The sequence below is a fragment of the Streptomyces longhuiensis genome (assembly GCF_020616555.1).
Taxonomy (GTDB): Bacteria; Actinomycetota; Actinomycetes; order Streptomycetales; family Streptomycetaceae; genus Streptomyces; species Streptomyces longhuiensis.
The window spans coordinates 9,307,198-9,364,348 of sequence record NZ_CP085173.1 but is presented as its reverse complement, the minus strand read 5'-3'; the positions used below and the strand labels follow the sequence as shown (position 1 = coordinate 9,364,348).

Annotated in this window: 50 protein-coding genes and 3 pseudogenes (2 of these 53 running past the window's edge); 18 read left to right on the top strand and 35 right to left on the bottom strand. The window is 69.3% G+C overall.

Annotated elements, in window-relative coordinates; translation table 11 throughout:
* A protein-coding gene (locus LGI35_RS42650; RefSeq protein ID WP_227299801.1) for a hypothetical protein crosses the window boundary here: on the top strand, positions 1-247 show its end. 434 nt of this gene lie to the left of the window's left edge; the window shows 247 of its 681 coding nt (coding positions 435-681); the start codon falls outside the window, past its left edge; the stop codon is at positions 245-247.
* 621 nt (positions 248-868) lie between these two features.
* Here the strand turns inward: LGI35_RS42650 and LGI35_RS42640 are convergent.
* Entirely contained in the window at positions 869-1,417 is a 549-nt protein-coding gene (locus LGI35_RS42640; protein WP_227299800.1) for an AAA family ATPase, read from the bottom strand.
* Positions 1,418-1,709: 292 nt separating this feature from the next.
* Positions 1,710-2,729 carry a LacI family DNA-binding transcriptional regulator gene (locus LGI35_RS42635; RefSeq protein ID WP_227299799.1) on the bottom strand — a complete coding sequence of 340 codons (1,020 nt, stop codon included), beginning with the start codon at positions 2,727-2,729 and terminating at the stop codon, positions 1,710-1,712.
* 274 nt (positions 2,730-3,003) lie between these two features.
* Here LGI35_RS42635 and LGI35_RS42630 point away from each other — a divergent pair, with 274 nt between their 5' ends.
* Entirely contained in the window at positions 3,004-4,764 is a 1,761-nt protein-coding gene (locus LGI35_RS42630; RefSeq protein ID WP_227299798.1) for a glycoside hydrolase family 36 protein, read from the top strand.
* Positions 4,765-4,853: 89 nt separating this feature from the next.
* Complete coding sequence (locus LGI35_RS42625) at positions 4,854-6,725, top strand: alpha-L-fucosidase (RefSeq protein ID WP_227299797.1); 1,872 nt, start codon at positions 4,854-4,856, stop codon at positions 6,723-6,725.
* 148 nt (positions 6,726-6,873) lie between these two features.
* On the opposite strand, the gene LGI35_RS42620 is transcribed toward LGI35_RS42625, so the two are convergent.
* The 6 genes and pseudogenes from LGI35_RS42620 to LGI35_RS42595 form a co-directional block, all read right to left on the bottom strand.
* Positions 6,874-7,959, bottom strand: a complete 1,086-nt coding sequence (locus LGI35_RS42620; RefSeq protein WP_227299796.1) for an endo-1,4-beta-xylanase — start codon at positions 7,957-7,959, stop codon at positions 6,874-6,876.
* Positions 7,960-8,020: 61 nt separating this feature from the next.
* Positions 8,021-8,584: a fibronectin type III-like domain-contianing protein gene (locus tag LGI35_RS42615; protein ID WP_423835762.1), complete on the bottom strand. Its 564-nt coding sequence runs from the start codon at positions 8,582-8,584 to the stop codon at positions 8,021-8,023.
* Positions 8,585-8,662: 78 nt separating this feature from the next.
* A pseudogene (locus LGI35_RS46715) lies at positions 8,663-8,779 on the bottom strand (carbohydrate ABC transporter permease); the annotation flags it as partial.
* 65 nt (positions 8,780-8,844) lie between these two features.
* A complete protein-coding gene (locus LGI35_RS42605; protein ID WP_227299795.1) occupies positions 8,845-9,066 on the bottom strand; it encodes a hypothetical protein in 222 nt (73 codons plus the stop codon).
* Between the two features lie 118 nt (positions 9,067-9,184).
* On the bottom strand, positions 9,185-10,243 hold the full coding sequence (locus LGI35_RS42600) for a LacI family DNA-binding transcriptional regulator (RefSeq protein WP_227299794.1): 1,059 nt from the start codon (positions 10,241-10,243) through the stop codon (positions 9,185-9,187).
* 133 nt (positions 10,244-10,376) lie between these two features.
* Positions 10,377-11,375: an acetylxylan esterase gene (locus LGI35_RS42595; RefSeq protein ID WP_227300748.1), complete on the bottom strand. Its 999-nt coding sequence runs from the start codon at positions 11,373-11,375 to the stop codon at positions 10,377-10,379.
* 189 nt (positions 11,376-11,564) lie between these two features.
* Here LGI35_RS42595 and LGI35_RS42590 point away from each other — a divergent pair, with 189 nt between their 5' ends.
* From LGI35_RS42590 to LGI35_RS42565, 6 genes are read left to right on the top strand one after another with little or no spacing between them, the layout of a single operon-like run.
* Complete coding sequence (locus LGI35_RS42590; RefSeq protein ID WP_227300747.1) at positions 11,565-12,536, top strand: ABC transporter permease; 972 nt, start codon at positions 11,565-11,567, stop codon at positions 12,534-12,536.
* Complete coding sequence (locus tag LGI35_RS42585) at positions 12,533-13,441, top strand: carbohydrate ABC transporter permease (RefSeq protein WP_376226057.1); 909 nt, start codon at positions 12,533-12,535, stop codon at positions 13,439-13,441. Before LGI35_RS42590 ends, LGI35_RS42585 begins: the two co-directional genes overlap by 4 nt.
* A 48-nt stretch (positions 13,442-13,489) precedes the next feature.
* A complete protein-coding gene (locus tag LGI35_RS42580; RefSeq protein WP_227299793.1) occupies positions 13,490-15,145 on the top strand; it encodes an ABC transporter substrate-binding protein in 1,656 nt (551 codons plus the stop codon).
* On the top strand, positions 15,142-16,644 hold the full coding sequence (locus LGI35_RS42575; protein ID WP_227299792.1) for a GH39 family glycosyl hydrolase: 1,503 nt from the start codon (positions 15,142-15,144) through the stop codon (positions 16,642-16,644). Before LGI35_RS42580 ends, LGI35_RS42575 begins: the two co-directional genes overlap by 4 nt.
* Positions 16,641-17,357 (top strand): hypothetical protein, encoded by a 717-nt coding sequence (locus LGI35_RS42570; RefSeq protein WP_227299791.1) that lies wholly within the window; start codon positions 16,641-16,643, stop codon positions 17,355-17,357. The genes LGI35_RS42575 and LGI35_RS42570 overlap by 4 nt, the downstream gene beginning before the upstream one ends.
* Positions 17,354-19,402, top strand: a complete 2,049-nt coding sequence (locus LGI35_RS42565) for a beta-galactosidase (protein WP_227299790.1) — start codon at positions 17,354-17,356, stop codon at positions 19,400-19,402. Before LGI35_RS42570 ends, LGI35_RS42565 begins: the two co-directional genes overlap by 4 nt.
* Here the strand turns inward: LGI35_RS42565 and LGI35_RS42560 are convergent.
* The 5 genes from LGI35_RS42560 to LGI35_RS42540 all read right to left on the bottom strand — a co-directional run bounded on the left by LGI35_RS42560 (position 19,399) and on the right by LGI35_RS42540 (position 25,668).
* The gene (locus LGI35_RS42560; protein ID WP_227299789.1) at positions 19,399-21,366 is read right to left on the bottom strand and encodes an alpha-glucuronidase; all 1,968 of its coding nucleotides are present in this window, start codon (positions 21,364-21,366) and stop codon (positions 19,399-19,401) included. The two genes, LGI35_RS42565 and LGI35_RS42560, sit on opposite strands and share 4 nt — an antisense overlap.
* The gene (locus tag LGI35_RS42555) at positions 21,363-24,488 is read right to left on the bottom strand and encodes a glycoside hydrolase family 2 TIM barrel-domain containing protein (protein WP_227299788.1); all 3,126 of its coding nucleotides are present in this window, start codon (positions 24,486-24,488) and stop codon (positions 21,363-21,365) included. Before LGI35_RS42555 ends, LGI35_RS42560 begins: the two co-directional genes overlap by 4 nt.
* A 78-nt stretch (positions 24,489-24,566) precedes the next feature.
* Complete coding sequence (locus tag LGI35_RS42550) at positions 24,567-24,851, bottom strand: SGNH/GDSL hydrolase family protein (RefSeq protein ID WP_227299787.1); 285 nt, start codon at positions 24,849-24,851, stop codon at positions 24,567-24,569.
* 122 nt (positions 24,852-24,973) lie between these two features.
* A complete protein-coding gene (locus LGI35_RS42545; protein WP_227299786.1) occupies positions 24,974-25,123 on the bottom strand; it encodes a hypothetical protein in 150 nt (49 codons plus the stop codon).
* Between the two features lie 389 nt (positions 25,124-25,512).
* On the bottom strand, positions 25,513-25,668 hold the full coding sequence (locus LGI35_RS42540; protein WP_227299785.1) for a DUF6131 family protein: 156 nt from the start codon (positions 25,666-25,668) through the stop codon (positions 25,513-25,515).
* Between the two features lie 407 nt (positions 25,669-26,075).
* Between LGI35_RS42540 and LGI35_RS42535 the strand changes: the two genes are divergently transcribed.
* Entirely contained in the window at positions 26,076-26,918 is an 843-nt protein-coding gene (locus tag LGI35_RS42535) for a DUF1206 domain-containing protein (RefSeq protein WP_227299784.1), read from the top strand.
* 185 nt (positions 26,919-27,103) lie between these two features.
* Here LGI35_RS42535 and LGI35_RS42530 read toward each other — a convergent pair whose 3' ends face one another.
* From LGI35_RS42530 to LGI35_RS42510, 5 genes and pseudogenes are all read right to left on the bottom strand, one after another.
* Entirely contained in the window at positions 27,104-28,564 is a 1,461-nt protein-coding gene (locus tag LGI35_RS42530; protein WP_227299783.1) for a catalase, read from the bottom strand.
* A 275-nt stretch (positions 28,565-28,839) separates the two neighbouring features.
* A pseudogene (locus LGI35_RS42525) lies at positions 28,840-29,208 on the bottom strand (thiamine pyrophosphate-dependent enzyme); the annotation flags it as partial.
* Between the two features lie 584 nt (positions 29,209-29,792).
* Positions 29,793-31,181 carry a (2,3-dihydroxybenzoyl)adenylate synthase gene (locus LGI35_RS42520; protein WP_227299782.1) on the bottom strand — a complete coding sequence of 463 codons (1,389 nt, stop codon included), beginning with the start codon at positions 31,179-31,181 and terminating at the stop codon, positions 29,793-29,795.
* Between the two features lie 395 nt (positions 31,182-31,576).
* Positions 31,577-33,040, bottom strand: a complete 1,464-nt coding sequence (locus LGI35_RS42515; RefSeq protein ID WP_227299781.1) for an MFS transporter — start codon at positions 33,038-33,040, stop codon at positions 31,577-31,579.
* A 333-nt stretch (positions 33,041-33,373) separates the two neighbouring features.
* Positions 33,374-35,188 (bottom strand): flavin-containing monooxygenase, encoded by a 1,815-nt coding sequence (locus LGI35_RS42510; RefSeq protein WP_227299780.1) that lies wholly within the window; start codon positions 35,186-35,188, stop codon positions 33,374-33,376.
* A gap of 183 nt (positions 35,189-35,371) precedes the next feature.
* Between LGI35_RS42510 and LGI35_RS42505 the strand changes: the two genes are divergently transcribed.
* Together LGI35_RS42505 and LGI35_RS42500 are read left to right on the top strand one after the other, a co-directional pair.
* Positions 35,372-36,433: an SDR family NAD(P)-dependent oxidoreductase gene (locus tag LGI35_RS42505; protein WP_227299779.1), complete on the top strand. Its 1,062-nt coding sequence runs from the start codon at positions 35,372-35,374 to the stop codon at positions 36,431-36,433.
* Positions 36,434-36,484: 51 nt separating this feature from the next.
* A pseudogene (locus tag LGI35_RS42500) lies at positions 36,485-37,468 on the top strand (SMP-30/gluconolactonase/LRE family protein).
* Positions 37,469-37,471: 3 nt separating this feature from the next.
* Here LGI35_RS42500 and LGI35_RS42495 read toward each other — a convergent pair.
* The 5 genes from LGI35_RS42495 to LGI35_RS42475 form a co-directional block, all read right to left on the bottom strand.
* Positions 37,472-38,128 carry a TetR/AcrR family transcriptional regulator gene (locus LGI35_RS42495; RefSeq protein WP_227300745.1) on the bottom strand — a complete coding sequence of 219 codons (657 nt, stop codon included), beginning with the start codon at positions 38,126-38,128 and terminating at the stop codon, positions 37,472-37,474.
* 774 nt (positions 38,129-38,902) lie between these two features.
* Positions 38,903-39,487 carry a hypothetical protein gene (locus LGI35_RS42490; protein ID WP_227299778.1) on the bottom strand — a complete coding sequence of 195 codons (585 nt, stop codon included), beginning with the start codon at positions 39,485-39,487 and terminating at the stop codon, positions 38,903-38,905.
* Between the two features lie 201 nt (positions 39,488-39,688).
* Positions 39,689-39,865, bottom strand: a complete 177-nt coding sequence (locus LGI35_RS42485; protein ID WP_227299777.1) for a hypothetical protein — start codon at positions 39,863-39,865, stop codon at positions 39,689-39,691.
* Positions 39,866-40,001: 136 nt separating this feature from the next.
* Complete coding sequence (locus LGI35_RS42480) at positions 40,002-42,107, bottom strand: SpoIIE family protein phosphatase (protein WP_227299776.1); 2,106 nt, start codon at positions 42,105-42,107, stop codon at positions 40,002-40,004.
* Positions 42,108-42,131: 24 nt separating this feature from the next.
* Positions 42,132-42,476, bottom strand: a complete 345-nt coding sequence (locus LGI35_RS42475; protein ID WP_227299775.1) for a hypothetical protein — start codon at positions 42,474-42,476, stop codon at positions 42,132-42,134.
* A 469-nt stretch (positions 42,477-42,945) separates the two neighbouring features.
* Between LGI35_RS42475 and LGI35_RS42470 the strand changes: the two genes are divergently transcribed.
* The 3 genes from LGI35_RS42470 to LGI35_RS42460 all read left to right on the top strand — a co-directional run bounded on the left by LGI35_RS42470 (position 42,946) and on the right by LGI35_RS42460 (position 44,686).
* Positions 42,946-43,605: a YceI family protein gene (locus tag LGI35_RS42470; protein WP_227299774.1), complete on the top strand. Its 660-nt coding sequence runs from the start codon at positions 42,946-42,948 to the stop codon at positions 43,603-43,605.
* A complete protein-coding gene (locus tag LGI35_RS42465; protein ID WP_341483510.1) occupies positions 43,602-44,105 on the top strand; it encodes an alpha/beta hydrolase in 504 nt (167 codons plus the stop codon). The genes LGI35_RS42470 and LGI35_RS42465 overlap by 4 nt, the downstream gene beginning before the upstream one ends.
* A 95-nt stretch (positions 44,106-44,200) precedes the next feature.
* A complete protein-coding gene (locus tag LGI35_RS42460) occupies positions 44,201-44,686 on the top strand; it encodes a hypothetical protein (RefSeq protein ID WP_227299773.1) in 486 nt (161 codons plus the stop codon).
* Between the two features lie 14 nt (positions 44,687-44,700).
* Here the strand turns inward: LGI35_RS42460 and LGI35_RS42455 are convergent, their stop codons facing one another.
* The 9 genes from LGI35_RS42455 to LGI35_RS42415 form a co-directional block, all read right to left on the bottom strand.
* Entirely contained in the window at positions 44,701-45,207 is a 507-nt protein-coding gene (locus LGI35_RS42455; protein WP_227299772.1) for a CbrC family protein, read from the bottom strand.
* A 102-nt stretch (positions 45,208-45,309) separates the two neighbouring features.
* Entirely contained in the window at positions 45,310-45,651 is a 342-nt protein-coding gene (locus tag LGI35_RS42450; RefSeq protein ID WP_227299771.1) for a hypothetical protein, read from the bottom strand.
* A 37-nt stretch (positions 45,652-45,688) separates the two neighbouring features.
* A complete protein-coding gene (locus tag LGI35_RS42445; protein ID WP_227299770.1) occupies positions 45,689-46,459 on the bottom strand; it encodes a class I SAM-dependent methyltransferase in 771 nt (256 codons plus the stop codon).
* Positions 46,460-46,640: 181 nt separating this feature from the next.
* Positions 46,641-47,216 (bottom strand): molybdopterin-dependent oxidoreductase, encoded by a 576-nt coding sequence (locus tag LGI35_RS42440; RefSeq protein WP_227299769.1) that lies wholly within the window; start codon positions 47,214-47,216, stop codon positions 46,641-46,643.
* A gap of 480 nt (positions 47,217-47,696) precedes the next feature.
* Positions 47,697-48,599 carry a glycoside hydrolase family 16 protein gene (locus tag LGI35_RS42435; protein ID WP_227299768.1) on the bottom strand — a complete coding sequence of 301 codons (903 nt, stop codon included), beginning with the start codon at positions 48,597-48,599 and terminating at the stop codon, positions 47,697-47,699.
* Positions 48,600-48,818: 219 nt separating this feature from the next.
* Positions 48,819-49,919, bottom strand: a complete 1,101-nt coding sequence (locus LGI35_RS42430; protein WP_227299767.1) for a LacI family DNA-binding transcriptional regulator — start codon at positions 49,917-49,919, stop codon at positions 48,819-48,821.
* A gap of 154 nt (positions 49,920-50,073) precedes the next feature.
* Positions 50,074-50,592, bottom strand: coding sequence for a cyclophilin-like fold protein (locus LGI35_RS42425; protein ID WP_227299766.1), 519 nt, complete (start codon positions 50,590-50,592; stop codon positions 50,074-50,076).
* 17 nt (positions 50,593-50,609) lie between these two features.
* Positions 50,610-51,275, bottom strand: coding sequence for an SDR family oxidoreductase (locus tag LGI35_RS42420; protein WP_227299765.1), 666 nt, complete (start codon positions 51,273-51,275; stop codon positions 50,610-50,612).
* A 71-nt stretch (positions 51,276-51,346) separates the two neighbouring features.
* The gene (locus LGI35_RS42415) at positions 51,347-52,363 is read right to left on the bottom strand and encodes a zinc-dependent alcohol dehydrogenase family protein (protein ID WP_227299764.1); all 1,017 of its coding nucleotides are present in this window, start codon (positions 52,361-52,363) and stop codon (positions 51,347-51,349) included.
* Positions 52,364-52,617: 254 nt separating this feature from the next.
* Here LGI35_RS42415 and LGI35_RS42410 point away from each other — a divergent pair, with 254 nt between their 5' ends.
* Positions 52,618-53,508: a helix-turn-helix transcriptional regulator gene (locus tag LGI35_RS42410; RefSeq protein ID WP_227299763.1), complete on the top strand. Its 891-nt coding sequence runs from the start codon at positions 52,618-52,620 to the stop codon at positions 53,506-53,508.
* 180 nt (positions 53,509-53,688) lie between these two features.
* The gene (locus LGI35_RS42405; protein WP_227299762.1) at positions 53,689-54,003 is read left to right on the top strand and encodes a hypothetical protein; all 315 of its coding nucleotides are present in this window, start codon (positions 53,689-53,691) and stop codon (positions 54,001-54,003) included.
* A gap of 67 nt (positions 54,004-54,070) precedes the next feature.
* Here the strand turns inward: LGI35_RS42405 and LGI35_RS42400 are convergent, their stop codons facing one another.
* Positions 54,071-54,490: a (2Fe-2S) ferredoxin domain-containing protein gene (locus tag LGI35_RS42400; RefSeq protein ID WP_227299761.1), complete on the bottom strand. Its 420-nt coding sequence runs from the start codon at positions 54,488-54,490 to the stop codon at positions 54,071-54,073.
* Entirely contained in the window at positions 54,487-56,463 is a 1,977-nt protein-coding gene (locus tag LGI35_RS42395; protein ID WP_227299760.1) for a heavy metal translocating P-type ATPase, read from the bottom strand. Before LGI35_RS42395 ends, LGI35_RS42400 begins: the two co-directional genes overlap by 4 nt.
* A 94-nt stretch (positions 56,464-56,557) precedes the next feature.
* On the opposite strand from LGI35_RS42395, the gene LGI35_RS42390 reads away from it, so the two are divergent.
* Positions 56,558-56,944, top strand: a complete 387-nt coding sequence (locus LGI35_RS42390; RefSeq protein WP_227299759.1) for an ArsR/SmtB family transcription factor — start codon at positions 56,558-56,560, stop codon at positions 56,942-56,944.
* Here the strand turns inward: LGI35_RS42390 and LGI35_RS42385 are convergent.
* Positions 56,934-57,151, bottom strand: the 3' portion of a protein-coding gene (locus LGI35_RS42385; protein ID WP_227299758.1) for a hypothetical protein. The gene runs 148 nt beyond the window's last position; only the last 218 of its 366 coding nucleotides appear in the window; the start codon falls outside the window, past its right edge — the gene reads right to left on this strand; the stop codon is at positions 56,934-56,936. The two genes, LGI35_RS42390 and LGI35_RS42385, sit on opposite strands and share 11 nt — an antisense overlap.

Genomic DNA, 57,151 nt, shown 5'->3' with positions numbered 1-57,151 from the left:
CTGCGCCACGTACGACGGCAGCCACATCACGGGCTACGGGAACGTGCGCCCGTGGTCGGTGCCCACCACCCCGAGTGCCCCACTGAACACGCAGGTCGCCATCGGCCAGACGGTGCTGTGGCGTTACGTCAGCCGCGACGGCCGCTACGTGATGGTGCGAGATCCGCGCGGCGGCAGCACCGACGGCGTGGGGCTGCAGAGCTGGTACTTCGTCCCGCGCGGATGCCTGCCGACGACGCTGCCCTGATCCGGGCGTCGGGCGGGTTCGCGAGGCGGACGGAAGGGGCCGGGCAGGTGGCGGCGTGGCCGGGAGGCTGATCCGCGGCTCGCTCTCCCGGACTACCCGCCTTGTTCCTGCAACCGGGACTTCCACCCCGGGACCGTGCTCTTCGCGAGAGGCTGTTCTGACGATCACGGGAGTCGTGGACTGGGTGGAGACGTCCTGGGGGCCCGCTGACCTGGACGTGGCCCACTGCTCCACTGCGTTGTGCTCACTGTGCTGCGCTTGCTCTGCTGCACGGCGTGCGCGTCGGCATGCGTCTGGCGGATCACTGCATCGCAGCCGGTGGAACGCTGAGCGAGGACCCGGCTGATCACCTGTGCTGGACGCTCCGGCCATCGCGCCGGACGCGGGAGGGTCGCCGGGCCCTGCCGGAAACTCGAGAGGGAAGATCTGACATCGGCCGTTCTCGCCCAGCGCTTGGAAGCGTACCTCCAGGCGCTGTTGTTCGAGTACGACCGAGAACTTCGGTAGTCAGCGCCGTCCGGCGGCAGTCTGCGGTGCCGGTGTCCGCGTCGGGCGTCGGGTCATGAGGGGACGAGCGACCAGGTCAGGTGGGTTGGTGGCGGTCTGTGGAGTGGGGTCTGCTCAGGTGTGCCCGATCAGCCGCGCTGCGGTCTGAGCGGGAGTCTCGCTCTCTGTATAGATCGTCCGGGTCGCCATCTGCAGCGCGCCGGGGTCATCGAGCCACTGCTCCAGGAAGTCGTGTCCGTCGACGATCCAGGATTGCCCCTTGGTTGTCGTGCAGCGTTGCCGCAGGAGGGTCAGCGAGAGTTCGCGGTCGGGTGAGGGCAGAACTCGAACCACGTGTCGGCAGCGGCTCAACACGGTGCGCACCTCGGCCCGGTGTGCGGGGTCGGTGTAGCTGGTGTGGCCTGCGCCCAGTGCGATCACGGCGTCGGGATGGTCGGCCACCACACTCGCCACAGCGTGCGCTCGAGCGCCTTCCCACTCGGACTCCGCGGCGAGGCGACCGACTGCCGCGATGCGCTCGCGGAGTCTGGGGATGCTCCATCCCACTTGCGCGTAGTACTCGTCCGCTGCGGCGTCCAGATCGACGATCGGTCTCTGCGCTTGTGCCGCGATCTCCAGGCCCAGGGTGGTCTTCCCGGTACCGGCCGGACCGATCAGGACCATCCAGGGTGCTTCCTGGGCTGCGGGACGCTTCATCTGGCGGCCAACTCAGCTGTGAAGGTGCCGACTTCGTCCTCCAGTACAGCGGGCGGCATCCCACCCGCACCCTTGCGGACGGTCCCGCAGCAGTCGGACATCGCGCCGTCTACGTTGATTTCGCCGAGCACAGGCGCACCCCTTCCGACCGACGCTGCGACGTCGGCCTACTCGTACCAGTCGATCGATCACTCAGAAAGCTACGCCCCCGCGTGCCGATGCGAAACCGATCCAAGGGCACTGAGCGGGCGCGCTTCGCTCAGGCCGACCCCCGCACCACCAGGCGCGGCACGATCACCCGCTCGGCGAGCGGGCCGCGGCCCTGTACGAGCGCCGCGATCTGCTCGACGGCGGCCCGGCCGACCTGCCGCTTGTCGACGTGCAGCGTGGTGAGCGGCGGGTCCATCAGCTCTCCGAGCATCAGGCCGTCGCACCCGACGAAGGCACAGTCGCCCGGTACGTCCAGGCCCCGGCGCAGAGCGCGGCGCATGGCGCCGACTGCTATCAGGTCGTTGTAGGCGAGCACCGCGGTGGTGCCGGGGTGTTCGGCGAGCACGCGGTCCATGCCGTCGGCGCCGCCCTGCACGGAGTTGGCCACAGGAACGACCGGGCTGCCGCCGGTGTCGAGTCCGTGCTCGGCGGCCAGGGCGAGGAACAGGGCGCGCCGGGAGTGCGGGTCCGCCCCGTCTCCGCGGGCCGTGTCATCGAGCATGACCACGCGCCGGTGTCCGGCCGCCATGAGGTGCCCGAGGGCCTGTCGCATCCCGGACTCGAAGTCGATACGGACGCCGCCGGCGGCAGGCGGCCGGGTGTCGTGGTCCAGGAGCACCAGCGGGATACCTGTGCTCCGCACCTGTTCGATGGCGCTCTCGGCGAAGAAGTAGCCGACGCACGCGTCGACATGGTCGGCGACAGTGGCCGCCACCCTCTGCTCGCGTTCGAGAGCCGACCCGGTGCTGTACACGGCGACCTGCCAGCCGCGCTCGTCGGCGGCTTCCATCACCCCGGCGACGACCTCGGGGAAGAACGGATTGAGCACATCGGCGACGACCAGGCCGAGCGTGGTCGTCGCCGGGCCTGCCATGCCGCGCGCATGCCGGTTGGGCCGGTAGCCGAGTGTCTGGGCGACCTCCAGGATCCGTGCCCGGGTGCCCGGGTCGATCTCGGGTTTGTCGTTGATGGCGCGGGAGACGGTCTGCCGGGAGACACCCGCGGAGCGGGCCACGTCGTCGATGGTGACGCCGTGACGCCCGCGTCGGGACGTGCGAGGGGTGGGCATCTCGGGGAGGGTTCCTCTCTCTGCCTGCCTAGTGTCGTCCGCCTTCGCCGCCGGACGGTTCACGTGAGCGCTCACGGACATGATGAGCAGCTCGTTTCCCGCTGTCAACGGCCACCTTTTGCACCGAAGTTGAGGTGATCAAGGGCGAGTTCAGGAATCCCTCGCACCGGTCTTGACGGGGACATGCCCCGGCTCCAAGGTACTCCGTGAGCGCTCACGGGAACGCTCACGAAGCGGCCATCCGTCCCTGCAGTCGCCCTCCCGGAGGACGTACGTGACGTCGATCGCGGTCACCACGGCAGAACGCCCGCCCACTCCCACCTCCGCGCTCATCGACCGGGTCAGCGTCGCCGTGCTCGTCGACGGCGTCCCCATGGAGCCTGTCGTGCGCGAACTCCCGGACGGCGTACGGGCATTGGACGTCTCATCCCCCGAAGGCGCCGCCGTGGAGATCCGCCTGGCGACACCCCTGCAGGACGCCGTCGGCTACTGGCACCCGGACGCCGGCTGGCAGCGGTCCCTGCCGCCCGACTGGGCAGGCCCGCTCAACGCCGGCCTGGTGCACGGCTCCGCGATCGGCTGCCTGTACGAGACATCGGGGCAGACACTGCTCGCCTTCGCCGCAGAGGACGCGACGACCGAGACGCACCTGGTCTTCGGCGTCTCGGAGCAGCGCAAACTGTTCGCGGTGCACCTTGAACTCACCGCCGGACGCCGGCCGTACACCGTGCTGTTCGCGGGCCGCAGCCCCTCCCCCGCGACGGCGCTGCGCCTGCTGCGCCGTCGGCTCGTAGGCGCTGCGAAGATGCCACCGCTGGCGCTGCCGGAGGCGGGCCGCACCCCCGCCTACTCCACCTGGTACGCCTTCGGACAGGAGGTCACGGCCGACGGCGTGGCGCGGGAGGCCGAGCGCGCTGCCGCACTCGGCTGCGGACTGCTGATACTCGACGACGGCTGGCAGCGTGGCGGGCGGGAACGCGGCTACGCCTGGGCGGGCGACTGGCAGGTCGACACGGCCAAGTTCCCCGATCTTGCCGCGCATGTGGGCGACGTGCAGGGCCTCGGCATGGCGTACGTGGCGTGGATCGCCCCGCTGCTCCTGGGCCCGGACTCCCCCGAGTGGCAGCGGCTCTCTCCGTACGCTCGCATCCCCAGCCCCACCGCGCCCGGCGCACACGTCCTCGACCCCAGAGAGCCCCGGGTGCGCGTGCACGTCCTGCAGGTGTGCACCCGGCTCGTCGCCGACCACGGGCTCGACGGCCTGAAGCTGGACTTCCTCGACGACGCCACCGTGTACGCGCAGACCGGCGGCGGCCCGGTCGGACCCGCGATGGCCCTGCTGCTCGGGGATCTCCGCGCCGCCCTCGGCGCGCTGTGTCCGCGCGGCCCTCTGGTCGAACTGCGCCAGCCCTGCCTCGGCCCCGGCATGAGCGCGTACGGGAATCTGCTGCGCGCCTCCGACTGCCCGGCCGACGCCACCGCGAACCGGATCCGCACGATCGACGCGGCGCTCTGCGCGACCGGCGGCGCCGTCCATTCGGACATGCTGATGTGGGACCCGGACGCAACGGCCGAGGCAGCGGCCCGGCAGATTCAGTCGGTGTTGCATGCCGTTCCCCAACTGTCCTGCAGACTGCATGAGTTGAGCCCGGAGCATCGCGAGGTCGTGGCGTTCTGGCTGCGCCAGTGGCAGCGGCTGCGCCCCGTCCTGCTCGACGGCGAGGTGGAGCCGGGCCGCCCTGACGAGCTGTACCCCCTCGTGCGGGCGCACGCGGGTGACGCCCAGGTGGTCGTCGCGCACGCCGAACGCCCCGTTCCGCTCGACCTGTTGCGCCACCCCCGGGCCGATCTGGTGAACGCCACCTCCGCGGACAGCCTGATCTGTGTCGTGCCGCACGCCCCGGTGCGGGCCACGCTCACCACGTACGACGCACGCGGCCGGGTCACCCACTCGGGCCCTCACACCTTCGGCCCGGGCGCGGTCCGCCTCGACGTACCGCCCTCCGGCCTGCTGACCGTCCGGCCACCCGACTGACCCCGAGGAGGTCCACCGACTCGCCCGCACAGCACGTCCTTTGTCCCGGCAACGTCACGGTGCTGCACCCGAAGGAGGAACAACCCCTCATGTCCAGCAGACCAGCGCCCCGGCCACGGCACCTGTGGGCCCTGTGGGCGGCCCTGCTCGCCTTGTTCAGCCCTCTCCTGCTCATCCCCGCATCCGCCCCCGCGGCCACGGCCACCGACACGACCGCCACCGCGCAGGCGGACCCGGTGCCGGGCATGTTCAACCCGCGTCAGACCTGGCTGCGCAACTCCACCGCAGGCCTTTTCCTGCACTGGGGCATGTACACACAACCCGAGCACTACGACTGCGACTCCTGGCAGAAGGCCGTGAACGACAGCGGCTGGAACCCGGACTACTGGGTCAAGGAGACGCAGAAGATCCACGGCTCGTACATCGTCCTGGCCACCTTCCACAGCCGCCTGGGCTACGCCCGCCCCTGGCCGTCGAAGATCCCCGGCAGTTGCTCGACGAAGCGCGACATCCTCGGTGAACTCATCAAGGCGGCCAAGGCCAAGGGCATCAAGGTCATCCTCTACATGACCGACGATCCTCAGTGGCACGACGTGATGGGCCCTGAGTCCTTCGACTCCGCCGCCTACTCCGCCTACAAGGGCAAGGACGTCGATCTGACGACGCGCCCCGGTTTCGGTGAGTTCAGCTACGACAACTTCTTCGAGGTGATGCGCAACTACCCGGACCTGAAGGGTTTCTGGATCGACAACGACAACGAGTACTGGGAGCAGCACCACCTGTACGAGCAGATCCGTGAGCAGCGCCCGGACATGCTCCTGAGCAACAACAACGAAGACACGCCGATCATGGACACCGTCAGCAACGAGCAGAAGACGGGCATGACGCCCGACTACGACATGCCGGCGGCGTACTGGACGTCCATGCCGCGTCTGACGGAGTCCTGCTACAAGGTGCCCTCGAGCGGCGCCTGGTGGTACGACGGCCAGGACCGTCCGGTCGACACGGCGCTCAACATCCGCCGCTACGTGGCCAACGCGGGCACGTCGTACAAGTCCCTGATGGACCTGCAGGCCCAGGTGGACGGGACGTTCCCGCCGCAGCAGCAGGCGTTCACCGACTACATGTCGAAGTATCTCGACCCGATCTGGGAATCGCTGCACGGTGTGGAGGGCGGCGGCTATCTGTACGGCGGGCTGCGTCCAGGTGCCTGGAACGACGGGGCGTACGGATACACCACGGTGGCCAAGGAGGACCCGACGCGCCAGTACATCCATGTCACGACGCGACCGACGGGAACCGAATCCGGCTCTCTCAGCCTGCGCGACAACGGCACGAAGGTGAAGCGCATCAGCGATCTGCGTACCGGCAGGAGGATCGCCTTCGACCAGCACGACGGCACCGTGACGCTCAAGGACATCACCACCTGGGACCCGTACGACACGGTCTTCAAGGTGGAGACGGAGCGACACCGCCAGGGCCTGTATCCCTCCAACACGGTGCGGGCCACCGCCACCTCGGCGAAGGACGGCCACCCGGCGACCAACCTCACCGACGGTGATCTCACCCGGTACTGGGACTCGAACGCGCAGGTGCCCGTCTCGCTGACGCTGGATCTCGGGGGCGTGAAGAAGGCCCGGTACCTGGCCGTGAACCAGAGCGAGTGGTCTCCCACGTACAACCGCGAGTCGTTCGGCAGGAAGGAGGACTCGGCCCGGATCAAGGACTACAAGGTTTTTGTCAGTGACGACGGCGAGCACTGGGGCGATCCGGTGAAGACCGGTGTCATGGAGAGCGCCCGCAGCACCCGTTACATCGGCCTGGACACCACGGCCCGCTACATCAGGCTGGAGGTGGACAGCACCTGGTCGGCGGCGACCGTCGTCCCCTTCTACCACCAGCTGAGGATCGACGAGATCGCGGTCGGCCACTCGTACCCCGTGAGCCACGGCCGCGAGTGACCAACACGCTTACCCCGAAGGCGCATTGAGCCCTCGGGGTAAGCGTCCCGGCCGTCACCCGGCGGTAGGTGTCCGGTCGCCATCGGACACGCCGAACAGGCCACTGCCGCAGGCGAGGCCGCCCCGGGTGCGGGTCGTCACCGCGCGGTCAGCCCTTCTTCTTCCCGGCGGCCGCGAGCGCACCGGCGATCGCGTCGTACGCGGGCTTGCGCTGAAGGTTCTCGTCCCAGGGCAGCGCCGCGCCCTGGCCCGCGAAGACCGACGGGATCCACGAGTGCCGGTCGGAGTAGCCCCACAGGGTGATGCCTACACAGCGCCGCACGGCCAGGCAGGCGTCGGTGACCTGGCCGTACCAGTCGGCCTGCTGGGCCAGCATGGCGGCGTCGGCGGGCAGGATCATCCGGATGTCGAGTTCGGTGATCGCGACGTCGAGGCCGAGGCCGGCGAAGCGCTGGATGTTCCCGCGCATGTCGCTCGGGAAGCCGTACTGCAGGGCGAGGTGGGCTTGCATGCCGAAGCCGTCGATCGGGACGTTATCCGCCTTGAGCTGCTTGATCAGCGTGTAGTAGGCGTCCGACTTCGCGCCGAGCCCTTCGACGTTGTAGTCGTTGAGGTACAGCTTGACCTTGGGGTCGGCGGCGTGCGCCCAGCGCAGGGCGTCGGAGATGTAGCCGGGGCCGAGCGTCTTGTAGAAGATGTTCTCCCGGTAGGTGCCGTCCTCGTTCATGATCTCGTTGGCGACGTCCCAGGCGAAGACCTTGCCCTTGTAGTGCTTCACCTCGGTCGTGATGTGGTTCTTGAGGATCGAGCGCAGTTCACCAGCGGTCCAGGTGCCGTCCGTCAGCCAGCTCGGCAGCTGGCTGTGCCACAGCAGGGTGTGGCCGCGCACCTTCAGATGGTGGGCCTTTGCGTAGGCCACGATCTCGTCGCCGGCGGTGAAGTCGAAGACGCCCCGCTGGGGTTCGGTCGCATACCACTTCATGCCGTTGCCGGGGGTGGTGGCGCCGAACTCGCTGCCGAGCAGGTCGGCGTACGCGGTGTCGTCGAGCTCGGGGTTGTCGACGGCCGAGCCGAAGTAGCGGCCGGTACGCTCGGCCAGGTCGTCGAGCGTGGTGGCGCGGTGCCGGGCGCCGTCCGCGTGGGCGGCGGGGACCGCGGCGAGACCGAGCAGCAGGGCCGTGGACGCGGCGAAGGCAGCGGCTCTGGCTCGGGTACGGCGTGCGGGTGTGGACATGGTGCGGCTCCTCAGCTGAAGGGCGGGGTGGGTGGCCTTGCTTCGCGCGGCGCCGCGCGCGTCACTTCACGCGCAGCTCGCACCGCATGCGCCGCCCGTGCCCGACCTCTCGAACCGGCCCTGTGAGGGTGAGCGGCACAGTGTGGTGGACGTGGGCGCTGGATGCGGCGACGCGCAGTTCGAGGGCTTCGGGTTCGACGACGCGACGGCCGTCGGCGCCGGTGTAGGCGGCGAGGTCGGCCGGGAACGTCGCGTGGACCTCCGCGGACGCCCCGGCGTCGAGCGGGACCCGGGCGTAGCCGACGAGCCGGATCTCCGGCCGCGCGACCGTGCCGACCGGGTCGTGGAGGTAGAGCTGGACGACCTCGGTGCCGGGGCGGTCGCCGGTGTTGCGGACGGTGAGGCGCAGGGTGGTCTCGCCGTCGGTGGGCAGTTCGGGGGTGTCGCACCGCGGGGTGTCCCAGGCGAACGTCGTGTACGACAGGCCGTGCCCGAACGGGTAGAGGGCGGTTGGGTCGACGTTGCTGGGGTCACCGCGGAGGCCCAGTGGCGGTGCGAGATAGGGGAGCAGGTCCGCCGTCCGGACGTGGACGGGCAGGGTGGTGTCCTGCCAGGGGTGAGCCATGGAACTCCTCGAGTGCGGTACGAGCAGGTGGTGTCCGGGCGACGGGCGCTGTCACGCCTGTGGTGGGCCGGTGGCGGGTCAGCCCTTGGCCGCGCCCACAGTGATGCCGTCGGTCGGCTGCCGTTCGGCCACCGGATGGAAGGCGGGCGCGGGCACCACGGCGAGGACCAAGTAGGCGAAGACGCGCGCCATGTGGGTGGTGTACCGACCCCCTCCGGTCCCGCGCGGATCACGGAAGAAGCAGCACGGGATGACGCTGGTCACCAGCAGTCGGGCGTGGAGTGCGCGGCGCCGACGAGGCGCCTGCCACCGGACTGGGCGGCCTGGATGTGCGACCGCTCGACGACGGTCCCACCTCCGTCCTTGGAGCCGGGGGCCGAGTCGCCGCAGGACGTGAGCGCCGCGGTGCCGGGGCCCCGGCCACGCTGACTGCGTCCAGGGCGCGGCGGCGGGTCAAGGATGCGGAGGCTGGCATGACGCACCTTCCGGAAGACGTCCGAAACTATCGGTGGATGGCCTCGGAAGTTACGGACACACGACGGGGGTGTCAACGGCCCTGACAAAAGCAGCCGTTGACACCCCCGGTGGGTGCCGAGCGCGTCAGACCTGCCGTGGCTCCGCCGTACTGGCCCTGACCACCAGTTCTGTCGCGAGCTCCACCCGCGACGAGGCCGGCGCGACGGACCGGGCCAGGTCGAGGACGAAGCGCGCCGCCATTTTCCCCATCTCCGCCAACGGCTGACGGACCGTCGTGAGCGGCGGCGCCGACCAGCGCACCTCCGGGAGATCGTCGAAGCCGAGGACGCTCATGTCCTCCGGCACCCGCAGCCCGCGCCGACGCAGCGCCTCGATCGCCCCGAGCGCCATCTGGTCACTGGCGGCGAAGACGGCGGTGGGCGGCTCGGCCAGGTCCAACAGCTGGTTGCAGCCGGTGAATCCGGACTCGTGGTAGAAGTCGCCGGGCACGATCAGCGCGTCGTCCACGGGCACACCGGCCACATCGAGCGCGGCCCGGTACCCGTCGAGCCGGGCGCGCGAGCACAGCAGCCGGGGCGGGCCCTCGATGAACCCGATCCTTCGATGACCGAGCCCCAGCAGATGCTCGGTCGCAGCCATCCCGCCCGCCCAGTTCGTGGCACCGACGGTCGGCGCCTCGGTGGCCGGTGAACCGGCCGGGTCGACGACCACCAACGGCACACCCAGGCGCCGCAGTTCGTCGTGCAACCCCGGTTCGAGAACCGAGGTCACGAGGATCACCCCGTCCGACGCGCGGGCCCGCAGATTCGTCATCCACTGCCTTGCCGCGCCCGCCCGGTCGTGAATCGCGGAGACCACCGTGCCCACCCCTGCCTCGTGCGCGACCTCCTCGACACCCCGGATGATCTCCACCGCCCAGGGGCTGTCCAGGTCGTTGAAGACCAGGTCGAGCAGGGCCGCCCGGTCGCCGGGCGCGGGCGGGCGCCGCTGGTACCCATGCCGCTGCAGCAGGTCCTCGACCCGCGCCCGAGTGGCGGGCGACACGTCGGAGCGCCCGTTGACGACCCTCGAGACGGTCGGGACCGACACTCCCGCCTCCCGCGCGATCTCGGTGATCGTCACCTTGGCCGGCCCGTCCGGGCTCTGCGTGGCTGCCTTGCCTTTGCCGCCAACCCGGGCCACGTTCCCCACCTCCATCGACCTCTGCATCCTGAAAGATCTCCGGATGTCTTCCGGAAACCGTAGGACATGCCGTCGACCACGCGCCGGTCAAGCCGAGTTTTTTGTCCGACCCGCCGAACGCCTGGCCCTGAATCTAGGCGCCAACGGATCCCAGCACCCCGCGCAGCCATGTCATTTGGCGACGTACGTGCACGGCGTCGCCGTGCTCGTGGCCGTTGAACGGATAGGCGTGGATCTCCCGGACGGGGTCCGCGCCGGTGAGTTCGCCATAGCGGTGACAGGCCGCGTATGCGCCACTGGGCGGACAGACCGTGTCGCGCAGGCCGACTCCAAAGTGGGCCGGGGCGTGGGCACGGCGGGCGAACGAGATGCCCTCGACGTATCCGAGCGTGCGGTACGCGGCGTCCTCCGCGCCCCGGTGCACGGCGAGATAGGCGGCGATCTCGCCGTAGGGCCCCGCGTCGGTCAGGTCGAGGGCGCGCCGGATACCGCACAGCAGCGGCGCCGTGACCAGGGCCGCGGCCAGATCGGGGACAAGTCCGGCGACGGCGAGTGCCACTCCCCCGCCCTGGCTGTTGCCCACCGCGACGATCCGGTCCCGGTCGACGCCGGGCAGGGCGCGCAGTGCGGCGACGGCACACACCGCGTCGGTGATCAGGCGGCGGTAGTGGTAGTCGAGGGGGTCGAGCAGCCCGCGCACCGCGGGTCCCGGGCCGCCGGGCGCCGCCGCGTGCGGGTCCGGGGTCGCGCCCCCGCTGCCGTACTGGTCGCCCTGGCCGCGGTTGTCCATGAGCAGATGGGCGTATCCGGCGTTCGCCCAGGTGAGGCGCTCGTGCGGAAGGCCGCGGCCGCGGCCGTAACCCGCGAACTCGACGACCGCGGGCAGGAGTTCGCCGTCGCCCGCGGGCCGGGTGTACCAGGCGCGGACGGGGTCGCCGGCGAAGCCGCGGAAGGTGATGTCCCAGCTCTCGACGAGCCGCAGGCCGCTGTCGACGGGACGGACGCGGATCAGAGGTTCGGGCTGGGCGGCGGACTTCAACGTGGCCTGCCAGAACGTGTCGAAGTCGGCGGGTTCGTCGGGCTCGGGTCGGTGGCGCTGGAGTTCGTCCAAGGGCAGGTCGAAGGCGGGCACAGGCACCTCACAGCCAGTCACGAAGCCAACTCCCTTTGACGCGGCACCCATTGACAGGGGTCGGGAGCGGCTTTAGGTTGCGGCGACGTTACCGGAAGATTCCCGAAAGTTCTCGGTACCTCTTTCCCCGCCCTTGTGATGACCTCTGCCTGCCCGTGTGACGAAAGGCCCTGTGTGAGCTCCTCCACCATGACGGGCAGCCAGCCCCGCACCGGCGCCCCGCCCGACCCGCCGCCCGACAAGAAGCTTCCGTCCGGCCGTCGTTCCTGGCGCCGGTCACTGCGCCGCGACTGGCAGCTGTACTCCCTCGCGGTGCTGCCGATCCTGTTCTTCCTCGTCTTCCGCTATCTGCCGATGATCGGCAACGTGATTGCGTTCCGCCGCTTCGAGCCGGGCGGTTCGATCCTCGGCGAGGAATGGGTGGGCCTGCGCTATGTGCAGATGTTCCTCAGCGACCCGTCGTTCTGGCAGGTCTTCCGGAACACGCTCTGGATGGGCCTGCTGACGCTGCTGTTCTGTTTCCCGGTGCCGATCGTGCTGGCCCTGCTGCTCAACGAGGTCCGGCGCACCGCGCTGAAACGCTTCGTCCAGTCGATCTCGTACCTGCCGCACTTCCTGTCCATCGTGATCGTCGCGGGCATCACGGTGCAGATGCTGGCATCGGACGGCCCGATCAACCACGTGCTCACGACGTTCGGCCACGATCCCGTCCGGTTCATCCAGGAGCCCGGCTGGTTCCGGACGATCTACGTCGGCTCCGAGGTCTGGCAGACGGCCGGCTGGGGCACGATCCTCTACCTCGCCGCGTTGAGCACGATCGACGAGGACCTGTACGAGGCGGCCCGGATCGACGGCGCGAACCGCTGGCAGCAGACCTGGCACGTGACGCTCCCCGGCATCCGCCCCACCATGATCACGCTGCTGATCCTCAACATCGGCACGTTCATGGTCGTCGGCTTCGAGAAGATCCTGCTGCTCTACAACCCGCTGACGTACCCGACGGCCGACGTCATCTCCACCTACCTGTACCGCACCGGTGTCGAGTCGAACTCCTTCAGCTACGCCGCCGCCATCGGCCTGTTCGAGGCGGTCATCGGCCTCGTACTGATCACGTCCGCGAACCGGCTGTCGCGCAAGACCGTGGGGACGAGCCTGTGGTGAGCATCCAGACCCGGCCCCGCGCCGCGACGACCGTGAACAGCCCGACCCGCGGCTACCGTGTCTTCCAAGGCGCCAACGCCGTGATCCTTACGCTGGTCGTGGTGGTCACGCTCTACCCGATCATCAACATCGTCGCCCGCTCGTTCAGCGGCGAGCGCCAGATCCGGGCGGGCGAGGTGACCCTGTGGCCCAAGGGCTTCAACCTCACCACATACAAGATCGTCTTCCAGGACGGGACGTTCTGGCGCAGCTACGGGAACACCGTCCTCTATACGGTGCTCTCCACCGCTGTCGCCATGGTCCTCACCACCATCTACGCGTACGTCCTGTCGAAGAAGGACCTGCGCGGGCGGACGTTCCTCGTCGGCATCGCCGTCTTCACCATGTTCTTCTCCGGCGGTCTGATCCCCAACTACGTGCTGATCACCAGCCTCGGCCTGAAGAACTCGATCTGGGCGATCGCCCTGCCGAACGCCATCAGTGTCTTCAACCTTCTGGTGATGAAGGCGTTCTTCGAGAACATGCCGACGGAGCTCGAGGAGGCCGCGCAGATCGACGGCCTGAGCGCGTACGGGACTCTGCTGCGGATCGTCCTGCCGCTGTCGAAGGCCGTCATCGCGACCATGGTCCTCTTCTACTCGGTGTCGTTCTGGAACTCATGGTTCTCGGCCTTCCTGTACATGGACAGGGCCGATCTGATGCCGGTCACCGTCTATCTGCGCAACCTCATCGCAGGCGCCACCGAAGGCGGCAACGCGGGGGCCGCGGCCGACCAGCTCACCCAGGCCGCCGCCAACATCCAGTCGGTGACCATCGTCCTCACGGCGCTGCCGATCCTCGCCGTCTACCCCTTCGTTCAGCGGTACTTCGTCTCGGGCGTGATGCTCGGCGCCGTCAAGGGCTGAGCACACCCCCTTCACGCATCAACAGATCCACAAGACTTGGGAGTTCACGTGACGAACACGGGCCAGCTGTCGAGAAGGTCGCTGCTCGCCGCGGCGGGGTTCGCCGGACTCGCCGTACTCACCGGCTGCGGCAGCGGTGACGACGGCGGCGACAGCAAGGACCTGTCGAAGAAGCAGAACGGCGCCATGAAGAAGTACGACGCCGGCGAGCAGTTCAAGGCGACCAAAGCGCTGTCCTTCTCCGTCCTGCACAACGACAACCCGACGTATCCGCTGAAGAAGAACTGGCTCTTTTGGCAGGAGGTCACCAAGCGCACCGGCATCACACTGCAGCCCGTCGACGTCCCGCTGAGCGACTACGAGAAGAAGCGCAGCCTGCTGATCGGCTCAGGTGACGCCCCCTTCCTGATCCCCAAGACGTACCACCCCTCCGAGGTCGCGTTCGTGTCGTCGGGCGCGATCCTGCCGGTGAGCGAGTACGTGCACCTGATGCCCAACTTCCAGGACAAGGTCAAGCGGTGGAAGCTGGAGCCCGAGCTGGACTCCATCCGCCAATCCGACGGCAAGTACTACCTGCTGCCCGGGCTCCACGAGAAGCCCAAGTCCGGATACTCGCTGTCCTTCCGCACCGACGTCCTCGACAAGATCGGCGTGAACCTGCCGACGACATGGGACGAGGTGTACGACGTCCTCAAGGCGATCAAGGCAGAGCACCCCGACAGCTACCCCCTCTCCGACCGCTGGAGCACCAACACGGTCTTCCCGGCGGGCGCCCTCCTCGGCTATCTCGGGCAGGCGTACGGCGTCCGGGCCGGCTGGAACTACCAGAACATCACCTTCGACGCCAAGGCACAGAAGTTCGTCTTCACCGGGGCGATGGACGAGTTCCGGCAGGTCCTCGAGTATCTGCGCAAGCTGGTCGCCGACAAACTGATGGACCCCGAGAGCTTCACCCAGACCGATGACGACGCGGTGAAGAAGCTGCTGGCCCAGAAATCCTTCGCGATCAGCGCCAACCCGCAGGAGCTGGTGCAGAAGTACCGCTACAACCTGGAGCGGCAGGTCAAGGGGGCGAAGATCGAGATGGTTCCGGTGCCGATCGGCCCGGCCGGTGAGGTCGTGATCGACGGCATCCGTCTGGAGAACGGTCTCATGATCTCCAGCAAGGCGCTCAAGAGCGACAACTTCATCGCGCTGATGCAGTTCACGGACTGGCTCTTCTACTCGGACGAGGGCCAGAGGTTCTGCAAGTGGGGTGTCGAGGGGGTCACTTACACGAAGTCCGGCAGTCAGTACCAGCTGAAGCCCGGCATCAGCCTCATGGGTTCCGACCCCAAGGCCCCGAAGGACCTGCAGAAGGACTACGGCTTCTTCAACGGCGTCTTCACCTACGGCGGCACCTGGGAGCTGGTGTCCTCCTCCTTCAGCCCGGACGAGAAGAAGTTCCAGGACGTCATGGCACTGCGCAAGCAGATGCCGATCGCCCCGGCACACCCGCTGCGGTCCGCGGAGCAGGAGCAGGCCTCGCTCTGGGACACCCCGCTCACGGACCACATGAACCAGAACACCCTCAAGTTCGCGCTCGGCAAACGACCGCTGTCCGAATGGGACGACTACGTCACCGAGCTCAAGGCCAAGAACATGCAGCAACTCGTGGACCTGCACAACAAGGCCTACGAGCGGTACAAGAAGGACAACGGATGATCCGCGTCCCGGCCGAGTCGCAGGGCGTCCTCTCCGAGGCGTGGCGGGCGTGCGTCGGCACGGGCCGCCTGGAGCTCGCCCTGCGGCGCGACTACCAGGACTCCCTGGCCCTGATCCAGAAGGAGATCGGCTTCCGGCACATCCGCGGCCACGGCCTGTTCAGCGACGGGATGGGCGTGTACCGGCCGTACGAGTGGCAGGGCGCCCGACGGGTGCATCATTCGTTCACCTACGTCGATCAGGTCGTCGACGCCTGCCTGGAACTCGGTATCCGCCCCTTCCTCGAACTCGGATTCATGCCAGGCGAGTTGGCGTCCGGCGCGCAGACCGTCTTCTGGTGGCAGGGCAACGTGACACCGCCCTCCTCGCACCGGGAGTGGGCGGACCTGGTACGCGCGACGATGACCCACCTCGTGGACCGCTACGGCCTGGAAGAGGTGCGCGGCTGGCCGGTCGAGGTGTGGAACGAGCCGGATCTCCCGGACTTCTGGCAGGGCGCCGACGAGACGGCCTACCACCGGCTGTACGAGGTGACGGCGCACGCAGTGAAGGATGTCGACGCCTCGCTCCAGGTCGGCGGGCCCGCCCTGTCACCGGGCGCCGACGAGGGCTGGCTCGGCCGGTTCGCGGAGTTCGTGGAGCGGCGGGATCTGCCGGTCGACTTCGTGTCGCGCCACGCGTACACCTCGGGGCCCGCGCAGCCGGTGCCGTTCGGGACGTACCAGACGCTGGCCCCGGCCGAGCGCCTGCTGGAGCAGTTCGGGTCCCCGCGACGCGAGTTGAAGGGCACCTCGCTGGCCGAACTCCCGGTCCACATAACGGAGTTCAACTCCTCCTACCGCCCGGACAACCCGGTCCATGACACGGCCTTCCACGCCGCGTACCTGGCTCCGGTCCTGGCGGCCGGCGGGGATCTGGTGGACTCCTTCTCGTACTGGACGTTCAGCGACATGTTCGAGGAGGTCGGAATCCCGACGGCGCTGTTCCACGGCGGTTTCGGGCTCCTGACGCACCGCCAGGTCAGGAAGCCCACGTACCACCTGTATGCGTTCATGGCCCGCATGGGCCGTGATGTGCTGGCCCGCGGCGCCGACCATCTCGTCACCCGGCACCCCGACGGGCGGGTCACGGTTCTGGCGTGGGCGCCGCCCGGGTCGGACCGGCATTCGCTGCGGTTGTCCGTCCCGGTCGGCGACGCCGAGCGCGGCGCGGTCTTCCTGCGTCGCTCCAGCGTCGACGAGGAGCGCGGCAACGCGTACACCGCCTGGCGCCGGATGGGCAGCCCGCGCTCGCCCCGCCCGCACCAGCTCGACGTGCTGCACGAGGCGGCGGAACCGGGCAGGTCCCATCTCCGGCTGCCGATAGAGGAGTTCAGGGTGGACGTCGACCTCACGCTCGAACGACACGAGGTGACGCTGGTCGAGCTGAGCCCGGTGATCGAGGAGTCTCCCGACTGGTGGGACGAGGGCCGGATTCTCGGGGGCGGGGGCTCCGGATGAGCGCCGCACAGACCGGCTCCCCCGGGGCGGCCCTGCCGCGGGCCTCCCGCGTCTTCGGTGACGGACCACTGTCGCGGGCCTGCGCCCTCATCCACACGCTGCTCACCGTCGAGGGCCTGCTGCTGCTCACTCTGGCACCCGGCCTGCTCGGGCTCCTCTTCCTCGGTGCGGACCCGGCGAACCTGCCGCTGGCGGCGTTGTGCCTCATGCCGCTCGGCCCGGCCCTGTCCGCCGCCCTGTACGCCTTGCACCACCGCAGCCGCGACCTGACGGAACTGCGACCGGCCCGCGCCTATCTGCGCGGGCTGCGCCTCAACTCCGTCGCTGTGTTGTGGATCTGGATCCCTCTGCTCGCCTGGCTGACCGTCATCGCATACGGCCTCACCCACTTCGCCGCGACCGGACTGCCCGGCTGGTGGGCGGTACTGCTCGGGGTCATCGGCGTGGGCGCACTCCTCTGGGGCGCGCACGCGCTGGTGCTGACGTCCCTGTTCACGTTCCGGGCCGTGGACACGGCGCGGCTCGCCGGGTACTTCCTGCTGCGGCACGGCCGGGCCACGCTCGGCGCCGCCAGTCTGCTCGTCGTCGCGACGGCGGCCACCGTGTGGTGGACCGAGGCACTGCCCCTGCTGCTCGCTCCGGTGCTGCTCCTGTCGCTGCTGCACACCAGCCGCCCGATCATCGTCGAGACCCAGGAGGACTTCACCATATGAACGGCGTGCCCACGACCCCCGCCATCCCCTACGGCGGTGACTACAACCCGGAGCAGTGGCCCGAGGAGGTCTGGGACGACGACCACCGGCTGTTCGACAAGGCCGGGATCGACACGCTGACGGTGGGTGTGTTCGCCTGGTCGCTGCTCCAGCCCTCCCCGGACACCTACGACTTCACGGTCCTCGACCGGATCGTGGACCGGGCAGCCGCCGAGGGGCGGCGCGTCGTCCTCGCCACCGGCACGGCCGCGCTGCCGCCCTGGCTCGCGAAGGCGCAACCGGAGGTGAACCGTACCGACTTCGAGGGCCGCCGGCACGGTTACGGGCAGCGGCACAACTTCTGCCCGAGCTCACCGGTGTACCGCCGCCTGTCCACGGCTCTCGCGGGGCGGATCGCCGAGCGGTACGCGGACCATCCGGCGCTGCTTGCCTGGCACATCAACAATGAGTACGGCGGGGCCTGTTACTGCGGTCTGTGCGCGGAGGCGTTCCGCGGCTGGCTGCGCGAGAAGTACGGCTCGCTGGACGCCCTGAACGACGCGTGGTGGACGACCTTCTGGTCGCACCGCTACACGGACTGGTCCGAGATCGAGCCGCCGAGCGCGCTGACCGAGCACTGGCGAGGTCCGGATCACACGGCGTTCCAGGGCATCACGCTCGACTACCACCGGTTCACCACGGACGCGCTGCTGGGCTGCTTCGTCGCCGAGAAGGAGGCCGTGCGCGCCCACAGTCCGCACACTCTGGCGACCACCAACTTCATGGGGATGTACCGGCCGTTGGACTATCACCGGTGGGCACCACACCTGGACTTCGCGTCGTGGGACAGCTATCCACCGCTGGACGCGCCACCGACCTGGCCGGCCCTCGCGCACGACCTGATGCGCGGGCTGAAGGGCGGTGCCCCGTTCTGGCTGATGGAGCAGACGCCGTCGACGACGGCCTGCCGCGATGTCAATCCGCTGCGCAGGCCGGGCGAGTTGCGGCTCGCGAGCTGGCAGGCGGTGGCGCACGGCGCGGACGCGGTTCTGTACTTCCAGATGCGGGCCTCGCGCGGGGCGTGCGAGAAGTACCACGGGGCGGTCATCGGGCACGCGGGCCGTGACGACACCCGCGTCTTCCGGGAAGTGTCGGACCTGGGGCGGGAGCTGGGCGAGGTGGGCGGGGTGACGCTCGGCGCCCGGACGCCCGCCCGGACGGCGTTGCTCTTCGACTGGGACAGCTGGTGGGCGTTGGAGATGTCGGACGGTCCGTCGCGGCTGGTGCGCTATCAGGATGTCGTGCACTCCTACTACCGGGCCGCGCGCACGGCGGGCGCGGACGTCGACGTCGTCCCCGTGACAGCGGACCTGTCGGCGTACGACGTGGTCCTCGCACCCCTGCTGCACTTGGTGAAGGGGGACCTGGCGGCACGTCTGGAGGCGGTGGCGGAGCGGGGCGGGACGGTGCTCACGACGTTCCTGTCGGGGCGTGGCGACGAGCACGACCGCGCCTTCCTCACGGATGTGCCGGGGCCGCTCGGGCCGCTGATGGGCGTCCGGGTCGACGAGTGGGACTCGCGGGCGGCGGAGGTGACGAACCCGGTCGACTTCGGCGACCTGCGCTCACCGGCCCGGCTGGTCTTCGAGCTCGTCGTGCCGCAGGGCGCCGAGCCCATTGCCACGTACACCTCCGACTTCTACGCGGGGACGCCCGCCGTCACCCGGAACCGTTTCGGGGAGCGCGGCGGCGAGGGCTGGTACGTGGCAACACAGCTCGACGACGCGGGGACGGACCGGGTGGTGCGCCAGGTGCTCTCCCGATACGGCCTCGTCGGTCCGTACGCCGAGGTGGCCGGCGTGGAGACGGCGAATCGCGTCGCCCCCGACGGGACACGTCTGCTGTTTCTCCTCAACCACGCGCCCGCGGCGACGGAGTTGACGGTCCACGCATCGGCGACGGACCTCCTGACGGGCAAGGCGTACGCGCCCGGCGAGCCCGTCACGCTCGCCCCGCTGGGCGTGTGCGTACTGCGCCTCGAGCAGACCGCCGCCGGACCCCTCTAGTGGATGCGGCGCCCGCCCTCGTCCGGGATCCCCGACTTGCGTAGGAAGTAGCTGTTCACGTGGTCGCGCCACTCGCGGGCGCTGCGGAGCTGCTCCTCGTACAGCTCGGCCACCCGGGCGTGGCGCGCGGGCGCCACCAGGTCGGCCAGTGACGCCCACACTTCCTGTGCCGCCCCGGCCTCCTCGACTCCCTCGAAGTGGGTGTCGTAGATGTGCTGGATCACGGTCCTGCCACTGTGCAGGACGTGCCCGTAGGGGACGTGGTGGAAGAACAGGAGCAGCTCGTCGGGGCAGTTCTCGGGCGTCTCGTACGTCTGTGACCAGGGTTTCGCGTACTGGGCCGCATATCCGGTGCCGGTGGCGCGGCTGCGGTCGACGCCGATGCCGTCGCGGTCGGCGAAATGGTAGGTGCCCCACGGGCTGTACTCGTACCCGTCGACGCCTGGCCCGTAGTGGTGCCCGGGCTGCACCATGAAGCCGACGCCCAGGGGCGCGGTGTACTTCTCGTACGTCGCCCAGGAGTCGCGCAGTACCGCACGGAGGCCGGAGCGCAGTCGCTCGGGGTCGGCGGTGCGGTCCGGCGTGAACGTCAGCTCGATCCATTCGTCGAGGAGTTGCTCCGGGTCGGCGTCCGGCTGCCAGGCCAGGCGGCCGAACGCGTACAGGTTGAACTGGGCGAGTGGGTGCCCGGTCCAGTAGTGGTCGGTCCCGGCGTTCGAGACGGCCACCAGGCCGCCACCGCCGGCGAGCCGGCCGACGGTGGCGCCGTCCTCGCCCTCGGGCCGGAAGCCGAGCACCTCGGACCACATCGGGGCGAGCGCGCACACGTGCCGCTGCTGCCCGGTGTACTCCTGGGTGGCCTGGAACTCGACCGCGACCCGGGTGCGGGCCAGGGCACCGATGACCGGCGAGACGGGTTCGCGGACCTGGAAGTCCATCGGTCCGTGCTTGATCTGGAGCACCGCGTTGTCCCGGAACTGCCCGTCGAGCGCGGCGAAGTGGTCGTACGCGGCGCGCGCCCGGTCCGTGGTCCGGTCGCGCCAGTCCTGTGTGTGGTTGTAGACGAAGGCCCGCCAGTGGACGGTGCCGCCGTACGGGGCGAGCGCGTCGGCGATCAGGTTCGCGCCGTCGGCGTGGCTGCGGCCGTAGGCGAAGGGACCTGGCTGTCCTTCGGAGTCGGCCTTGACGACGAAGCCACCGAAGTCGGGGATGTGCGCGTACACACGGTCGGCGGCCGACCGCCACCAGTCCCGTACACCCTTGTCGAGCGGGTCGGCGGTGTCGAGCCCGCCCAGCACGACGGGCGCGGCGAAGCTGACGGAGAGGTGGGTGCGGATGCCGTACTCCCGCAGCTTCCCGGCGATGGCCGCCACTTCGCTGATGCGGTCTCCGAGGAGTCGTGCCTCGGTCGCATGGACGTTGACGTTGTTGACGCAGACGGCGTTGATCCCGCAGGCCGCGAGGAGCCGTGCGTAGGTGCGGACCCGGTCGAGGTCCTCGCGAGCACGTCCGTCGTCCCAGAACAGCGAGCCGCCCGCGTAGCCGCGCTCGACCTGGCCCATCACGGGATGCACGTCGATGTTGTCCCAGTGGTTGAGCATGCGCCGGGAGAGGGCGGGTCGGTGGGTCTGCTCGGGGGCGTCGTCGAACGCGGCGGCGCCGAGGCGTACGACGTGGAAGAAGCCGTACAGGAGGCCGGCCGGGGCGGCGGCCGTGACGGTGGTGCGCCCGCCGGAGCGCGTCAGAGTGAATCCCTCGGGTCCGGTGTCGGCATCGTCGTCGAGTCGGAACGCGACGTCTCCGTCGCCCTGCGATGCCCCGAACTTGCGTTGCGCGTGGGCGACTTCGGCGCGCAGCGTGTCGACGAGTGGGCCGTCGCCCTCGATCAGGACGCGTCGTGATCCGATGCCGCGCAGCGCCTCGTCGGGCAGCCAGGCGGGGTCGATTCCGTTCGGGCCGGTCATGAAGCGGCCACGTCGAGGGCGACGATCCCGACCGCCCCTGCGGGTTCGGCGGGTGTGCGGCTGGTCAGGTCCAGGCGGAGGCGGCTGCCGTGGACCGCGTCGAAGGTGATGACGGTCGGCTCGCCGGACGCCTCTGCCCAGTCGATGTCGGCGTCGCGCACGGCGACATAGCGCTTGCCGTCCCAGACCGACACGTCGACCGATGCGGGCAGGGAGTGTTTCGCGTCGGCGGTGAAGGACACCTCGACCCGTCCGATCTCGCGCTCCTGCGCCCATGCCACCGACACCCAGTCGGAGAGCCGGGCGCCGTCGAAGGCGGGCAGCAGGGCGGTCGCCGACTTCGCGAAGGCGTTGGACCACTGGGTCGAGGGGTTCCCGTCGACCATCGCCGCGGGCAGAGTGCTCGCCGCGCCGGAGTAGCTCGCGTCCGCGATCGGGTAGGCAGGGGTTCCGGGACCCGGGTCGGGTGTGAAGGGTTCGGTCGGTGTGACGGGCCCGCCCGCCGGTCCTGCCACCCGCACGGAGACCTTCCCGGTGCGCAGCCCGTCGGCGGTGGCCGTGACGGCCAGCGTGCCCGGCTCGGTGCCCGCCCGCACCATGGCCAGTGCGAGGCCGTGGAAGGCGGTGCGCGTGCTGGCCTGGTATCGCTCGGCGCTCTCTTGCCGCCCGTTGTCCAGGCCGGCCAGCTCACCGCCTTTCACGGCGAATTCGAGGAGGTGCTCGGCGTCGGGGACGACCACGCCGTGCGCGTCGACGACCTCGGCCGTGACGAAGACCAGCGAACGCCCGTCGGCTGCGACGGACCTGCGGTCGGCGGTCAGGCGCACGCCGTGCGGCGTCCCGGCGGTGTGCAGCACATCCGTCGCCACGATCTTCCCGCCCGCGCGGGCGACAGCCTTCAACTCACCTGCCGCGTACGGAACCTTCCAGGACAGATGCAGCTTGCCGGCGCTGCCGTTCGGCGAGGTGTAACTGCCTGGGTAGGGACCGGAAGTGACCGTCTTGTCGTCATGCGTCGCCTCCGTGGTCTCCAGGTAGGCGCGGCCGTCGGCGGTCTTCTTCGCGTCGAAGGAACGCACGCCCAGGGAGCGGCCGTTGAGGATGAGTTCGACCTCGGCGACGTTCGCGTACGCCCACACCTCCACCTCCTGGCCGGGCTGGTGCGTCGTCCAGTCCATGGGCAGCAGGTGCACCATCGGCTCATCGGTCCACTGGCTGCGGAAGAGGTGGTACATGTCCTTGGGGAACCCGGCCGTGTCGACCGCGCCGAAGAACGACGCCTTCACCGGGAACACGTCGTACGGCGTGGGTTCGCCGATGTAGTCGATGCCGGACCACAGGAACTCGCCGGCGAAGAAGCGCCGGTCGCGGTCCTTCTTCAGGCCGTACTCGCCGCTCATCGTCCAGGAGGCGAGGTTGTTGTCGTACGAGGAGGTGGCGCGACGGCCCGGGGTGTGGTTCTCCCCGGTGTTGAGGTGCTCGGGCTCCTGGTACGCGCCGCGGGTGGACGTCTCCGACGACGACTCGGACTCGAAGAGGAACAGGTGCGGGTAGCGGGCGTGCAGCGCGTCGACGGACGCGGCGGTGTTGTAGTTGAGGCCGAGGCCGTCCAGCTCGGCCAGGATCAGGTCCGCGGGCGATCCGGCGGCGGGCAGCGAGCGGTACTTGTCGGAGCCGATGACGACGGGCCGGGTCGTGTCGAGGGCTTTGATGTCGGCGACGAGCCGCCGCGCCATGTCCACGCCTTCGGCTCGGGTCGAGTCGGGGATCTCGTTGCCGATCGACCACATCAGGACGGCGGGCGAGTTGCGGGCGGCGCGCACCATTTCGGCGATGTCGGCGTCGCTGTGGGCGTCGAAGAACCGCCCGTAGTCGTAGCGGTTCTTTCCGGTGCGCCAGCAGTCGAAGGCCTCCACGAGCATGACGATGCCGAGGTCTTCGCAGGCCTCGATCACCTCGGGGGCGGGCGGGTTGTGGGACGTGCGCAGCGCGTTCACGCCCATGGACTTCATGATGGTCAGCTGGCGGCGCACGGCGTCGGGCTGGACGGCGGCGCCGAGCGCGCCGAGGTCGTGGTGGAGGTCGACGCCCTTGAGCTTGGCGTGGGTGCCGTTGAGCGAGAAGCCCTTGTCCGGGTCGAAGGTCGCGTGCCGCACGCCGAACCGGGTGCGGTACGTGTCGACGGTGCGGCCGTCCACACGCAGGTCGGTGACGAGGGTGTAGCGGTGGCCGGGGGTGTCGATGGACCACAACTGCGGCTCGCGGAGGGTCATGCGGCCGTGCGCCGTGGCCGGGTCGGAGCCTACGTCCTTCAGTACGGTTTCGGTGCGGGCGACGCGGCGGCCCTTGGCGTCGCGGACCGTGGAGACGACGGTCACGGCCGCTGCGGTCTCACCGGAGTCGTTGACCACGGCGGTCCGGACGTCGACGGTCGCGTATCCCTTGTCGAGGGTGGTGGCGAGGTCGGGCGTCGTCACGAAGGTGCCCCAGCGCTGGACGTGCACGGGTTCGGTGATCACGAGGCGGGCGCGGCGGTAGATGCCGCTGCCCGAGTACCAGCGGCTGCTGGGCAGTCTGTTGCGGACCTCGACCGCGAGGACGTTGGCGGTGGCGCCGTCGGCGTGCAGCGCGTCGGTGATGTCGTGGGCGAAGCCGGTGTAGCCGTAGGGGTGGTTGCCGACGAGTTCGCCGTTGACGTAGATGTTCGCGTCCATGTAGACGCCGTCGAATTCGACGGAGATCCGCTTGCCCGCGTAGGCGGCGGGAACGGTGAACTTCTTGCGGTACCAGCCGAGTCCGCCGGGCAGGAAGCCGGTGCCGCTGGTCGTGTTGTGCTCCGTCGTGGGGGTCTGCTCGATGCTCCAGTCGTGCGGGACGGCGACCATTCGCCAGTCCGCGTCGTCGAACCCGGGCTGCTCGGCGTCCGCGTAGGCCCCCGTCGGATCAGTGATGCCGTCGGGGCTGACGAGCGCGAACCGCCAGCCGTCGTCGAGGCCGACGGTGCGGCGGCCGACCGTTCCGGCGCGGTCGGCGGCGGCCGCGCCGGGTGCGGGCAGCGCGAACGTCCCGGCCATGGATCCGGCCGCGCTCGCGGCCAGCACGGTCCTACGGGTGACATGCATGAACGAGTCCCCTCGAAGCCAACACTACTCACCAGAAAGCAACTTGAGCGGACTGATTCTTTCGGCTTCGGGCCAGGATTAGTCAAGGGCCTTACCAAATATGGCGCCGAGGAACTTGTTACCTGTGAGGTTCTCCGCCACGGCTCGGGCGAGAAGCGCGTGCCCCTCGTCGCCCGGGTGGACCCCGTTGACCAGGTGCGCCGCGGTGAGCAGGCCGGCGCCGGGCAGCAGGGCGAACCGGTCGTCGCCGTCGCGGAGGGTGTCGCGCGTGGCCCGTTCGACGGCGTCGCGCAGCTGGGCGAGGGTGGCGCCGAGGCGTTGAGGGTCGCCTCGGCATCCGGGCGGAGAAAGGCGGCGTGACACCGAAAGGCGTGAGCTTCACCCCGAACCCGAGGCGGATCCTCTCGGTCAGCGCGGCCAGGTGCCCGAGCAGCACCTCGGGCGCGGGAGCGCGAACGCCCCTCCCGGAAGCAGTGCTCCACAGCTCACACGGCACGAAAGCCCATCCGGTCCGCGAGCCGGATCTGCTCAACAGCCTCCCGGCAGGCTCGCTGCTCGGCGGCGCGCTGACCGTGCGGATGGGCGCCCTGCCAGGGCTTCGGTACGTCGATCTCGTACAGCACATCGAGGTCCATCGCGAGGCTCCTCCGACGGGTGGCCTGCCTGGGTGCCGTGCGCGCTGCGGACGCTTGGGGACGATGCGCCGGATCTGATGAAGTGTCAAGGGACGTCGAGCCCCCGCCCGGCCGACCGTCAGGCCCCCGTCGGCATCTCTCCGGCTTCGGACTGTCCGGACACCGGTCAGCCTCGACCGCCATCAGGCGTCACCGCGACAGAGGGCGGCACAGTGGACGGCGAGTGCAAGCCCACCTCCCGGAGGCAAACTCGCCGTCGACGATGTCGGAAAACGCAGGCCGGGACCCTGCGGAACACGAAGGTCCGCAGGGTCCCGGCCTGCCCCGAGGGGCATCGTGTCGGCGTCAGATGGACACCGATCGGTGCTCGCTCAGAAGTAGTGCCTACATCAGAAGTAGTGCCTACGTCCCCCCACAGCGCGCCCACTGGCGCCGAGGATCCACAGAACTGCACCGACAACGACAAGTACGCCGCCGACTGTAGTCAGCAACGAGATACCGACCAACAGGCCGATCACCAGCAAAATGGCTCCGAGGACAATCACAGCTGTTCCCCTTATAAAGTCTCGTCGGTAAGCGCCGGCATTTCGTTCTACCTGCGGCATCTGTTTCCCGGCATCCCTACGGCCGGGAGCCGGCGAAACCCCGCCACCATCGAATCTTTCGGCTGCTGGGTCTCTGCCGTGCAAAGTCCGTGTGCCCAGCTCTCCGCGACCCATGCCTCGGGAATCCACGCCCATGTATTCGCCGAGGTTCTCCGCCTACGTGGCAGGGGGCAAAGACTGACGGTGAACATCTCGACTCCGCTGCGCAGCAGCATCACCACTTCGCTCTTCGGATCATCTCTCCCGTCGAGCTCTATTGATCCTTCGAAGAACTCTATGTAAGTGAGAAAGACACGACTCGGGGATCAGCCAGGAGTCGACTCCTCCAGTGGGGGCAGACGGTGGACATGACTCCTGGATCGGCAACGGCACGCGGACGCAGTCAGGCCCGACGCGCCGCGAACAGCACGGCAGTTGCGACGGGAGCCCGTGCGGGCTTCGTCGCTCGCGGGATCATCTACGTCCTGATCGGCGTACTCTCCCTGCGGATCTCCTTCTCGGGCGGGGGCGGCGAACAGGCCGACCGGGGCGGAGCCGTCGCCGAGATCGCGGGCAAGCCCTTCGGTGCCGCTCTGCTCTGGCTGCTCGGCGCAGCCCTGGCGGGTATGGCTCTGTGGAGGCTGTCCGGGGCCGCGTTCGGCCAGGCAGGGCCCGACGGCAAGAAGGCCAGCAAGCGGGCGATGGCCGCTGGCCGTTGCGTCTTCTACGGATTCGTCTCGTACTCCGTGCTGTCCTATGCCGCCGGCGACAAGAGCAGCGGAAGCGGTAGCTCGGACCAGAACTCCCGCGACATCACGGCGAAGGCCCTGGATTGGCCGGCCGGCCAGTGGATCGTCGCCGGCGCCGGCGCCGTGGTGGCCGCGGCCGGTGTATGGATCGCGGTGAGGGCTCTCCAGCGCAAGTTCCAAAAGCACCTGAAGATGTCCGGGATGTCATCGAAGACCCGTCAGATGGTCACTGCGCTCGGGGTGTTCGGCGGTACGTCTCGGGGCATCGTCTTCGCGGCCGCGGGCGGCTTCGCCCTCGCTGCGGCCGTCCAGCACAAGCCCGGTAAGGCCAAAGGTATGGACGACACTCTGCGTTCTTTCGCGGACACACCTGTCGGTCCCTGGCTCCTGACATTCATCGCGGTCGGCCTCGTGGCCTTCGGGCTGTTCTCCTGGGCCAGCGCCCGCTGGCGCAAGCTCTGACGTGCGACGCCGGCAACGGACGCTCCCATGAGGAGAGACCGAGTGCCGGCCTCAGAGGGGGCTACGAGTTCGAGCCCGCCGAACCCTGGCCCCCTCCGATGCCGCCCTGACCCGGCCAGACAGCCGAAGGGGCGGCGGCGCAGTTCCCTGAACGCCACTCACGTTGACACACCTCAGTTGGCGCTCTACTCGCCCGCCTTGCTTCGCACACCCTGCTGGATGCGCTTGCCGAGGGACGCATCGATGTTGGACCAGTACTCGAAGGCCCTGGCCAGGACGGGTTCACTCACCCCGTCGAGCAGGTGTCCGACGACGTTGTCCACGAGACGGTCACGCGCGGCGTCGTCGAGGACCTCGCGCACCAGCGTGCCCGCCTGGCCCCAGTCGTCGTCATCGGCATGGTCCACGTACGCGGCGCGCGTGATGTCGCCGTCCGCGTGCCAGCTGGGCGGCGCGTAGTGGCCCGTGTCGGCTGCCGGACCGCCCTTGGAGTTGGGGGCGTAGACCGGGTCCTCGGTCTTGCGGTACGCCATGGCTCCGTCTTTGGAGTATGTGTTCAGCGGCGCGATGGGAGCGTTGACCGGAAGCTGCTGGTAGTTGCCGCCAATGCGGTGACGGTGCGCGTCCGCGTAGGAGAAGAGGCGCGCCAGCAGCATGCGGTCGGGGCTCGGGCCGATGCCGGGGACGAGGTTGTTGGGCTGGAACGCGGCCTGTTCGATCTCGGCGTGATTGTCCGTGGGGTTGCGGTCGAGGGTCATCTTGCCGACCTCGATCAGCGGGTAGTCGCTGTGCGGCCACACCTTGGTCAGGTCGAACGGGTTGAAGCGGTAGGTGGCCGCGTCGTCGTACGGCATGACCTGCACGTGCAGCGTCCAGCTCGGGTAATCGCCGTCCCGGATGTGCTCGAAGAGGTCCCGAGTGTGAAAGTCGGTGTCGGTCGCGCACATCTGGTCACCCTCGTCCTGGGTGAAGAACTCGATGCCCTGGTCGGTCTTGAAGTGGTACTTCACCCAGAAACGCTCGCCCTGCGCGTTGATCCACATGTACGTGTGCGAGGTGTAGCCGTTCATGTGGCGCCAGGTGCGCGGGATGCCGCGGTCGCCCATGAGCCACGTGACCTGGTGCGCGGACTCGGGTGAGAGGGTCCAGAAGTCCCACTGCATGTCGTGGTCGCGGAGGTTGTTGTCCGCACGGCGTTTCTGGGAGCGGATGAAGTGCTGGAACTTCATCGGGTCCTTCACGAAGAAGACCGGGGTGTTGTTCCCGACCATGTCGTAGTTGCCGTCGGTGGTGTAGAACTTCACCGCGAATCCGCGCGGGTCACGCCAGGTGTCCGGGCTCCCGCGCTCGCCGGCGACGGTCGAGAACCGGGTCACCAGATCGGTGCGCGTGCCCGGCTGGAAGACCGCGGCCTTCGTGTAGGCGCTGACGTCTGCGGTGACCTCGAAGTGGCCGAAGGCACCGCTGCCCTTGGCGTGAGGCTGCCGCTCAGGAATGCGCTCCCGGTTGAACTGCGCCATCTGCTCGATCAGATAGGAGTCCTGCAGAAGGATCGGGCCACCTGCGCCGACGGTGAGCGAGTGCTCGTCGCTCTCTACCGGAATGCCGGCATCCGTGGTGGTCGCCTTGCCTGTGACGTCGTTCATGAGCTGCGTGCGCCTTTCGATCGGGTGTGCTCGTCGCGCCGCGAGGTCGGGCCCACTGCTGCGGAGGGTCGCGGCGGGGCCGCTTCGCGGCTGATCGGCAGATGCGTGGCCTTGCTGGTTCACATCCAGCCTGCGGCCTTTTCGCTCATTCGGCGCCTTTTCCTGTTTCGCCCTGCTGCTGGGTGATCTCTCGGCGAACGGGGGCCGGGCGGCCTCGTTCACGCCGCCGATACGTGCCGGGGCCCGGTTTACCGAGTCTGATGTCAGCATCCGCCGGGACTGGTGAGGACGTCCAAGAGGACCGGTCCCAGCGTGGCTACGGCCCGGCTGACACCCTCGGCCAGGTCCTCGGCAGGTCCTCGGCCCGCCTCACCCGAATGCCGGTGATGCCGAGTGCCTCGGCGACCGCAGTGAAATCCGGGGTGTCGAGCTCTGTCCTGAATTCCGGCAGGCCCGGTTGCTCCAGCTCCAGCGTCCCGAGGCGCTCGTCGCCCAAGGCGACGGCTTCCTCGGCAGCCGCCGACTACGGACGGTCACAAGATCGCCGAGGAGCATCTCGAGTCCCCCGTCACCGCAGAAGGCGACGACTTGCCGGTCCGGGTCCAGGGCTGTGCGCCGATCGCCTGCGGCATCGCGTTGGCCATCTGCCGACGGGCATCGACGTCAGATGGTGCCTACCGCCGTCAGGCAGCAAGACCGAGGTTCCCGCGGGTCAACAGAAGAACAGGGTTCACCGAGGCTCGGACGAGGACGGCAGGACCGCACCCGCCGGCGTCCCCGACACGTTCCGAGCGCGGTTTCCTCCGCAACGAGGCGGAGCACGCGCTCCCGCTCAGGACGGCCCCAGGGTTCCTTGGTCGCGAGGATGCCGACTGGTCCGATCACGGCCGCGCCGAGGTGGAGCAGCGCGGCGCCTGGCCAGCCGAAGGCTCCCACCAGCGCGGTGGCGACCAGTGGGGCGAGGACGCCGATGGCACGACCGACCGATCGCCTCCACGAGACAGCCATCGGAGTGCGTTGCCCGACGCTGCTCATTCTGTGACTCACGGGCCGCCGGGCCGCCCACTGCTCGCTGCTACGGCAGCTACGGCGCACCGCCGACGCCACCGGCGCACTCCTCGGCCACGCGAGCGGGGACCGCGTGACTGCCGCCGATACCCAACTGAGGTGATCCCGAGGGACCGACTGAGGTGATCCCGGGGGACCGTCGGTCGGGCAGGCCTGCCCGTCACAGACCGGATCGATCTCCGTAGTCAGCCCGCCGCGGGACGTCCGAAAGGCGGCCGGTCACTACCAGGTTGCCGTCCGGAGTGCGCCGCGCGAGGTCGCCGGTGCGGAGGTAGCCGTCGGCGGTGAAGGAGTGTGCGTTGTGGTCGGGCGCCCGGTAGTAGCCTCGCGACGTATAGGGACCGCGTGCGAGGAGTTCGCCGGGCTCTCCTTCGGGCACGTCCATGCCGTCGGCATCGACGATACGGATCTCATCGTCGGGCGAGAGGGGACGGCCCTGCGTGGTGAGCACGGTCTTGTCCGGATCGGCGGGTCGGGTGAGGGTGAGCAGCCCCTCCGCCATGCCGAAGACCTGCTGGAGGGGACAGCCGAGTTCGGGGGCGATCCGTTCCGCGGTCGCCCGGTGCAAGGGCGCGCCACCGATCTGCACGAGTCGCAGACTGCTCAAGTCGGTGTGGTCCGTTGCAAGTGCGTCGAGCCAGAGACGGGCGACGGCCGGCAGCACCGACGTGATGGTGACCCGTTCCCGTTCGATCACCGGAAGGCATTCAGCGGGTCCCGAGCTCTCGACCAGGACGACCGTGCCGCCTACGGAGAGGGTGCCGACGATGCCGGGGCAGCCGAAGACGAAGTTGAACTCGGCGGGCAGCGCGGCGAGATACACGTCGTTCTCGGTGAGCGACACCAGCTCCGCGGCGGCCCGCGCCTGGTAGGCGTAGTCGTTGTGGGTGCGCGGAATGAGTGAGGGCTCCGCGGCGGCTTTGCCGGAAAGCAGGAAGAACGCGACCTGTCCGGCGCTCCGTACGAGCGCCCGCTCGGCCGGGGCGTCGATGGAGCCCAGCGGAAAGTAGTGACAGCCCGACGCGTCGACCGTGAGGCCGCCGTACGCGGACGTGGCGCCCTGCGCCTCAAGCGTGAACACCCGTCGCAGGAAAGGCCCTTGAGCCGCGACGTCCGCGGCCATCGCCGTGTGGTCGAATCCCTCGTACGTCGAGGGACCGACATAGCCGACGGCCTGGGTGACATGCACGATATGGGACACCTCCGCCGCACGGTGCGAGAGCGGGCATAACACGGGGATCGCCCCGAGACGCATCAGAGCGAACACTCCGATGACGAACTCGGGAACGTTCGGCAGCTGCACGACGACCCGTTGCCCGGGCCTCAGGCCGCGCAGCCGGAATCCGGCGGCCATGCGGTCCACGCGCCGGTTCAGGTTCGCGTACGTGATGCGGGTGCCGCCGTGCACGAGCGCGGTCCGCGGTCCGTACTGCAGGGCCCAGCCGCGCAGCAGGTTGTCCAGCGTATTGCCACGCCAGTGCCCGGCTGCCCAGTAGCGGTCGGCGAACTCTTCCGGCCAGGGCGTGCAGCCGTCGAGCATGGATGTCATTCGCTTCTTTCTGTACCAGTTTCCGAACCGGGACCCTCACGAGCCGTGTTGCGCCGAAAGGGGGCGGGCCGGACAGCGCTGATCGCGACGCCTCGCCCCCCTTTTTGATGGTGGGGAGCAACCGCCGCCCTGACCTTGGCAAGCCAATCCGCCAACACCCCGATACGCAATGTGCTGTCCCAACCATCGACGCTCAAGTCCCTCAGCAGAAGGTCCAATGAGCGCCACCGACCAGGGGGAAGGCGAGGGTGGCCATGGCTCCGTGCAGGTGGGCACGCACGACTCAGCGGGTACCGATGGCTCTGGGGCGGACCGTGGCCCCAGTCGCCGCCCGGTCGCCCTCCACCCGCTCGCCGTCTGGCTCGGATCCGCCGAGGCGTCGGGCGCGTGACCGTTCAGATGGCGTCCAGCGCCAGCCCCTTCGTCTTCGGGCCGAGGAACCCCACGTTGAGGCACAGCAGCACCATCAATGCGGCGGACCCGGTGAACACCGCGGCCGCGCCGAGGTCGTCGAGCACACTCAGCGCGATGAACGGCAGGACCACGGAGACCAGTCGCGACAGCGAGTACGCGATGCCGATGGCACTGCTGCGCAGGTTCGTGGGGAAGATCTCGGCCTGGTAGACGTGGAACGCGTTGGAGAAGACATTGCTGCAGACCGTCAGCAGGAAGCCACTTCCCACGATCAGCCAGGCCGCGTCTGCGAAGCCGAACAGCAGGCCGAAGGCGGCCTGGCCGAGGGCGGCCACGATGATGAGGGTGCGGCGCTCGAACCGTTCGATGAGCGGAATCGACAGGGCGGAACCCAGTGGGTAGCCGCAGAAACTGAGCGCCGCGTACCCGAGCGAGGCAGTCGTCGAGTGGCCCTTGGCGGCGAGGACGACCGGAGCCAGAGAGCCGAAACCGTAATAGCCCACGGTCTGCAGGACCTGGAAGATCCACCACATGACGGTGCGGCGGCGATACGGCGGCTGGAACATCCTGCGCAGGGGAACCCGCACGGTGGGGACAGCCGGGCTCTGGGCCTCGGTCTGGGCCTGGGCCTGGGCCTCACTCTGGGCCTGGGCCTCGGTCTGAGCCTCGGTCTCGGCCGGGGCCTCCGCCTTTCGTGGCGCGGGCACTGGGCGTGCGTCGGCAGTCCCCGGTTCGTTGAGTGTCTCGATGCGCGCGACGACGGCCTCGGCCTCCGCACGGCGTCCCCGGGCCTCCAGCCATCGCGGGGACTCGGGGAGAGTGCGCCGCATCCACTGGATGCAGAAGGCGCCGAACGCGCCGGCCACCAGCAGCCAGCGCCATCCGGAGACCCCGGCGATCTCGTGCTCCGCCACCAGGCGCGCGCCGAGCAACGCCGCCAGTGGCACACCGAAGAACCCGACGGTGTAGGCCCAGGCGATGTACCGTCCGCGCACGGCCGTCGGCAGCAGCTCGGAGAGGTACGTGTCGACGAGCACGAGTTCGGCGCCGAGCCCGAGTCCCGCGAGGAACCGCGCCGCGATCAGCCAGTTCACGTCGGGTGCGGCGGCGCACAGCAGGGAGAACGCGGAGTACATACCGAGGTTGACCAGGAACATCCGGCGTCGGCCGAAACGGTCGGCCAGGAGTGACATGACGTTGGCACCGACGAACATCCCCAGGAACCCGGCGGCGATGATCCACGACTTCTGGGTCTGGCTCAGATGCCAGGGCTCGGCGAGCGCGGCGGCAAGTACACCGCCGAGGAACACCTCGTAGAGGTCGAAGAAGGCACCGACTCCGACTACTGCCGTGAGCCGTCGGTGCCAGGGACCCGGGCGCAGGGCCTCGAGCCGGCGGGACACCGGTGAGGCAACGCCGGCGGTGGAGGGAGTGGTTTGCGTCATGTGCCTGTCAGTTCCTTTCAAGTGTCTGCAAGGTACATGCATGTGAGCCGCGGCGGGAGGGGTACATGCATGTGAGCTGCGGCGGGAGGGGTACAGGCTCACCACCGTCGGCCGACTCCGCGAATGCCACGGCCCCCACTCCCAGCCAAGGTAGGTCCGCCACCAGCGACCTCCCTGCGGACGATCTCCGTGACACCTCCACCCGCCAGGACGACGTCGAGGCCCTTGTACCAAGTCCCGGTGCCAGGCGCCCTGCACGCGCCCGGCCGGGACGGCGTGGCAGGAGGGACGGTGCTGCGGTCGGAGCGTCGCCGCCCCGACCGCGACACCGCATCAGACCGAGCCTGTCGCCTTGGTTTGAAGGACCTCGGCGATGCTCTCCTCGCGCCAGCGTCGCAGGAGGTCGTGGAAAGCCACGGCGCCGTGTGGGTAGGCGGTCGGACCGTTGGGACGACCGCGGCCCTCGCGGTTGTAGTAGCCGGGGGTGCACTCGGCGTGGAACCACTCATGGTCGGGGGCGCCCTTGGCGCAGACGTCGATCCAGGCGGCCTCGGCATCGGGGGTGGGCTCCACGACGGCGTTCTTCTCCTCCGCGGCGGCGACCAAGGCGGCGGCGTGGACGGCCTGTTCGTCGAGGATGTGCGTGAAGTTCACGCTGCTGGCGTTCTGCAGCGAGCCCATCTGGATCAGGTTCGGGAACCCGTTGCTGGTGAAGCCGTGCAAGGTACGTGGGCCCTGCTGCGCCCGTGCGTGCAGCAGTTGAACGCCGCCGCGGCCGGTCACGGGCAGTTGCCCTGAGGTGATGCCGGAGACGCCCACGGAGAACCCGGTCGCGAACACCACGCAGTCGACTTCGTACTCCACCCCGCCGACGACGACGCCTCGCTCCGTCATGTGCTCGATGCCGTGGGTGTCGGCGGTGTCCACGAGAGTGACGTTGTCCCTGTTGAACGCGGGGAGGTACTTGTCGGAGAACGTGGGGCGCTTGCACGCGTAGCGGTACCAGGGCTGGAGGGCCGAGGCCGTGGCGGGGTCGGCGACCTCGGCGGCGACACGCTCGCGAACCTGGTTCATGGTGGCGTGGTCGGCGGCCTCGTAGGCGGCCTCGAAGTCCGGTTCGCCGTCGCGTCGGAAGCTGGGCAGGAGCTTCTCCAGCAGGGAGGCCGACGCCGTCCAGCGGTCGGCGACCAGGTCCTGCTCGGCTCCCTCCCCGGAGGCTATCCGCAGGAAGTTGTCCCGGCGTTCGGCCGCCCATCCCGGGCGGTCCGCGCCGACGTCCTGAGGTGTCGTGCGCCGCTGGCCGCGCACATCCACGGCGGACGGGGTGCGCTGGAAGACGTACAGGTGCCCGGCGTCCTCGGCCAGCGTGGGGATGACCTGCACACCGGTGGCGCCTGTGCCGACGACGGCGACCCTCTTGCCGGCCAGGCCCGTCATGCCTCCTTCGGAACTGCCGCCGGTGTATCCGTAGTCCCAGCGGGAGGTGTGGAAGGTGTGGCCCCGGTAGTCCTCGATGCCGGGGATGCCGGGGAGCTTGGGCTCTGTCAGCGTGCCGGTGGCCGTGATGACGTAGGTGGCACGGAACGTGTCGCCGCGGTCGGTGGCGACCACCCATTGCTGGGCGGTCTCGTCCCAGGCCAGGGAGGTGACGGCGGTGGAGAAGAGGGCGTCCTCGTACAGGCCGAACTGCTCGGAGATACGCACCGCGTGACGCCGGATCTCCTCCCCCGGTGCGTACTTCCACTCCGGCACGTAGCCGGTCTCGTCGAGCAGCGGCAGGTAGACGTGCGACTCGATGTCGCAGTGGATGCCCGGGTAGCGGTTCCAGTACCAAGTGCCGCCGAAGTCACCGCCCTTGTCGATGACCCGCACCTTCGCCACGCCCTGCCCGCGCAGGCGGGCGCCTGCCAGGATCCCGCCGAACCCGCCACCGACGATCGCGACGTCCACCACGTCGTGCAGCGGCTCGCGTTCCGCCACGTCATCGACGTACGGGTCGGCGGCGAAGTAGCCGAACTCGGCGGCCGTGGACCGGTATTGGCTCGTCCCTTCGGGGCGCACGCGGCGTTCACGCTCGACGCGGTAGCGCTCGCGCAGGTCGGCGGTCTCCTGCGGGGTGGGCGGGGTGTCGCACAGCGGCAGGGTCATATGGCGGGTTCCTCTCGTGGGGGGAGGTGCGCTGGTCGCCGCGGGGGTTGGGGCTGTGCCCTCGCGGGGCGTCCCGCGCGGTCACCGGTACCGTAACCCAAGAACCGGACAACACTGTCCGGTTGCGATGCGGGGCCCGCCTCACACGGCCCCGCCCGAGCGCCACCACACGAAGGGCCCGCGATGTCGAACCTCACCACCAATTCCGCGCTCCGCGACTGGCTGGCAGACCCCGCAGCCGGGCAGGTCCTGCGCGGACTTCTGGCCTCCCAGGGGCAGAACGAGCAGGCCCTCGCCCCGGCCCTCGGCCTGCCGCTGGAGCGGCTCGTGAAGATGTCCGGCGGGAAGTTCCCGCCGGAGCTCGTGGCCGTACTGGTCACCGCCGCCGAGACCGGCCAGGTCCCCGAGGGCCTGCCCACCGCTCCCCCGGCCGATACCGCAGCAGCCGTGGAACCCGACCTGGGCGTCGAGATAGGCACCCCCGAACCATGGACCGAACAGATCACGCACGGTCGCTTCAACGGCCAGACCGTCGTCGTCACCGGTGCCGCCTCCGGCATCGGAAGGGCCGTCGCCTCGCGCATCGTGCGCGAGGGCGGCCGCGTGATCGCCGTCGACGTCTCCGGCGACGGCCTCGCGGCCCTTGCCGCCGACCTGGGCGAGGCGGTCGTGCCCCTCACCGCCGACATCACCGCGCCCGCGTCCGCCGACGCCGTCCTGGCCGCCGCGGGCGGTCGGGTGGACGCCCTGGCGAACGTCGCCGGCGTGATGGACAACGACGCCGCCGTGCACGAGGTCGACGACACCATCTGGGATCGCGTCATGCGCATCAACGTCGACGGCCCCATGCGCCTGATGCGCGCCGTCGTGCCGGGCATGCTCGCCGCGGGCGGCGGCCGGATCGTCAACATCGTCTCCGAGGCCGCCCTGCGCGGCTCGGCCGCCGGTGCCGCCTACACCACCTCCAAGCACGCCCTGGTGGGCCTGACGAAATCGTCGGCCTACCAGTACGCGGGCACCGGCGTGCAGGTCAACGCCGTCGCCCCGGGCGCGGTGGCCACCGGAATCCACCTCCCCACCGCCGCCCCCTACGGCTCGGTCCGCACCGCGAAGATGCGTGTCGCGATCCCCGGCCTCGCCATGGCCGAGGAGCTGGCCGCGTCGATCACGTTCCTGCTCAGCAAGGACGCGGTGAACCTCAACGGCGCGATCCTGCCCTCCGACGGCGGCTGGTCGGCCGCCTGATCCCTGTCCGGTCAAAGCCCTGGTGCCGAACATCCCGACGGCAGGGCCCAGTTGCCGAACTCCCGCGCCACTGCCGGGAGTCCTCGCGCCCTGGCCGGTGTGGCCGCCCTCGGCCTTCTGGCACTGACCGGATGCGGCACCCGACCCAGACCGCCGACCACACCGCCACCCCGGCCTCGCAACCCACGTCGTCCGGCGAGGGCAGAAGCATCCGGGCCACCCAGTTCGCGCACGTGACCGACGTGCACGAGGCCACCGGCATGACCCTGCTGGAGGGCCCGGTCCTGGTCGAGGACGGCAGCCTGTACGTCGTGGACGTCACCGCACCCCCGGGCGAGCCCAAGCTCATCTCCGTCGACGTAGCCACCGGCAAGCACAAAAGCGTCTACACCGACACCGGACGTCGTGACGCGCAGGACGGCTCGCAGCAGCGCACGTTCTTCTCCGGTGAGGTCGACGGCTCCAGGATGACGCCGGACGACATCGCCTTCGACGACGAGGGCAACGTGTACGTGAGCGACGCGCACGGCACGGAGCCGGACGAGACCGATGGCCGCATCGTGCGCATCGACCGTGACGGCACGAAGACCACCGTCCTCGCCGACGGACTGTCCCAGCCCAACGGAGTCATGTTCGACCCCGAACTGCGCGGCCTGTGGATCAGCGAGCTCGCCGAGGACACCATCTCCTACCTGCTGCTCGACGCCGACAAGACCGCTGTGACCTCCCAACACGAGGCCATCCATGTCGACGGCGGCCTGGCCCAGACCGACTCCGTCGCCGTGGACGCCGACGGGAACCTCTACCAGGCCCCTGCACGGCCGGCCCGCCATCGCCGTCTACAGCAAGTACGGGGCACGTCTGGCCACCGTCGAGGTTCCCGCCGAGAAGGCCGAGGGCCTGAAGTCGGCGACCAACGTCGCGATCACACCAGACAGCACGAAGGCCTACATGACCGTCAGCGGCCCCGCGGGCGGGTACGTCTTCGAGTTCACCGCACTGGCCAAGGGCATCCGCCAGTCCAACGGCGGCTGACGGTCACACGTCGGCGACCGCCTCGCAAGGTCGCAGCGGCCCCACCTCGACGCCGAGCAGCTGCCAGGCCGCAAGGGCCACGCGCTCCCGTTCCGTCGGGGTGGGACCGGCGACGGCGCCGGAGACCATCGCGACGGCGAGCATGACGTCGTCGGCGGAAAGACGATGCCCAGCGGGCAGGCACCGGGCCAGGACCCTGCGGACGCGCTCGGACAGCGCGCGGCCCTGCTCGCCGTCGCCGCGCACGCGCAACAGGTCGACGAATGCCGTCGAGCGGGTCAGGTGCCAAGTGACCACGCCCAGAACACCCTTGAGACTCGCGCCCGGCTCGGCGCCGGCCCGCTCGATCTGCTGGACGTTCTCGTCCAGAACGGCGGAGGCCAATGCGAAGCGGTCGGCGAAGTGCCGGTAGAGACTGCCCTGCCCCACCCCTGCGCGGCGAGCGACGGCGGACAGCGGGGCGTTCAGGCCCTGCTCGGCGAAGACCTCGCGGGCGGCGGCGATGAGAGCGGCCCGGTTGCGGGCCGCGACCCGCCGCCCCTGGTTGGCCGGGCGGGCCTGGCCGGAAGCGTCGCCGCGGTCGGAGCCCGCACGGCCGCCCCGCACCACCGCCGAGCCCCGCCCGGCCGGCTGAGGGTCCTGGGGCTCGCTGGGATTCATCACCTCGGCAGCGTAGTACGAGCCCAGGGCGCACCGGCCCGGCAGCTCATCCACCGCCACGGCGCTGTTCGCTGATCAGACGGAGCCCGCGTCGGAAGACTGCACCCGAAGTGCGCATGGACCTGGCCCCCGGTCCACCAGATCGCCACCGCCGTGCAGCGACGAAGGCAGCCACATCAGCTCTTCGCGGCGGACACCGCGAAGCGCGCTGAAGTCGCTCCCCGGACTGGCTGCCGGAACCGGGCCACCACCGGCGTCGGGAGGGCCGCTCGGCCGGACGGTCCCGTGTCTTCACCCGTCCGTGGATTCGTCCGCGGAAACCTTGGCTGGCCGGCAGTGATCCGAACGTTCCTCATCACCTCCCGCCACCTCACAATCAATCCGAAAACAGATCAATATGGTGCGTCCTCACACTGCCAAAATAAAGAAATACCGGCCATCTCGCGAGCTCCCAACTCAGCCTCAAAGCAGAGCAGTTGCACCTTCCAGTGCCGCAAAGACCACTAGCGGTGCTCACCGTTTCCTATTTCCATCAACCAGCGCTCACTCGTTCGAGTGGAGCACAGGAATGGCTCTCCGGCCGAAATCTCCAACCGTCTTATTCTCCGAAGGCACCACAAATATTCCGGACCACGCCGCCGCTGATTCCCATTTATCCAGGAACTGTTGGTCGGGGTGTAGACGATCTCCGCGTAGTTCGCCGCCGCCTACGTCGCGACCGCTGACAGCGCCTCGTGGTCACGCGCGGAGACCAGGAACGTTTCCCCCGGAAACTCAACGCAGATGGAAAGGTGGCCCTTTGGCGCAGCCCGGCGGCGTGTTATTACCACTCACATTGAAGTCTGCACACGTAAGGAACAGATAGTTGAATTTACCGAGCAGGAAGGCCAGAACCCCAATTACTACCGTGATGCCGACCGCTCCGAATCGCTGCCCCATGGGAAGTTCGTCGTAGTCGGACAGCAGAATTTTCGACAGCAGCCAGGTCAGATATGGGGCACTTACCAGTGTAATCACCACCTCGAAGTAGTGAATGTAATGAAACCTGCCGCCCCTTGGCGCCAACATTCCCAGAACGATCCAGAATGTGGGCAGCAGCAAAGCGATCCAGCTGCCCCAGGGCACGGCCCCTCTTTTGTGCAGTACCAAGCCCGAGAGCAGTACGGCCGTAGCCACCGCCCAGAGGGCCATCACGCTGTCAAAAAAGATGGCGTTATACGCGCCGAACGTGAACGCCGGCCACCAGATGACGAGCGTCCCACCCGCCGCCGCGGTCGCGGTACCTCGTAGAGCGGAGTGGATCTCAGGTAGACGGGGCTTAATCTTCCGACTCGAACTGCGGGGCTCTCCGTTTTCCATTCCCGCTCCACCTATTCGCCGTAAAGCCAGTAGGATGAGCCCTACTACTCGCTTCTTTGCGCAACATTCCATCGGCCTGTTTGACAATATATGCATAAGACTCCCCGGGTTATGACAACACGCCGTCGCGCCCGCGGGCCTCGCACTGCTGCACAGTGGTCACAAGGCGGGGGGAGAGGTGGTTTGAAACCGGTCGGCGGGTCAGGTCAACTGCAAGGGGAAGATCAACGAGGAGGCGTCGTGGTGGTTCAGCGCGAGGCAGATGATCTCCTCACTCACGCGGGGCGCGATCTCCGGCACGTTCCGGTAGCCGGAGAACCAGGTGGCGGCGAAGCCGTTCTCCAGGACGTACAGCCAGTCCCCGCAAGTGCCGTACATCGCATGGCTGACGTCCGTCCTTCCCCAGGGGTCGGGGTAGCCAGCTCATGGGCGTTCCTCGCACAGATCCTGGCACCAAAGCTGCGCGCACCCTGAGGCTGTGGACCCGTGTGGCGCTGCATGGCAGTCGGCTGCCTCACCCTGGCGATGGATCCCCTTCATCGGTCCGGCCGGGAAGGAGCTGTTGCGACCAGACCGTCTTGCCTCGTGCGGCGTAGCGCGTGCCCCAGCGGTGGCTCATGCTCATCACTAGATACAGCCCTCGGCCGCCCTCGTCGGTGTCGTGGGCGCGGCGCATGTGTGGCGAGGTGTTGCTTCCGTCGGTGACCTCGCACGTGAGATGCCGGTCCCGGATGAGCCGGAGACTCACCGGGCCCTCTCCGTATCGGATGGCGTTCGTCACCAGCTCACTGATGATCAGTTCCGTTTCGAACGCGATCCCCTCCAGCCCCCAGGCAACCAGCTGTCGTCCGGCGAGAGACCTCGCCGCGGCGACCACCGACGGGTCGGACGGCAGGTCCCAGTGAACCGCCTGGTCTTCCGAGAGGCCGCGGGCGCGTGCCAGGAGCAGGACGGCGTCGTCGTCGGCCTGATCGTCGGCCAGGGCATAGGCGATGGCGTCGGCCGTCTCGGACAGTGCACGGTCCTGGTGGGTGAGAACGCGTCGGAGCGTGTCAGCCGCCTCGTCACTGCCCGCGAGCAGTCCGTCGGTGTACAGGCAGAGGACGGCGCCGTCCTCGAGACTGTGCGTGGCTGTCTCGTACGTGCCGTGGGCCGTGCCGAGCGCGGGACCCATCTCGACCTCCACTGTGGCGACCTCTCCTTCCGGAGAGACGAGCAGCGGGGCGGGGTGCCCGGCGGAGGCGAGGGTCAGGTGGCGCTTCACCGGGTCGTAGACGGCGTACGCGCAGGTGGCGACTCGTCCGCCGGTAGGGATGTCGCCATCGTGGTCCAACTCATCGGCGTCGACGTTCTCACTGGCGAGCCGGGCAGCGATCTCGTCGAGATGGATCAGCAACTCGTCCGGCTCCAGGTCGAGTTCGGCGAGCGTACGCAGGGCGGTACGGAGGCGCCCCATCATGGCAGCGACCTCGATCCCGTGTCCGACGACGTCGCCGACGACGAGTCCGACCCGGGCTCCGGACAGTTCGATCACGTCGAACCAGTCCCCGCCCGCGCTCACGGGCAGGTACAGATGCGCCGTCTCCACGGTTGTCAGGTCCGGCGTACGGCTCGGCAGCAAATGCCGCTGGAGGGCCGTTGCCGTGTTCCGCTCCCGTGTGTAGCTCGACGCGTGATCGATGCCGAGGGCGGCCCGGGAGGCGACCTGCACCGCCAGGTCGAGATCCTGCTGTGTGTACGGCTGGGGCCGCTCCGAGCGGTAGAGCGTGACGACACCGAGCACGGCATCGGGTACCACGAGGGGCACGGCCATCAACGAGTGGACGCCTGCGCTGGCGAGTGCGTGGGCGTGCTCGGACAGCTCGGGGGGCCAGACCCCCCCGGCGTCCAGCCGCGACACCAGGCGGGGCGCGGCGTCCTCGAGGCTCCGCGTGAAGGGGGTGGCCACGGGCAACGTCTCAAGGATCGTGTCCCTTTCGTCGGCGTGTGTGTCGGGCCCGTTCAGGAAGGCCGCCCGGCGGAGCGGCTCTCCGGCGCCGACCGGTCCCCGACGGCGAGGCTCACCGCGCAGTACCGCATCCAGGATGTGCACCGTCACCGCGTCGGCGAGGGCCGGCACCAGCACACCTGCCAGTTCGCGGGCCGTCGTCGTCGCGTCCAGCGTCGTTCCGACGGTCCGGCGAGTGTCGTAGAGGAGATCGAGCCGCGCCCGGGCCGCCTCACGTTCGGTCACGTCCTCGACCGCCATGAGCACTCCGGGATGCCCGTCGACAGCGTCGTCCACCTGGAAAATGGACACCGAGACCGTCAGGTCCTCGTCCGGTCGAGTGGCCGATGTGCCCTTCACGGTGTGCCGGAGTACGGACTCACCAGTGCGGAGGGTTTCCCGAGCGAGGACACCGAGCTCCGTGGTGTCGAGGCCCGAACTGACCTCTTCGAACGTTCGCCCGATTACCTGCTCGGCGGTGATGCCCCGCAGACCACGGGTCGATGTGTTGTAGCGATGCACGCGCAGCTGATCGTCGAGAAGGAAGAGGCCGAGCGGTGCCTGCGTGAACAAGGCTTCCAGTACGGCCGAGTCCGATGCTCTCGTGCCGAGGTAGGCGTCGGCGTCAACCACGTGCGTCCCTCCTGTCCGGTTTCTTCAGGCCGGTCGAGCGGTCTTGAGGGGCGGCAGGTGCACGTGCCCGGCGAGGGCTTCGGGGTGCGGTTGGTACATGCCCAGGACGGGCGGGACGGCGCCTGCTCCGACCCCGGCCCCGGTGGCTCGGAGGCCGAGGTGGACGGAGTAGCTGGTGGCGTTGTCGACACTGACGAAACCGTCCCGCGGTCCGGCCGCCGCGCCGACGTGGCTCACGACGCCGAACGGGGCCGCGGGCAGCGCCGAGATCCCCTCACGGGTGGAGCACGCGGCCTGCCCCAGGTCGAAGGCGATCGGGAAGCCGTCCAGGAACGCCTCGGCCACCGCCCCTCCGACTTCTTCCGCCATACGCGCGCACCGCCTTCTTGGGACTCCCGTCCGCGCCATCCTCACCCCACCGGCCTCGCCCCGCCACCCGCGACCGGCCCGTGAGGGGTATACACAGGGACCGCACCGACCGCACCGACGGATTGGCGCAGCCTTCACCACCACTCGAACCAACAGCTCCTCACAGAGCGACCAAAACCTGCACGAGAACCGTGCTGGAGAACGCCCCTGCTCACGAGATCGGCCCACGAACACCGGTCACCGAGTGCGTCACGAACCTCGACTCCGCCACCCGACCGGACCATGCAATGACTCTGTGTTAAGACGCATCGCCCGACAGTGCATCCACACTCATGACGATCCTGGGTCGATCCTGTGCATCTTTGCAGGCCACGACAGAGATTTCGGACGAGGCCACCCATCTCGCTGTCCAGCCCATCCTGACCCCGTGATAACACGTAGTAATCACATTCGAGGAGGCTACGACCGCATGGGTATCTTCAGCCGTCGCCAGGGCGCGACCATCGAGCCGACGCCTGCTGCCGGCCCTCGTACGCCGTTCCCGGGCGCCGAGACCACCGGCGCCGCGCTCGACCCCGCCCTTCGCGCGCTGACCGGGCAATGGACCATCGACCGCCCGCACAGCCGTATCGGCTTCTCCGTACGCCATGCCATGGTCACCACCGTGCGCGGCGCCTTCGCCGACTACGACAGCGCCCTGTACTTCGACGGAGCCCGCCCCTCCCAATCCCGGGCCGAAATCACCATCCGGGTCGCCAGCGTCGACACCGGCGTCGAACAACGCGACGCCCACCTGATCGGCACCGACTTCTTCGACGCCCGCCGCTACCCGGAAATGACCTTCCGCAGCACCTCCGCCACCCACGAAGGCGGAGAGACCTTCCGCATGACGGGTGACCTGACCATCCGCCAAGTCACCCGCCCCGTCGAACTCCAACTCGACTACCTCGGCTCCGTACTCGACCCCTTCGGCTACGAACGAGCCGGCTTCGACGCCACCACCACCATCGACCGCACCCAATGGGGCCTCGTCTACAACCAGCGCCTCGAAGCCGGCGGCACCATGGTGAGTGAGAAAGTCCGGCTGCAGTTCGACATCTCCGCGATCCGCTCCACCCCCACCGCATAACGGCACCACGTTGCACGAACGGCCCCGCTCCCCCACCACGAAGGTGGGAGGGCGACAGGCCGGCGAACCGTGAGCCCGACCGACTGCGAGGCGATCGTGCCTTCCTGGGCGGCCCCGCAGTCATCGGCGCTCTGGGAGCTGGGCCGACACGCTACAAGGCGTTCGACAAGCTGAGCTCGGCGCGAGCGGGAGACCTCGGGCACTGGTGGGCCTGGGCCAACGAACCCTGCGCGACCTGGCCGGCCCAGACAGCCACGACCTGCACCGGCCCCTGGCACACACCCACCGCGCACCCGATCCTCGTCATCAACCCCACCTACGACCCCGCCACCTCCTACCGGGAGGGCAGGGCCATGGCACGGGAACTCACCGACGCCCGCCTGCTCACCCTCAACGGCTACGGCCTCACCGCCCTGGACAACCCCAGCACCTGGGATCGGCAACCACACCGTCCGGCACTTCCTCACCGGTGTGCGCCCCGCAGCCGGCGCATCCTGTGAGCAGGACGTCCCGCCCTGCACCACCACACCGACAGCCACCGATTGGCCCCGACCGAGACTGCTGTCCGGAGTCGTGCGCGGGGCAGAATTGCGGAGTGCCGGATCTGCTGTGGGACGACGTCAAGGACTTCTTCGACCCTGACCTGATGGGTGCTCTGCCGGATGTGCGCGTGGCAGGTGCCTCGGTCGAGGACTGGCAAGCCGTGTTCGATCTGGTGCGGTCGAGCGGGTGGACGTGGGAGTACTCGGCGGGCGGAGTCGTCGGACCGTTGCCGACGGCCGCGGAGGTGCTGTCTCGTCCCGCCGATGCGGAGGTGGCCGATCTGCGGGTCTGGCCGATCCCGGATGTACTGGCGATCTTCCGCCCGATGTCAGTCGACGAAATCGACTTCGATGTCGACCTTCGCCAACTGCAGGGCCAAGTGGGAGTGGACATCCTGTGCGGATTCCTCAGCGCGATCGGCCGTCGGCTGGGCAAACCGGTGGCCATGACCGCCGAAGGCGACGACGCGAACCCAGTGCTTGGATTCACCCCTGCGGCCGACCGCGTGGTGCTGCTGGCGGATCCACGGCGCAGGTGACCGCATCGGCCTTGCTACGTGAAGTCGGAGTACGCGAGATGGATCGCGCAGACCCGGCAGCGGAAGAGATACGCCGTCGGCTGGCCGTCCTTGTCCAGCGACCCGACGTAGTGCTCGACCTGGTCCGCCGGCCGGCCCCAGCCGCTGGCCTCCCGCCGCAGCATCTCCAGCGCCTCGGGGTGAACGGCGAGTTCACCAGCCCCGGCCCGGCCCAGGAACGCAGCGCCGTCGCCGCAGTGGAAGAACCACTGCGTCTCCTGCCAGGCCGCGAATCCCGGAGTGCGCCGGTCGACCGCCGCGAACACCTCCAGGGGCACGTCCTCCCCCAGCCAAGTTCCGTCTGTGAAGTGGGCGTCGAACCGTTCCGCGGCGCTGCCGTCCGCGACGCACCACGGACACAGCAGACCCTTGATCTCCTCGACCGCGTAGACCGGGCCCGTGTAGATGTACCCACGTGCCTGCTCACAACGGACGCAGGTCTTCTCCGAGTGGTACGGGAACTCGGGAAGCCACTCAGTCACAGCACGCGACCGTAGCAACCCGTACGAACGGACGGTCCACCGCATCGCCCTGCAGAACGCGAACCTGGTCATCGACGCCACTCACGCCCAGCAGACGCGACGTCAGGTGAGGTCTTCCTGGTCGGCGATGATGTCGGTCTCGTACTGGTCGATGATCTGTTGTGGGGTGCGGCCGGTGTGGTGGGCGAGGTCGTTGATGGCGGTGGTGGCCCAGTTCGCCACGGACAGCGCCAGGGCCATCAACTGGTCGTCGCCGTAGGTGTTCTTGACGCCCAGCAGGTAGGCGAGGTTGAGATACGGAACCAGTTGGGGATCGCTCGCGTGTCCGGTGCCGGCGCGGAGCATCTCGATGGTGGTCCGGGTGGCCTGCTCATGTTCCGGCAGCAATCGCTGTCGTTCGACCTGCACGTGGGCGATCATCTGGCGGCGTGCGAGCGGGTCCACCCTGCGCCCCTTTCTGTGGGCGGTGTTGCTGTTGCGGTCATGGGGTGGCGCGCAGCAGGACAAGGGACCCGTAGTAGCTCGGGCGGCTGCGCAGATGGCCGAAGGCTTCGTCCCAGGCGCCTGAGCCGAGGGCGCGGCGCAGCGAGGTGTCGAAGTCCTGGCGGGCCCGGTCGTCGACGAAGCTCCAGGCCGAGCAGGCTTGGCGGGCGGCGGGGTCGAGGAGCATTTCGGGGCGGCCGTAGTACGCCTCGTTGAAGCCGTCGGTGCAGTCCAGCGGGATGGGGACGGGCTGGATCGTGGTGGTGCCGCCGAGCGCGGCCGTGAGCCGGTCCAGCGATGGGTAGCGGCGCGCTTCGGTGTCCAGGACGTCGGGGGCGTACTCGTAGAGCCAGAAGTCGCGTACGCGCGCGGGGTCGCAGGTAAGTACGGCGACGGGGCCGCGGGTCACGCGTCGCATCTCGTGCAGCCCGGCCTCGACGTCGGACCACTGGTGGACGCTGAAGAGGGTCATCGCCGCGTCGAACTGCCCTTCGTCGAAGGGAAGGCCTTCCGCCACGGCGTCGATGGCCGTGGCGAGCTCGGCGGGGCGCTGGGCACGCATGGCCAGGGAGGGCTCGACCGCGGTGATCGTGTGCGCGGCGCTCTCGTAGGAGCCAGTGCCGGCGCCGACGTTGAGGACGGTGCGCGCATCGCCGAGGGCCTCGGCGATCACGTGGGCGATGCGCTCGTCGGGGCGTCGGTAGGAGGCGTGGGCGGAGCCGATGGTGCCGTGGTCGACATCACCGGCGCTGCCGTCGTAAGTGCGCATGACCAAGGGGACCTCGCCTGTGGGCCGGGCCGGGGCGGTGAGCGGTCCGTCCCGAACGACGACTCCATCTTGCATCTGCCGCCCTGAATCCCCAAGTCCCCTGCCTTATGCCTGGTGGATCAGCCAAGAAGTGCCGCACATGCGTGATCGGACTTGGAGGATGTGTCGGCGGGTCGGGCCGTTACGGGTCCTCGTCCTCCTGGTAGGAGTGGCGCCGGCCCGTCCAGGGGTCGGCGATGTTGTGGAAGCCGCGTTCCTCCCAGAAGCCCCGCCGGTCCTGCGTCATGTACTCGATGCCGCGCAGCCACTTGGGGCCTTTGTAGCCGTACAGGTGCGGCACCACCAGGCGCAGGGGGAAGCCGTGTTCGGCGGTGAGCACCTCATCGTTGTGGCGGGTGGCCATGACGGTGGAGTCCGCAGTGAAGTCGTCGAGGCGCAGGTTCGCGCTGTATCCGTATTCGGCCCAGGCCATCACGTGGGACACGCCCTCGGCAGGTGGGGCGAGGTCCAGCAGGACGCGTGCCGGGATCCCGAAGAAGGTGTGACCGGTGGTGCTGGTGCCGGACGCGCAGTGCAGGTCCGCGACCACGGTGACTTTGGGCAGGGCGGTGACTTCCTCGAAGGTCCAGGAGTAGGTCGCCTTGTTCGCGGTGGCGCCGAAGACCTGGAGGGTCCATCGCTCCGGGCGGAAGCGGGGTACCGGCCCGTAGTGCGAGATGGGCCAGCCTTTGGCCAGGCGCTGTCCCGGCGGCAGCATGCCTTTCTCCATGAAACAGTCCCATCGCCTTCCTCGTCCGCAGATGCAAGGTGAAAGCCTAATCCAGAGTCGGACAAGGGACCCAAAAGTGCGCTGGAGCCTCGCGTGTGCGGATCTGGGAGGGGTGGGTGCAGGCGGTGGTGCGGGGCGCACTCCACGAGCGCCGCGCACCACCTCTCCGCATGCGCCGGCCGGTCCGCGAGAGCCGTTGCGGGCCGTCGGCGTGGATGGCACCCAGTGCATCAGTGAGCGGCCACAAGATCTACGGGGTGGTGACCCGAACGATGCGTGGCTGCTGAGTGCTTTCCTGGTTGATCGCCCAGGTCTGCAACGGCGTGCGCACCGCTTCCGCGGAGCCGGAGCGGCGCCGGAGCGCCCCGGCCAGCAGCACCGGGAGTGCCGCAGTGGACCCGCCCCGGCGCACCCCCGTGAAGACGCTCTGCCGACATGCCCAACACAACTGCCCTGTCCCATCGGTGCCTATTGCCAGACGCGGATGTAATCGACGTACACAGTGGAGTTGAAGTCGAGCGGCGCGTTCGTGGCCGAGCCGTCGGCGAACTGCAGGATCTCGTGGGAGAGGATCGGGAACTCCCTGACCAGGCTGATGAGTTTCGGGTCGGTGATGGTGCGGACGACCGTGCCGTCGTAGGTGAACTGGATCTGACTGGGCGTCCAGCTCATGCCGACGGTGTGGTACCAGGTGCTGTGCAGTCCGGGGGCGGCGACGGTGGCGGAGGACTGCTTGTGGTCGGCGGCGTAGCCGTCGTAGTGGACGGTGACCGGATAGGTGTCGGCCTGGTCGGCGGTCTCCGTGATGTCGTACTCGGCACCGTCGGCGGCCGTGCCCAGGTTCGAGCCGTGGCCGCCGCTGGCCTGGAGCCATACCGCCGCAAGGTGCCCGTCGGTCGAGTACGGGGTGTGGAAGCGGACTTCGAGGGTTCCGTTGGTGTAGTCGAACTTGCCCTGGGAGTCGACGCGGCCACCCGCGTACTGGTTGTCGGCGATCTTGGTGAGGTCGAGGGCGAGGTTGCCGCCGTTGTCGGTGACGACGCGGACGTTGCCGGGCTTGTACCACCAGCGGATTCCGTCGGTACGGGAGGACTCCGTGCGTTCTTGGTCGCGGGCTGTCCACTTGGACGTGTCGAGTGTGGTCCCGGTGAACTCGTCGCTGAACACCAGTGCTTGTGCCGCGCGAGCCGTGCTGCCAAGGGGCTGGGCCCCGACCGGTGTGGCGGGATCCACCAGCGTGGGTCGGGCATCGGCCTTGGCCGGGGTGGTGGCGAGCAGCGCGCTCAGGCCCAGCGCGATCGCGGCAGCGGACACCGTTCTGAATCGGCGGCCCATGGTGCGGGTGGCCGGCGTGACGTGGTGCTGTTCCATGGCTCTCCTGACGTCGCTGTCGGAAGTGGAGACTTGCGGCCATCGAGCCAGGACTGGCCGGGGATTTCGTCATGACGGATGTGACAGAGGGCGCGAGCGTCCGGACCGGTGGATTCGCCACGCGGCTTTCGGAGCGTCCGTCTCCGCTTCAAGATGCCCGTATGCCGATGGTCGGTCAATCACCCGACGGCCAATCGCTCAACACCGAACATCGCTGCGCTATAAGGCAGTTGAGGGATCGGACAGGTCGATGCCGGGAAGGAATCGGGTCGATGTGGAGGCTCGGACGGCAAGGCGCGGCAGCAGAAGGCTCTCCTGGACGACATGACGGCTGCCCTCGCGCAGCCTCTGGACGAGCCGGGTCGCCGCCAGTCGGCCGACGGCATGCCGGGCGGGAGCCACGGCCGTCAGCGGGATCTCCGCCAGGGAGGCCAGGTCGTCGTCGTAGGCGATCACCGCGAGATCGTCGGGCACGGCCAGGCCCCTCGCGCGGACACGCTGCACCAACAGGGCGGCCTGCTCATCGGGGTGCGCCACCACGGCAGTCGTACCGGTCGCGACGAGAGCGTCGATGAATGCGTCCACTGCGGCGAAGTCATAGGCGACGTGGTCGGCCACACACGGCGTCCCGGCCGCCAGGGTGAATATCGCCCGAGAGATGTCGAAACCCCGGCTGATCCAGACGGCGGTAGGCGTGGCGGAGGCCAGGAGCCCGACTCGTCGATGCCCCAGCTCCACCAGATGGCGCAGCGCCTGAACGGTGCCGCGGGCGTGGTCCGAGGCAACCCGGTCCAGTTGGTCGAGGCCCGCGGCCGGCTCCGGGCGCCGCTCGACAATGACGACGGGCACCGGGAGTTCACGGATCCACGCAGCTCCCTCGGCGGAGCGCAGTGTGTCGGGCCGAGGTGTGAGAAGCAGCCCGTCGACACCTGCGCTCAGCATGTCCTCGACCTGCGGACGCTCATCTCCGTACGCGGAGACCCCGAGCATGAGCCGGGATCCGGTTCCCTCCGCGGCGACTTGAACGCCCCCGATGACTTCTCGGTAGTACGCCGACCGACAGGGGGCGACCATGCCCAGGACGAGGGTGCGGCTGCGCCCCGAGACCGTGGTCCCACTGCCCCTGGGGGCAGGCTTGGTGCGGGGCAGAATGGCGCCTCCGTAGACCCGGGTGACGAGCCCGTGGTGGGCCAGTACGGCGATGTCGCGGCGTACGGTCATGACAGAGACACCAAGTTCCGCGGCGATCCTCGTCACGTTGACCGAACCGTTGCGGCGGACCTCCCGCAGGATCGCTTCCTGCCGTAGAGGAGAACTCACAGGATCTGCCCCCACACCCGTTCGGCCATCGCCGTCGATCGAACACTGTAGGGTGCGGGGCCGCGTGAGCACGAGAGGCTCTGCGGCTGAATTCCTGTGCTGCAAGCGACCCGTAGGTGGATGAGTTCCCAATCGTTGTTGAGGGCGGGCGGGGTCAGGGCGCCGCTTCGATGGTGATGGGGTCCGCCCCTGCGAGCCGGTCGGCGTCGGCGTCTGTACGGCCGAGGATGAGGAGGTCGGCGGAGGCGGAGGCGCCGTCGCGGTAGAAGAGCGCGAGGTTTCCCCAGGGCGCGTAGTAGGCCAGGTCGCCGACCTTGGGCGCGACCGGCTCGGGCGCGCCCAAGGTGTCCAGCTTGCGGGGCGGGTAGCCGATCCGCTCCGCCCCGTGGAAGTCCTCCAGGTCCAGGGTGAGCGGGAACAGGGTCGCAAGGTCGCGGGCGGCTGGGCTGTCGTTCAGGGTGGCGTCGACGGGCCGGCCGTTGAGGGTGAGCCGGATGTCCATGGCGTTGTTCCTGTCGGAGCTGGACTGCGTGGTCGCCGACGCCTGCTGCCGCCCCGAGGAGGCGGCGGGGGACGTAGGGGCTTCTGGCGCGTCGTCGGAGGAGGCGGTCACGGCCAGCAGCGGTGCAGCTGCGGGGGCGGCGCGGCCCAGGGCACGAGGGGCCGGGTTCATGTGCGGCGTCCAGACAGTCACTCGGGCAGTGGCTCGGCGAAGTGCCGGAACCCGGTGCGCTCGGCGTGGATGGCGTACAGGCGCTTGGCCAGGACCTCGGGGTCGGAGTGCTCCGCGTCGGGCCGGATCGCACCAGGGATGATCAGTTGCGCGGCGTGGATGTTCTCCTCGGCGAGCGCGTCATGGAGCATGCGCGCGTAGGCGCTCTCGGCGGCGAACGCGATCGAGGTGCCGGCCCGTTCTGGGTGCGGGCGCACCGCGCTGCCGCCGTTGACGAAGAGCAAGGTGCCGCGCCCGAGCGCCCGCATGCCCGGCAGGACCGTGCAGACGCAGGTGACCGGGCCCTTGACGGAGAAGCCCAGCGGGGCGTCGAGGTCGTCGGCGCGGGTGTCGAGGACCGGCTTCATGAAGTCGGCGCGGGGCACAGGGCTGTACTGGAGGATCTCGATGGGCCCGAGAGTCTCGCCGGCCGTCCGCAGGGCGGTGGTGAGGGAGGCGGGGTCGAGGACATCGGTCGTGAAGCCTCGGGCCTGGATACCGTCGCGGTCTAGCTCGGTGGTCAGGTTCTCCAGGTGCTCGGCGCTGCGGGAGAGGAGCGCGACGCTGTGGCCTGCGGATCCGAAGCGGCGGGCGGTGGCCAGCCCCAGGCCGGGGCCTGCGCCGACAAGTGCGAACGTGGTCACGGTCAGTAGTCCTTCGCAAGGGAGGTCGCGGGGCCGGGCCATGTGGGCCCGGCCCCGTCGGGATGCGCGGGTCAGGGCGTGAGGAGGGCCTTGATGGCGCGGCGCTCGTCCATCGCCTGGTAGCCCTCGGCGACCTGGTCCAGGGGCAGGGTGAGGTCGAAGACCTTGCCCGGGTTGATCCGGCCGGTCAGGACGCGGTCGATGAGGTCGGGCAGGTAGCGGCGCACGGGGGCGGGGCCGCCGCGCAGGCCGACGTGGGAGAAGAACAGCTCCTGCCCGTCGATGGCCACCTCGTGGGGGACGCCGACGAAGCCGACGTTGCCACCGGGTCGCGCCGATTGCAGAGCCTGCTGCATGGCTTCGGCGGTGCCGACGCATTCCAGGACCGAGTCGGCGCCGATCCCGCCGGTGAGGTCCTTGACGCGGGCGATGCCTTCGTCGCCGCGCTCGGCGACGATGTCGGTGGCCCCGAACTCGCGCGCCAGGTTCTGGCGGGGCTCGTGGCGGCTCATGGCGATGATCCGCTCGGCGCCCAGTTCCTTGGCGGCGATCACACCACACAGGCCGACCGCGCCGTCGCCGACGACCACGGCGGTGGAGCCGGGCTTCACGTCGGCGGCCAGGGCGGCATACCAGCCGGTTCCCATCACGTCGGAGACAGCGAGCAGGCCCGGCAGGAGTTCATCGGACGGGTGGTCATCGGTGGCGACCAGGGTGCCCTGGGCGTTGGGGATGCGGACGTAGTCGGCCTGGCAGGTGCTCATGAACTCGCGGTGCAGGCAGTTGGACTGCCAGCCGTTACGGCAGTTCGCACAGGTGTTGTCCGAGGTGGCGAACGAGCCGACGACGAACTGGCCGGGCTTGACCGTGCTGACCTCGCTGCCGACCTCCTCGACGAAGCCCACGTACTCGTGCCCCATCGGGTGCGGGTCGCCGATCGTCTCCAGGCCTCGATACGGCCACAGGTCAGAACCGCATACGCAGGTGACGGCCGTACGGATGATCGCGTCGGTCGGATGGAGAATCCTCGGGTCGTCGAGCGTCTCGAAACGCACATCGCCGGGGGCGTGGATGACTGCTCCGCGCATGAGGGGTTCCTAACGTGCTGGGGCATCCGGTGCGGTGCGCTACCGACGGACGCCGAGTGCAGTTGCCTGCCCGGACAGGACCTGCTGCGGTCCACAAGGCCGGGGCCGGGCACCCCCTGCCGCCGCTTTGACGGCGGTGCGAGGAAGTGCCACGCGATCCAGGTAACCGCCATTCCACGCGCGCAGCGAGGCACCGTCGAAGGGTGTACCGCTGGTACACCCCTACGGCGGCGTGCGGGACGTACCGTCGAGGTGTGGACAACCGTCAAGAGGTCCGCGAGTTTCTGACCTCGCGGCGAGCAAAGATCTCCCCCGAACAGGCGGGGATGCCCTCCGGGTCCCGGCGCCGCGTCCCCGGCCTGCGACGCAGCGAAGTCGCGGCCCTGGCCGACGTCAGCGTCGAGTACTACGCCAAACTCGAGCGCGGCAACCTCGCCGGCGTCTCACCGGCCGTCCTCGAAGCCGTCGCCCGCGCCCTCCAGCTCGACGAAGCCGAACGGGCCCACCTCCTCCAACTGGCTCAGACAGCCGACGGCAGCGACGCCCTGACACGCCCGCGACGCCGACGCGCCAAGGACCGGTGGACGCCTCACCGCAGCCTGCAATGGACCCTGGACGCGATCACCGCCGGGCCCGCTTTCGTCCGCAACGGCCGCATGGACCTCCTCGCCGCCAACCAACTGGCCCGGGCCTTCTACAGCGACGTCTACGACAGCGCCCCCAGCCAGAGAAACCTCGCCCGCTTCAACTTCCTCGCCCCTGCCTCGCGGCGCTTCTACCCCGACTGGGACACCTTCGCCGACACCTGCGTCGCCATCCTGCGCACCGAAGCCGGCCGTAACCCCCACGACAAGGACCTTCACGACCTCGTCGGTGAACTCTCCACGCTCAGCGAGGAATTCCGCACGCGCTGGGGCGCCCACAATGTCCGCCACCACGGCACCGGAACCAAGCGTTTCCACCACTCGGCCGTGGGAGAGCTCACCCTCGCCTTCGAAGGGCTGGAGATGACCGCGGAACCCGGCCTCACTCTCACCGTCTACACGGCCGAACCAGGGTCCGCTTCCGAAGAGGGTCTGCGACTTCTCGCAACCTGGGCCGCCACGCAGGAAGCCGGCTGCCCCACGGAACAGGCAGCCGGCTGACCTCCCGCTCTGAATCGCCCCGGCCCTGGTTGCCCACGCCCAGCGTTTCGGCCACGGCGGGGGCGCTGCTCGCACCTCGATCCGATGACCGGCCGACCCGCCGGTCCCTCACGTCCTCCCGCGCCACCGCATGAGTCGCTCCTCCGCGTGCCCGCCGTCGCTTCCTCATACGCTCGGCACATGACCGAGAACGAGATCGAGCTCAAGGCCATCGCAGCGCTCACGGCCCTGCGCGGTGGCGTCAGCGCAGACTACGTCTCCGACCTGCTGGGCGAGGTCATCCCGACGCAGTTCCTCGTCCCCGACACCGAAGACGCGGCAGAGGTGGGTCTTGCCGTCCTGAACCAGCTCTCCGAACCGCTGAGCGCCCTGATCAAGGGCTTCGTGCTGGCCTTCGAAACGATCGCGGACGCGTACGACCAGACAGGGCCCGAGACGTCCACCGAGGCCATCCTGCAAGCGCTCGCGCTGGAGATCGCACGCAACTCCGACTGACCCGCTGATCGTGGGACGTCATGTGTGCTCGCTTCCGGCTGGGCAGGTCGCCGGAACCATCCGCCGGCTACTCGTCGTGGAGTTCGGCGCGGACGCGGCGGGAGGGTTTGAAGGTGTAGAGGTCGAGGATGCCGGGTGGTTCCGTGAGGCCCGGACCGCCGTCCTCGATCCAGGCGGCGATGTCGGCGGTGGCATCGGGGTCGTTGACCAGGCCCAGCCAGACGGGGCGCCCGCCGGCCTTGCGCCCGGCCGCGGACGGTTGCACGACGACGACGTTGGCGCGCTCGCAGGCGTCGAGGCAGTCGGTGACCCGTACGGTCGCGGAACCCTCCAGGGCGCTTCGCAGGTCGCGGAGTTGGGCGGTGTGGTCGAGTCCGGGAACCTTGGGGCTGCCGCAGCAGCAGCCGCGGCAGACGGTGACCGTGGGACGAGGTGCTGCCGCCTTGGATGCCGGGGCTGGAGCAGCACGGCGGGAGCGTTTGCTCACGCTGCGCCTCCTCGGACGGGGTTCTGCCACGCCGCTTCGCGCAGCAGGCGCAGGCCGTTGAGGCCGACGATGACGGTGGAGCCTTCGTGGCCGGCGACGCCGAGCGGCAGCGGCAGGGTGGCGATGAGGTCCCAGGCCACCAGGGTGGTGATGAACAGGCCGGCGATGACGAGGTTCTGGGTGACGAGGCGTCGGGCGGCCCGGGAGAGGGCGACCACGGTGGGGATGGTGGCGAGTTCGTCGCGGACGACGACGGCGTCGGCGGTCTCCAGGGCGAGGTCGGAGCCGGCCCTTCCCATGGCGATGCCGGTGTGCGCGGCGGCCAGGGCGGGGGCGTCGTTGACGCCGTCGCCGACGACGAGCACGTTCTGGCGCTCGCTCTCCCATTGCCGTACGGCGGCGACCTTGTCCTGGGGCAGGAGTCCGGCGCGGACGTCGGTGATGCCGACCTGCGCGGCCAGATGGCGGGCTGCGCGTTCGTTGTCGCCGGTCAGCAGGACCGGGGTGCGGCCGGTCAGCTCGGTGAGCGCGGCGACCGTGGCGGCTGCGTCGGGCCGCAGCCGGTCGGCGATTCCGATCACGCCGACGGGAGTGTCGTCGCGCAGGACCAGCACCGCGGTCTGTCCGGCGTCCTCCAACTCCGCGACAGCCGCGGCTTCTGGACCGGTGGCGGCGGGCAACAGGCGGCCAGGGGATCCGACCTGGACGGTGTGACCGCCGATGGTGGAGCTCACTCCCCTGCCGGGGACTGAGGTGAAGTCGAGCGCTTCGGGGAGCGGGAGACGTCGTTCGCGGGCGGCTTCGACGACGGCGCGGGCGAGTGGGTGCTCGCTTGGGTGCTCGGCCGCGGCCGCCAGTGCGAGCAGCGTGTCCTCGGTCAGGCCGGTGCCGGGCAGTGGGCGGATGCCGGTGACGCGTGGGGTGCCTTCTGTCAGGGTGCCGGTCTTGTCGAGCGCGACCGTGTCGACCTGGCCCAGGCGCTCCATGGCGACGGCGGACTTGGCCAGGACGCCGTGGCGGCCCGCGTTGGCGATCGCGGACAGCAGCGGCGGCATCGTGGAGAGCACGACCGCGCACGGCGATGCGACGATCATGAAGGTCATCGCCCGGAGCAGGGCCGGCTGGAGCGCGGAGCCGAAGGCGAGGGGGATCGCGAAGACGGCGACGGTGGCAGCGACCATGCCGATCGAGTACCGCTGCTCGATCTTCTCGATGAACAGCTGGGTGGGAGCCTTGGTCTCGGAGGCTTCCTCGACCATCTTCACGATCCTGGCGATCACCGAGTCCGAAGGGTCGCGCTCGACGCGCACGCGCAGGGCGCCGGTGCCGTTGACCGTGCCGGCGAACACCTCGTCCCCGTCCTCCTTCGCCACCGGGAGGGGCTCGCCGGTGATGGTGGACTGATCGACGTCGCTGACGCCGTCCAGGACCTGGCCGTCGGCGCCGACGCGCTCGCCGGGCCGCACCAGGATCAAGTCCCCGGCTTTCAGGTCCTCGGCGGTGACGGTCTCCTCGCCTCCGTCGGGCAGCAGCCGCGTGGCCGTGACCGGCGCAAGGTCGAGGAGACCACGTACGGAGTCCGCGGTACGCGCCGTCGCGACTGCCTCCAACGCGCCTGAGGTCGCGAAGATGACGATGAGCAGCGCCCCGTCGAGGACCTGCCCGATGGCGGCGGCGCCGAGCGCGGCGACCACCATCAGCAGATCCACGTCCAACGTCTTGTCCTTCAGAGCCTTCAGGCCCTCCCACGCCGGCTCCCAGCCGCCTGTGACGTAGGTGGCGGCGAACAGCGGCGCCCACGTCCACACCGGGGCGTCGAGCAGCTTGAGCGGGAGCGCGACCAGGAACAGGACCAGCGCGGCCAGCGCCCACCGGGCCTCCGGCAACGCCAGCACCCGCGTACGCCGCCGGGGGGCCGCCGGGCGCGGCCCGGGGACAGCCGGCGCAGGCCGCTGATCCAGGACTGAAGACATGACAAAACAACCCTTCACGGGCGGGTGGAGCAAGAGCTTCCACCATACAGGAACACATGAATAGGTCTTCATGTGTCATCGCTATGATGTCCGCATGGGCCACGGAACCGACACCGCCAGCAGCGCCACCACCCGCGAGCGCCTCGACGCCGTCGGCACGGCCGACGTCGCGGCGACACTCCAGGCCCTCGCCACGCCCTCGCGGCTGTACATCCTGGCCCGCCTCCAGGAAGGGCCCTGCTCGGTGAGCGACCTTGCCGAAGCCGTCGGCATGGAAGCCTCCGCCTGCTCACACCAGTTGCGCCTGCTGCGCAATCTCGGCCTGGTCACCGGCGAGCGCCACGGGCGTTCGATCGTCTACGCCCTCTACGACAACCACGTAGCCGAACTCCTCGACCAGGCGCTGTACCACGTCGAGCACCTGCGGCTGGGAGTCCGGGATGCCCCTGCCGCCACGCCCGAGCCTCTCGTCACTGACTGAGGCGATCGGCGCCGGGGCGAACCCAACGGAAGTCGGTACGGACTTCTCCCGCCGCGACCACAGCGCCCGCGGGGTAGAGGGCTTCAGGGGCACTCGAACGCTTCCACCACTGTGGTGGAGCCACCGGAACGTGGTGGCTCCACCACGCAGCCCGGCAGGCGCTGTGGTGGCGGGCGCTGCACTCCGGGGGCTGATCACACCGCTGGC

What these genes read in the sequence shown, in the direction of transcription:
- LGI35_RS42515 (WP_227299781.1), bottom strand. Translation starts at nt 33,040, where the DNA reads ATGACGCAAACCACTCCCTCCACCGCCGGCGTTGCCTCACCGGTGTCC.
- LGI35_RS42440 (WP_227299769.1), bottom strand. Translation starts at nt 47,216, where the DNA reads ATGCTGCCGCCGGGACAGCGCCTGGCCAAAGGCTGGCCCATCTCGCAC.
- LGI35_RS42445 (WP_227299770.1), bottom strand. Translation starts at nt 46,459, where the DNA reads ATGCGCACTTACGACGGCAGCGCCGGTGATGTCGACCACGGCACCATC.
- LGI35_RS42560 (WP_227299789.1), bottom strand. Translation starts at nt 21,366, where the DNA reads ATGACCGGCCCGAACGGAATCGACCCCGCCTGGCTGCCCGACGAGGCG.
- LGI35_RS42620 (WP_227299796.1), bottom strand. Translation starts at nt 7,959, where the DNA reads ATGTCCACACCCGCACGCCGTACCCGAGCCAGAGCCGCTGCCTTCGCC.
- LGI35_RS42490 (WP_227299778.1), bottom strand. Translation starts at nt 39,487, where the DNA reads ATGGAAAACGGAGAGCCCCGCAGTTCGAGTCGGAAGATTAAGCCCCGT.
- LGI35_RS42565 (WP_227299790.1), top strand. Translation starts at nt 17,354, where the DNA reads ATGAACGGCGTGCCCACGACCCCCGCCATCCCCTACGGCGGTGACTAC.
- LGI35_RS42475 (WP_227299775.1), bottom strand. Translation starts at nt 42,476, where the DNA reads ATGGCGGAAGAAGTCGGAGGGGCGGTGGCCGAGGCGTTCCTGGACGGC.
- LGI35_RS42405 (WP_227299762.1), top strand. Translation starts at nt 53,689, where the DNA reads ATGACCGAGAACGAGATCGAGCTCAAGGCCATCGCAGCGCTCACGGCC.
- LGI35_RS42535 (WP_227299784.1), top strand. Translation starts at nt 26,076, where the DNA reads ATGACTCCTGGATCGGCAACGGCACGCGGACGCAGTCAGGCCCGACGC.
- LGI35_RS42555 (WP_227299788.1), bottom strand. Translation starts at nt 24,488, where the DNA reads ATGCATGTCACCCGTAGGACCGTGCTGGCCGCGAGCGCGGCCGGATCC.
- LGI35_RS42395 (WP_227299760.1), bottom strand. Translation starts at nt 56,463, where the DNA reads ATGTCTTCAGTCCTGGATCAGCGGCCTGCGCCGGCTGTCCCCGGGCCG.
- LGI35_RS42415 (WP_227299764.1), bottom strand. Translation starts at nt 52,363, where the DNA reads ATGCGCGGAGCAGTCATCCACGCCCCCGGCGATGTGCGTTTCGAGACG.
- LGI35_RS42520 (WP_227299782.1), bottom strand. Translation starts at nt 31,181, where the DNA reads ATGACATCCATGCTCGACGGCTGCACGCCCTGGCCGGAAGAGTTCGCC.
- LGI35_RS42470 (WP_227299774.1), top strand. Translation starts at nt 42,946, where the DNA reads ATGGGTATCTTCAGCCGTCGCCAGGGCGCGACCATCGAGCCGACGCCT.
- LGI35_RS42575 (WP_227299792.1), top strand. Translation starts at nt 15,142, where the DNA reads ATGATCCGCGTCCCGGCCGAGTCGCAGGGCGTCCTCTCCGAGGCGTGG.
- LGI35_RS42570 (WP_227299791.1), top strand. Translation starts at nt 16,641, where the DNA reads ATGAGCGCCGCACAGACCGGCTCCCCCGGGGCGGCCCTGCCGCGGGCC.
- LGI35_RS42510 (WP_227299780.1), bottom strand. Translation starts at nt 35,188, where the DNA reads ATGACCCTGCCGCTGTGCGACACCCCGCCCACCCCGCAGGAGACCGCC.
- LGI35_RS42640 (WP_227299800.1), bottom strand. Translation starts at nt 1,417, where the DNA reads ATGGTCCTGATCGGTCCGGCCGGTACCGGGAAGACCACCCTGGGCCTG.
- LGI35_RS42635 (WP_227299799.1), bottom strand. Translation starts at nt 2,729, where the DNA reads ATGCCCACCCCTCGCACGTCCCGACGCGGGCGTCACGGCGTCACCATC.
- LGI35_RS42495 (WP_227300745.1), bottom strand. Translation starts at nt 38,128, where the DNA reads ATGAATCCCAGCGAGCCCCAGGACCCTCAGCCGGCCGGGCGGGGCTCG.
- LGI35_RS42435 (WP_227299768.1), bottom strand. Translation starts at nt 48,599, where the DNA reads ATGGAACAGCACCACGTCACGCCGGCCACCCGCACCATGGGCCGCCGA.
- LGI35_RS42425 (WP_227299766.1), bottom strand. Translation starts at nt 50,592, where the DNA reads ATGAACCCGGCCCCTCGTGCCCTGGGCCGCGCCGCCCCCGCAGCTGCA.
- LGI35_RS42390 (WP_227299759.1), top strand. Translation starts at nt 56,558, where the DNA reads ATGGGCCACGGAACCGACACCGCCAGCAGCGCCACCACCCGCGAGCGC.
- LGI35_RS42485 (WP_227299777.1), bottom strand. Translation starts at nt 39,865, where the DNA reads ATGTACGGCACTTGCGGGGACTGGCTGTACGTCCTGGAGAACGGCTTC.
- LGI35_RS42545 (WP_227299786.1), bottom strand. Translation starts at nt 25,123, where the DNA reads ATGGACCTCGATGTGCTGTACGAGATCGACGTACCGAAGCCCTGGCAG.
- LGI35_RS42590 (WP_227300747.1), top strand. Translation starts at nt 11,565, where the DNA reads ATGACGGGCAGCCAGCCCCGCACCGGCGCCCCGCCCGACCCGCCGCCC.
- LGI35_RS42530 (WP_227299783.1), bottom strand. Translation starts at nt 28,564, where the DNA reads ATGAACGACGTCACAGGCAAGGCGACCACCACGGATGCCGGCATTCCG.
- LGI35_RS42505 (WP_227299779.1), top strand. Translation starts at nt 35,372, where the DNA reads ATGTCGAACCTCACCACCAATTCCGCGCTCCGCGACTGGCTGGCAGAC.
- LGI35_RS42615 (WP_423835762.1), bottom strand. Translation starts at nt 8,584, where the DNA reads ATGGCTCACCCCTGGCAGGACACCACCCTGCCCGTCCACGTCCGGACG.
- LGI35_RS42625 (WP_227299797.1), top strand. Translation starts at nt 4,854, where the DNA reads ATGTCCAGCAGACCAGCGCCCCGGCCACGGCACCTGTGGGCCCTGTGG.